The organism is Microcoleus sp. B13-B6, assembly GCF_036705405.1.
GTDB lineage: Bacteria > Cyanobacteriota > Cyanobacteriia > Cyanobacteriales > Microcoleaceae > Microcoleus.
This window is the reverse complement of the sequence record NZ_JAUBUJ010000001.1, coordinates 8,761-51,731: the sequence shown is the minus strand read 5'-3', so window position 1 is coordinate 51,731 and position 42,971 is coordinate 8,761. Positions and strand designations below refer to the sequence as shown.

General features: G+C 46.3%; 42 protein-coding genes and 1 pseudogene. 24 read left to right on the top strand and 19 right to left on the bottom strand.

The window, feature by feature from the left end; translation table 11 throughout:
* On the top strand, nt 1-330 hold a 330-nt coding region (locus QUB35_RS00255; RefSeq protein WP_333138239.1), incomplete at its 5' end, for a hypothetical protein.
* Between the two features lie 433 nt (nt 331-763).
* On the opposite strand, the gene QUB35_RS00250 is transcribed toward QUB35_RS00255, so the two are convergent.
* The 4 genes from QUB35_RS00250 to QUB35_RS00235 form a co-directional block, all read right to left on the bottom strand.
* A complete protein-coding gene (locus tag QUB35_RS00250) occupies nt 764-1,174 on the bottom strand; it encodes a type II toxin-antitoxin system VapC family toxin (RefSeq protein ID WP_333138237.1) in 411 nt (136 codons plus the stop codon).
* Nucleotides 1,165-1,365 (bottom strand): hypothetical protein, encoded by a 201-nt coding sequence (locus QUB35_RS00245; protein ID WP_333138235.1) that lies wholly within the window; start codon nt 1,363-1,365, stop codon nt 1,165-1,167. The genes QUB35_RS00250 and QUB35_RS00245 overlap by 10 nt, the downstream gene beginning before the upstream one ends.
* Before the next feature lie 179 nt (nt 1,366-1,544).
* Nucleotides 1,545-1,880, bottom strand: a complete 336-nt coding sequence (locus tag QUB35_RS00240) for a DUF5615 family PIN-like protein (RefSeq protein ID WP_333138233.1) — start codon at nt 1,878-1,880, stop codon at nt 1,545-1,547.
* The gene (locus QUB35_RS00235; protein WP_333138231.1) at nt 1,864-2,187 is read right to left on the bottom strand and encodes a DUF433 domain-containing protein; all 324 of its coding nucleotides are present in this window, start codon (nt 2,185-2,187) and stop codon (nt 1,864-1,866) included. Before QUB35_RS00235 ends, QUB35_RS00240 begins: the two co-directional genes overlap by 17 nt.
* 301 nt (nt 2,188-2,488) lie before the next feature.
* On the opposite strand from QUB35_RS00235, the gene QUB35_RS00230 reads away from it, so the two are divergent.
* The 8 genes and pseudogenes from QUB35_RS00230 (at nt 2,489) to QUB35_RS00195 (ending at nt 4,883) form a co-directional block, all read left to right on the top strand.
* A complete protein-coding gene (locus QUB35_RS00230) occupies nt 2,489-2,794 on the top strand; it encodes a hypothetical protein (RefSeq protein ID WP_333138229.1) in 306 nt (101 codons plus the stop codon).
* 16 nt (nt 2,795-2,810) lie between these two features.
* Complete coding sequence (locus QUB35_RS00225) at nt 2,811-3,110, top strand: hypothetical protein (RefSeq protein ID WP_333138227.1); 300 nt, start codon at nt 2,811-2,813, stop codon at nt 3,108-3,110.
* A 110-nt stretch (nt 3,111-3,220) separates the two neighbouring features.
* The gene (locus QUB35_RS00220) at nt 3,221-3,517 is read left to right on the top strand and encodes a hypothetical protein (protein ID WP_333138225.1); all 297 of its coding nucleotides are present in this window, start codon (nt 3,221-3,223) and stop codon (nt 3,515-3,517) included.
* 211 nt (nt 3,518-3,728) lie between these two features.
* Nucleotides 3,729-3,911, top strand: coding sequence for a hypothetical protein (locus tag QUB35_RS00215; protein ID WP_333138223.1), 183 nt, complete (start codon nt 3,729-3,731; stop codon nt 3,909-3,911).
* Nucleotides 3,912-3,951: 40 nt separating this feature from the next.
* Nucleotides 3,952-4,155 (top strand): hypothetical protein, encoded by a 204-nt coding sequence (locus QUB35_RS00210; RefSeq protein ID WP_333138221.1) that lies wholly within the window; start codon nt 3,952-3,954, stop codon nt 4,153-4,155.
* Entirely contained in the window at nt 4,152-4,424 is a 273-nt protein-coding gene (locus tag QUB35_RS00205; protein ID WP_333138219.1) for a type II toxin-antitoxin system RelE/ParE family toxin, read from the top strand. Before QUB35_RS00210 ends, QUB35_RS00205 begins: the two co-directional genes overlap by 4 nt.
* 92 nt (nt 4,425-4,516) lie before the next feature.
* Nucleotides 4,517-4,699: pseudogene (locus tag QUB35_RS00200) on the top strand (type II toxin-antitoxin system VapC family toxin); the annotation flags it as partial.
* Nucleotides 4,700-4,703: 4 nt separating this feature from the next.
* A complete protein-coding gene (locus QUB35_RS00195; protein ID WP_333108531.1) occupies nt 4,704-4,883 on the top strand; it encodes a hypothetical protein in 180 nt (59 codons plus the stop codon).
* A gap of 51 nt (nt 4,884-4,934) precedes the next feature.
* Here the strand turns inward: QUB35_RS00195 and QUB35_RS00190 are convergent, their stop codons facing one another.
* Nucleotides 4,935-5,951 (bottom strand): adenosine kinase, encoded by a 1,017-nt coding sequence (locus tag QUB35_RS00190; protein WP_333108530.1) that lies wholly within the window; start codon nt 5,949-5,951, stop codon nt 4,935-4,937.
* Between the two features lie 152 nt (nt 5,952-6,103).
* Here QUB35_RS00190 and QUB35_RS00185 point away from each other — a divergent pair, with 152 nt between their 5' ends.
* From QUB35_RS00185 to QUB35_RS00170, 4 genes are all read left to right on the top strand, one after another.
* A complete protein-coding gene (locus QUB35_RS00185) occupies nt 6,104-7,663 on the top strand; it encodes an AAA family ATPase (protein ID WP_333108529.1) in 1,560 nt (519 codons plus the stop codon).
* A gap of 86 nt (nt 7,664-7,749) precedes the next feature.
* On the top strand, nt 7,750-8,076 hold the full coding sequence (locus QUB35_RS00180) for a hypothetical protein (protein WP_333138216.1): 327 nt from the start codon (nt 7,750-7,752) through the stop codon (nt 8,074-8,076).
* Nucleotides 8,077-8,343: 267 nt separating this feature from the next.
* Nucleotides 8,344-9,138, top strand: coding sequence for a YdcF family protein (locus QUB35_RS00175; protein ID WP_333108525.1), 795 nt, complete (start codon nt 8,344-8,346; stop codon nt 9,136-9,138).
* A gap of 454 nt (nt 9,139-9,592) precedes the next feature.
* Entirely contained in the window at nt 9,593-9,826 is a 234-nt protein-coding gene (locus QUB35_RS00170) for a hypothetical protein (protein ID WP_242722513.1), read from the top strand.
* Nucleotides 9,827-10,110: 284 nt separating this feature from the next.
* Here the strand turns inward: QUB35_RS00170 and QUB35_RS00165 are convergent, their stop codons facing one another.
* A complete protein-coding gene (locus tag QUB35_RS00165) occupies nt 10,111-10,344 on the bottom strand; it encodes a ferredoxin-thioredoxin reductase variable chain (RefSeq protein ID WP_333108522.1) in 234 nt (77 codons plus the stop codon).
* Nucleotides 10,345-10,990: 646 nt separating this feature from the next.
* A complete protein-coding gene (locus QUB35_RS00160; protein ID WP_333138214.1) occupies nt 10,991-13,759 on the bottom strand; it encodes a DUF3536 domain-containing protein in 2,769 nt (922 codons plus the stop codon).
* A 548-nt stretch (nt 13,760-14,307) separates the two neighbouring features.
* Between QUB35_RS00160 and QUB35_RS00155 the strand changes: the two genes are divergently transcribed.
* The 4 genes from QUB35_RS00155 to QUB35_RS00140 all read left to right on the top strand — a co-directional run bounded on the left by QUB35_RS00155 (nt 14,308) and on the right by QUB35_RS00140 (nt 18,730).
* Entirely contained in the window at nt 14,308-14,595 is a 288-nt protein-coding gene (locus QUB35_RS00155; protein WP_333138212.1) for a hypothetical protein, read from the top strand.
* Between the two features lie 262 nt (nt 14,596-14,857).
* A complete protein-coding gene (locus QUB35_RS00150) occupies nt 14,858-15,292 on the top strand; it encodes a hypothetical protein (RefSeq protein ID WP_333138210.1) in 435 nt (144 codons plus the stop codon).
* A gap of 10 nt (nt 15,293-15,302) precedes the next feature.
* Nucleotides 15,303-17,990, top strand: a complete 2,688-nt coding sequence (locus QUB35_RS00145) for a ParA family protein (RefSeq protein ID WP_333138209.1) — start codon at nt 15,303-15,305, stop codon at nt 17,988-17,990.
* Between the two features lie 197 nt (nt 17,991-18,187).
* On the top strand, nt 18,188-18,730 hold the full coding sequence (locus QUB35_RS00140) for a hypothetical protein (RefSeq protein ID WP_333138208.1): 543 nt from the start codon (nt 18,188-18,190) through the stop codon (nt 18,728-18,730).
* A 154-nt stretch (nt 18,731-18,884) separates the two neighbouring features.
* Here QUB35_RS00140 and QUB35_RS00135 read toward each other — a convergent pair whose 3' ends face one another.
* From QUB35_RS00135 to QUB35_RS00110, 6 genes are all read right to left on the bottom strand, one after another.
* Entirely contained in the window at nt 18,885-19,697 is an 813-nt protein-coding gene (locus QUB35_RS00135) for an alpha/beta hydrolase (RefSeq protein WP_333138206.1), read from the bottom strand.
* Nucleotides 19,698-19,729: 32 nt separating this feature from the next.
* The gene (locus QUB35_RS00130; RefSeq protein WP_333138204.1) at nt 19,730-20,929 is read right to left on the bottom strand and encodes an FAD-dependent monooxygenase; all 1,200 of its coding nucleotides are present in this window, start codon (nt 20,927-20,929) and stop codon (nt 19,730-19,732) included.
* Nucleotides 20,930-21,083: 154 nt separating this feature from the next.
* The gene (locus QUB35_RS00125) at nt 21,084-21,680 is read right to left on the bottom strand and encodes a Uma2 family endonuclease (RefSeq protein ID WP_333138202.1); all 597 of its coding nucleotides are present in this window, start codon (nt 21,678-21,680) and stop codon (nt 21,084-21,086) included.
* A gap of 67 nt (nt 21,681-21,747) precedes the next feature.
* Nucleotides 21,748-22,164 carry a VOC family protein gene (locus QUB35_RS00120; protein ID WP_333138200.1) on the bottom strand — a complete coding sequence of 139 codons (417 nt, stop codon included), beginning with the start codon at nt 22,162-22,164 and terminating at the stop codon, nt 21,748-21,750.
* A 168-nt stretch (nt 22,165-22,332) separates the two neighbouring features.
* Nucleotides 22,333-22,983: an MAE_28990/MAE_18760 family HEPN-like nuclease gene (locus QUB35_RS00115; protein WP_333138198.1), complete on the bottom strand. Its 651-nt coding sequence runs from the start codon at nt 22,981-22,983 to the stop codon at nt 22,333-22,335.
* Nucleotides 22,980-24,092 (bottom strand): DUF262 domain-containing protein, encoded by a 1,113-nt coding sequence (locus QUB35_RS00110; protein ID WP_333138196.1) that lies wholly within the window; start codon nt 24,090-24,092, stop codon nt 22,980-22,982. Before QUB35_RS00110 ends, QUB35_RS00115 begins: the two co-directional genes overlap by 4 nt.
* 371 nt (nt 24,093-24,463) lie before the next feature.
* Between QUB35_RS00110 and cax the strand changes: the two genes are divergently transcribed.
* Both cax and QUB35_RS00100 read left to right on the top strand, forming a co-directional pair.
* Nucleotides 24,464-25,585 (top strand): calcium/proton exchanger, encoded by a 1,122-nt coding sequence (gene cax / locus QUB35_RS00105; RefSeq protein ID WP_333064517.1) that lies wholly within the window; start codon nt 24,464-24,466, stop codon nt 25,583-25,585.
* Nucleotides 25,586-26,736: 1,151 nt separating this feature from the next.
* Nucleotides 26,737-28,806: a serine/threonine-protein kinase gene (locus QUB35_RS00100; protein WP_333138193.1), complete on the top strand. Its 2,070-nt coding sequence runs from the start codon at nt 26,737-26,739 to the stop codon at nt 28,804-28,806.
* A 112-nt stretch (nt 28,807-28,918) separates the two neighbouring features.
* Here the strand turns inward: QUB35_RS00100 and QUB35_RS00095 are convergent, their stop codons facing one another.
* From QUB35_RS00095 to QUB35_RS00080, 4 genes are all read right to left on the bottom strand, one after another.
* Entirely contained in the window at nt 28,919-29,470 is a 552-nt protein-coding gene (locus QUB35_RS00095; RefSeq protein ID WP_190745799.1) for a GUN4 domain-containing protein, read from the bottom strand.
* A gap of 44 nt (nt 29,471-29,514) precedes the next feature.
* Entirely contained in the window at nt 29,515-31,215 is a 1,701-nt protein-coding gene (locus QUB35_RS00090; protein WP_333138191.1) for a calcium-binding protein, read from the bottom strand.
* Nucleotides 31,216-31,354: 139 nt separating this feature from the next.
* Entirely contained in the window at nt 31,355-33,073 is a 1,719-nt protein-coding gene (locus QUB35_RS00085) for a calcium-binding protein (RefSeq protein WP_333138189.1), read from the bottom strand.
* A gap of 226 nt (nt 33,074-33,299) precedes the next feature.
* Nucleotides 33,300-33,938, bottom strand: a complete 639-nt coding sequence (locus QUB35_RS00080) for a transaldolase family protein (protein WP_333138187.1) — start codon at nt 33,936-33,938, stop codon at nt 33,300-33,302.
* Between the two features lie 279 nt (nt 33,939-34,217).
* Here QUB35_RS00080 and QUB35_RS00075 point away from each other — a divergent pair, with 279 nt between their 5' ends.
* Complete coding sequence (locus QUB35_RS00075) at nt 34,218-34,445, top strand: hypothetical protein (protein WP_333104712.1); 228 nt, start codon at nt 34,218-34,220, stop codon at nt 34,443-34,445.
* 179 nt (nt 34,446-34,624) lie between these two features.
* Here QUB35_RS00075 and QUB35_RS00070 read toward each other — a convergent pair whose 3' ends face one another.
* A complete protein-coding gene (locus QUB35_RS00070) occupies nt 34,625-35,290 on the bottom strand; it encodes an ElyC/SanA/YdcF family protein (RefSeq protein ID WP_333138185.1) in 666 nt (221 codons plus the stop codon).
* A 96-nt stretch (nt 35,291-35,386) separates the two neighbouring features.
* Here QUB35_RS00070 and QUB35_RS00065 point away from each other — a divergent pair, with 96 nt between their 5' ends.
* The 3 genes from QUB35_RS00065 (at nt 35,387) to QUB35_RS00055 (ending at nt 38,324) form a co-directional block, all read left to right on the top strand.
* On the top strand, nt 35,387-36,058 hold the full coding sequence (locus tag QUB35_RS00065) for an aminotransferase class IV (protein WP_333138183.1): 672 nt from the start codon (nt 35,387-35,389) through the stop codon (nt 36,056-36,058).
* 120 nt (nt 36,059-36,178) lie between these two features.
* Nucleotides 36,179-37,630 carry an anthranilate synthase component I gene (locus QUB35_RS00060; RefSeq protein WP_333138181.1) on the top strand — a complete coding sequence of 484 codons (1,452 nt, stop codon included), beginning with the start codon at nt 36,179-36,181 and terminating at the stop codon, nt 37,628-37,630.
* A gap of 133 nt (nt 37,631-37,763) precedes the next feature.
* Nucleotides 37,764-38,324: a hypothetical protein gene (locus QUB35_RS00055; protein WP_333138179.1), complete on the top strand. Its 561-nt coding sequence runs from the start codon at nt 37,764-37,766 to the stop codon at nt 38,322-38,324.
* A 144-nt stretch (nt 38,325-38,468) separates the two neighbouring features.
* On the opposite strand, the gene QUB35_RS00050 is transcribed toward QUB35_RS00055, so the two are convergent.
* A complete protein-coding gene (locus QUB35_RS00050; protein WP_333138176.1) occupies nt 38,469-39,629 on the bottom strand; it encodes a quinone-dependent dihydroorotate dehydrogenase in 1,161 nt (386 codons plus the stop codon).
* Between the two features lie 230 nt (nt 39,630-39,859).
* Here QUB35_RS00050 and QUB35_RS00045 point away from each other — a divergent pair, with 230 nt between their 5' ends.
* Nucleotides 39,860-42,781: a GAF domain-containing protein gene (locus QUB35_RS00045; RefSeq protein ID WP_333138174.1), complete on the top strand. Its 2,922-nt coding sequence runs from the start codon at nt 39,860-39,862 to the stop codon at nt 42,779-42,781.
* Nucleotides 42,782-42,971 lie beyond the last annotated feature (190 nt).

Sequence of the window (42,971 nt, the reverse complement as noted above, 5' to 3'; positions counted from 1 at the left end):
GTGAGTGACTGGGCAGCAAGAAATGGCTACAGAGGAGGATACCCAAACTTCCATCAGGCTAATTACGGCAGAGGTGTTGTCTACGGTGCTGTTCTAATCAAACGTGAAGCAGCAGACTGGCGGGACATCCCAGCTAACGAGTTGGGAAATCCTAAAACCCCAGAAGAGCGGTTTCGGGCTGTGAGTGACTGGGCAGCAAGAAATGGCTACAGAGGAGGATACCCAAACTTCCATCAGGCTAATTACGGCAGAGGTGTCGTTTACGGTGCTGTTCTCATCAAACGTGAGGCAGCAGATGGGCGAGATATATCTGTTAATGAACTCAATTAGTGATTAATTCTTTCCGAGTTCATTACATACTCAGAAGTTGAAACTTAGTAGTCCAGCGATCGCCTTCTCATTTATCTAAAACCACTAAGAGCGATCGCCTTTATTTTAACGAAGTGCGATCGCCCTTAATCTCTCCCCATCCATCCACCTTAATCTGCGGTTGCTAAAAAGAGCGAGATCCCTTACGACAAAAAGTGCGATATCCCTTAATCCCTCCCCATCCATCCACCTTCATCTGCAGTTCAAAAAAGAGCGAGATCCCTTACGACAAAAAGTGCGCTCGCCCTTTCTCCCATCCACATCCATCCCCGTTCATCTGCTGTTCAAAAAAGAGCGATCGCCCTTAATTCAAAAAGTGCGATAGCCCTTCATCTGCGGTTGCTCAAAAAAGCGATCGCCCTTAACACAAAAAGTGCGATCGCCCTTCCCATACTCATGCTCTTGATTCGACGGTGGGGATAACTTGAATTAGCCCCGTGTGAAAGGCTGTGTCGTAGGTAATAACCGGCAAATTTTCGAGTTCAGCTTGTGCCATAATCATCCGGTCAAAGGGGTCGCGGTGGGCAATGGGCAGGCGGCCAGCGCGGAGGGCATGAGCTGAAGTTATAGCTAGTTCGATAAATTTGGCTCGGTGGAGGATTTGCGAATATTCCTCCACAATCTGTTTGGCTTCGGGAAGTTTACCGATGCGATATTTGGTGGCTATTTCCCAAGCGGAAACAGTGCTAACAATGATATTAAAATCGGGGTTGCGAACGATCTCGCGGCATTGGGCATTGAGTTTGGGGTCATCAAAGAGCCACCACAGCAGGATATGGGTGTCGATAAGGTAGCTTATTCCCATTTTTCCAGTTCCTCTTCTGGTAGGGGTTCAAAAAAAGCATCACCGAGTTCTCCCGTCAGTAAACCAGGGGTGCGGGGCTGTGGCTGTTCCCGTCCTAATCCGAGGCGAAAATAGTGAATCAAATCATAGATTTCTGCGAGTTTGTCTTCGGGGATGTCTTGTAATTCTTGAACGATTTTCTGAATTAGCATAAATCAAACTCTCTAATGGTTGCTGGTTAATCGATCGGGCTACAAGGGTTGCGGCTTTGTCTATTATGGCTCATTCTACAGGGGTCTAAGTCGGCGACGGGCGGCGGCGATCGCCCTTAATCCCTCCCCATCCATCCGCCTTCATCTTCGGTTCAAAAAAGAGCGATCGCCCTTCGCCCTCACAAATACTCTACCATTCCGACCATATCTTCCAGTGTGTAAATTTCATAGAGCAAAATCAAAGTTTCTATTACTTGTCCGATCGAACGACTCCCCTGTTTGAAATAAGCCACACCAGGATGATCCTTGCTCATACCAGCCATAACTAGAAAATCCCGATCCTGAGTGACAAGCACTCGCTGCTGTTGTTGAATAAACAACCACTGCTGCTCATCTATCTTAGTCCTTAATCCTGCTTCAACCGTTGTCGTCACATCAATACCATAGAGACGTAACGCCCTAGCAATGTCCCGATCGATATGCTCATCTAAATGAAACCTAATTCGCAGACTCACCTTTTAATTCCTTTATTTTTGCTTGTAACCTACCTGGATTTTGACGCATAAATTCATCCACAAAAGCATCATCTTCTGCCATTTCTCTGTCAATTGCTTGGCGATGATCGTAATAATAAGCCATAGCGTCATAAACTGCTGCTACAAGCAGATCGTATTTAGTGGCAATTTCTAAAAGAGAATAACCCATTTTTAGGTGCATCACCATCACATCTTGTACGGCGATTCTCGTCCCAGCAATCCGGGGTTTCCCGCCTCGTACTCCCGGTGTTCTTTCAATGTGTTCTACGCTTACTGTTGTTGTCATGATTTTTTATTAGGTATGATTCAAAAATAATACTATTATAGCCAAAACAGAGATTTTTACAAGCTCGCTCGCTTGGAATTTGGAATAATAGCGATCGCCCTTTCTTCCTTCCCCATCCATTCCCGTTCATCTGCGGTTGCTAAAAAGAGCGATCGCCCTTAACACAAAAAGTACGCGCGTGCGAAGCTATCCCGAAGGGAATCGCCCTTAAAATCAGAATAGACAAACAACATCTAATTTGTTATAATTGAGTAAAACTCAACCAACCGAGTTTTACCCAACTTTATAATAGCTGAAAGATATGTTTTGGATTCTGAAAAACTTAATCAGCACAGATCCACAAGGACACCTCAGTTTAAACCTCGAACCCAAGTCAACAGAGTATCGCGTTCTCGTCAACGAAGCCGGACAAATTTTATTAGACCCAATAACCAACATACCCGATCGCGAACAGTGGTTGTGGCAAAACCCCCAAGCATTAGCCGCCGTTAAGTGCGGCCTCGCGCAAGCAGCTAAAGGTGAAGTACATGATTTGGGTGACTTTTCTGAATATGCCGATCGGGATTTAAGCGTGATAAACCATCGTAAAATTAAATCACAGCAGTGAAAGCTAACTCGCATAAATGACCGACGAAACTCGACGAGAAATAGCGAGACGACTAGCTAGAGAACTAGAATCAAGGACTGTCATCTCACCCATAACACCCGGACAAGGCTTTCAAACTTTGGGTGAATTTAAAAGAACGATCGGGGTGGCAGGAGCGGGGTTAGCGTGGCATCATATAGTTGGGCAAACAACATCAAATTTACAGAGATTCGGGGCAGAAGCAATACACAATACAGGCAATCTCGTCCGGCTAGAACACGGTACTGGGTCAATTCATCAGGAAATTACCAATTTCTACAACTCCGTCCAACCTTAATTAACAGGTACGAATACTCTAACCGTGAGAGGGTGGCTCAGCACTCAATCTTTTGCAGAACAACAAGACTTTGGCATTAGAGTTATTATAGCTTTCGGAGGAACAGTTTAATGCTGACTCTAGATATCCAATCAATCCTCAATTCTATTCCCAATGAAATTAGCTGGCAAGACATCGTACAGTTTGAAAATCTAGACGCTCGTGTTAGCATTGCTAATGACCTTTGTGCTAACATTATTGGTGTCAATGAAAGTACGATCGAATTGTGTCCTAATGAAAATCCTCCCGATCGTTTAGAACAACTGGTTTGGTGGTGGGTTGTGCGTCCCGATTTAGGAGCGGCGATTGCCAAAGAAGCTCCTCAAGAACTCAAAAATATTATCAGTCAATACATTCTGCAAAATTGACAAAAACCAGCGCTCGTCTGTGGTTCAAAAAAGTACGCGCGTGCGAAGCTATCCCGAAGGGAATCGCCCTTACGGCAAAAAGTGCGTGAAGCGGAGCTATCCCGTAGGGAATCGCCCTTAAAATCCGAATAGACAAACAACATCTAATTTGTTATAATTAAGTAAAACTCAACCAACCGAGTTTTACCCAACTTTATAATAGCTGAAAGATATGTTTTGGATTCTGAAAAACTTAATCAGCACAGATCCACAAGGACACCTCAGTTTAAACCTCGAACCCAAGTCAACAGAGTATCGCGTTCTCGTCAACGAAGCCGGACAAATTTTATTAGACCCAATAACCAACATACCCGATCGCACTTCATCGGGTTCTGAGATATCGCTGTTAAAATAGAAGCATCATTCCCTCATAACTCATCTCACCATAAAAGTGTATGAAAATAGAAGACTATCCACTGGCTAAAGAATTGATATTCGATGCCGAAGGCAACATTAGTCAAGTTATTCTAGATTATACCGACTATCAGTATTTCCTAGAAGCGATCGAAGATAAAGGACTTCTCCAGGCTATGCGCGAAGTAAAAAATGAAAACCCGTTAAATTTACAGCAAGCACTTGGAGAACTGGAAAGTGAATGAAAGTCGAATATCTACCCAGTTTTTTGAAAGATTTAAAAGCTCTTAAAAGTACGCCTGTGTTTGAGCAAATCAAGGATTTTGCTTTTGCGGAAATTCCGAATAGTAATGATTTACAAACAATTGTTAACTTAAAAAAATTGAAAGGTGATGATAATGCGTATCGGCTTCGGGTTGGAGACTATCGAATAGGTTTTTATTTTGATGGCGAAACTCTTACTTTTGCCAGGGTGCTTCACCGGAAAGATATTTATCGCTACTTTCCACCATAAAGCTGTTTTTACTATGGCAGAATGTTTTGGGCAACTTGTCCTTGTCCTTTGAAGTAGTAAATTAATGTATTTGTATCCAAAATGTACATCTAAAAGCTGCTGCTGATGCGGTTCATATTGCGGCAGCTACCGTTTACGATTTAGATTACCTGCTAACATGGAACTGTAAGCATATCGCTAACGCTCAAATTCAGAGAAAACTTGCAGAAATTAGTTTGGATTTGGGATACCAATTACCGATCATTTGTACGCCTTACGAACTACTAGGAGGTTGAATTTATGTGGCAAGATGAGATCGTGGAGAAAATTCACCAAATTCGCGAACAACACGCTAAGTCATTCAATTACGACTTGGATGCTATGTTTGCAGATTGGCAGAAAAAGCAGGCTAAAAGTGGAAGACAAATTATCTCAAAATCACTCAATCCACGCACTCAGCCAACCTCTATTTGTGGTTAAAAAAAGAGCGATCGCCCTTAACACAAAAAGTGCGATCGCCCCTTTCAATTCCTAACCAGAAATCACCTCACTCAAAAGATGAGCCTGAGAACCCTCCAGACGCGGCCCATGAATCTGCACCACCCTAGAAGCCAAGAAATTGCCCCAGCGAGCCGCTTGTGTAGAACTTAAACCGTTAGTAATTCCAAACAAAACACCCCCCGCAAAAGCATCCCCAGCACCCACAGTATCGATCGCCTTTACCGGAAATCCAGCGACATCCACAATCTGTTTGTTCTCCACCACCATGCAGCCTTTATCCCCATTAGTGATAAAAGCCAAATCAGAAATCTCGCTCATTTTCCGAGCGCACTCTTCCAGAGATTCCTCCTTAAAAAAGCTGCGAACTTCATCAGCATTGCAAAAAATTACATCGCAATATTCCGAAACCACCTTGTGAAAATCATCAGCAAATCGATCGACTAAAAAGCCATCCGAAAAAGTAAAAGCCACCTTCACACCCAGACGCTTAGACTGTTCCATCGTCTCAATGCTAGCCTTTCTCGGATCGGGAGCATCCCAAAGATAGCCCTCAACATAACTGTACTTGCAGTGAGCCAGTCGATCGACATCAATATCAGTCGCAGCCAGAGTAGTAGAAACCCCCAGATTAGTACACATCGTGCGTTCCGCATCCGGCGTAGTCAGCACTACACAAGTACCCGTAGGCCCGTTCGACTCAGCAGCAGGATGCACATTAAAATCAATCCCCGCCGCCAGCAAATCTTGCCGATAAAATTCGCCGTTAGTATCCTTAGCAACCTTCCCCGAATAATACGCTTTACCGCCGCTCTGAGCCAAACCAATCATCGTATTTGCCGCCGAACCCCCCGATCGCATTTGCAGCGAATTGTGCTCTAAATCGTGCAAAATCCCCCCCTGCGTTTCGGAATTCATCAGCGTCATCCCGCCGCGATTCAGCCCGTGGCCGAGTACAAATTCATCTTCCACCAATGCTAGGATGTCTACAAGGGCATTGCCTACGCCAAACACATCCACGGAACCAGATTCTTGATTATTTTCTGTCATCGCTGCTTTTTTTTACACTAACTATCAACTCTATAATAAATCGGATTAAAGTCAACATCCCCACTCCCAATCTAAAGTCCCCAACTTAAAATCTAAAATTCACAATCCAAAATCCCCAATCTAAAATCTAAAATCCAAAATCTAAAATCGCTATGACTTGTCTCCCACCTCTGATTCAGCAAATGTTGCAGCCCGGTTTTTACCCGCACGGGGTGACTGAACCAGTGCAGCTAATTCAGACTCACGCTTCCTTTGTCCTGCTGACAGGAGATTATACTTACAAAATCAAGAAACCCGTCAATTTTGGCTTTTTAGACTATTCAACATTGGATAAAAGGCAGCATTTCTGCAAGGAAGAATTGCTAATGAACCGACGCACTGCACCGGAAATTTATCTACAAGTTTTGCCAATTGTTCAAATTGGAGATTTATTTCAATTGGGCAGCAACTTACCTGCTATAAATTCTGGCGAGATTGCTGTAGAATACGTGCTGAAAATGCGAGAATTTCCTCAAGATTCGCTGTTACTCAGTTTGTTGGAACGCGGACTGTTGACCGAGCAAGTTATGGCAGACTTAGGGAGGGAAGTTGCCAAGTTTCACAGCACGGCAATTAGTAATAGCTACATTCGCACATTTGGCGAAGTCAGCCAGATTCGGACAGCAATAGACAACAATTACCTGATTTCGCAAAAATATATCGGTGGGCCGCAGACTCAGACACAATATCAGGAAACTAAAGATTATACTGATACGTTTTTTGAGAAAAATCAAGAGTTATTTAATCTGCGGATTGCCAATAATAAAATTCGCGAGTGCCACGGAGATTTGCACTTGCGGAATATAGCATTCTGGCAAGATAAAATATTGCTATTCGACTGCATCGAATTTAACGAGCCTTTTCGCTTTGTTGATGTGATGTACGATGTCGCTTTTACAGTAATGGATTTGGAATCGCGCGGTCGCAGAGACTTAGGCAATGCTTTTCTCAATACTTACATCGAACAAACAGGGGATTGGGAAGGACTGCAACTGTTGCCTTTGTATTTGAGTCGTCAAGCTTATGTTAGAGCGAAAGTAACTTCGTTAATGTTGGACGATGCCGCTATTTCAACAGCCCACAAAGCAGAGATTTCACAGACAGCCGCTCATTACTATAAACTGGCTTGGCAATACACAAAACCGCGCCAGGGAAAGTTAACTTTGATGTCGGGTTTGTCGGGTTCTGGCAAGAGTACAGCGGCTCGATATTTGGCTCGCCGCACTGGGGCAATTCACATTCGATCCGATGCGGTTCGCAAACATTTAGGCGGAATTCCTTTAAATGAACGCGGAGGGCAAGATTTGTACTCGGATGAAATGACGACTCAGACTTATGGTAGATTGTTAGAGTTGGGGATAATTTTGGCTGACCGAGGTTGGGATGTGATTTTAGATGCAAAGTTCGATCGCCAAAACTGGAGAACGGATGCGATTAATCAGGCTCAATCCCACGGCTTACCCCTGCAAATCATTTACTGCACCGCACCAATTGAAGTATTGCGAGAACGACTGCAACAGCGCAGGGGCGATATTGCCGACGCGACAGCAGAACTATTGAGTTCGCAGGAAGCAGCTTTTGAACCTTGTACAGAATTAGAGCAAATTTCTGTAAACATTGTAGATACCGCGCAAGACTTAGAGGTACAATTAAACTTGATTTGTGGGGAGTAGTTGCAGATCGATCGCCCTTGCCAATTGGATTGTCTGCTAATATTGTAAATATCTTTCTTTGTTATTACAAACATAACTTGCAGCTTATGCCAAAATTTACCGGAGACTCCAAGGGGTTTAGCCCCGCGCTGATATGGTTTGTGTTGTTTACCGTTGGGTTTCGCTTAGTAGGATGTACGCTGCCCCTGAGTCTGGGCTTTGGTGTCATCGGTGGCGTGGCAGCAGGTTTAATTGTCGCTTGGTGGCACAACGAATTACTACTCAACCCGAATTTAAGTTCCAAGGAGAAAACCTCGGATGCTATCCTCAATAAAGAAGTAGTGGAAAGGGACGGTCATAAATATAGCAAAACCTCTAGGGGTGATGCTGCTACATTTTTTGGCTGGTTATCTGGACCAGAGGATCGTCGCTAGCTTTAGTCATTAGTCATTAGTCAGTAGTCAGTAGTCAACAGTTAACAGTCAACAGTTAACAGTTAACAGTCAACAGTCAACAGTCAACAGTCAACAGTCAACAGTCAACAGTCAACAGTCAACAGTCAACAGTCAACAGTCATTAGTCAACAGTCATTAGTCATTAGTCATTAGTCATTAGTTAACATTCACTAATGCCCTTCGTCCCAATACCCAATACTTCGGCTACACGATCGTACAATTTCCCCATGCCAAATTCCCAATTGAATGTTTGTATTTCTATCGAAACTCCTGCCGCTGTTTATTTATCCTTTGGGGTTGAGTTGCCTGTTAATGATGGCGGCTTTAATAACACTTTGGAAGCGTCCGAAATGGGCGGCGGCGCCAATTGCTGCGGCTCTAATTATTTTACTGCTCGGAAGTAGCGGTTGGATTTCAAAATCGTTAGTTCGATCGCTCGAATGGCAAAACTTACCAACCGCCGAACTCCCCCAAGCTGAAGCGATTATCGTCTTGGGTGGCGGTGTCAAAGCAGCTTTACCTCCCCGTCCTTGGGTAGAATTAGCGGAAGCGGGCGATCGCATAATCTATGGTTCCCGACTTTACAAGCAAGGCAAAGCTTCCCTGCTCATTCTCAGCGGCGGTAGAGTAGATTGGAAAGGTGGCGGGCCTCCTGAATCGGCAGACATGGCAGAAATTGCCCAAACAATGGGTGTACCGGCATCAGCAATTCTGCAAGACCCCGATTCACACAACACTTATCAAAATGCCGTCAACGTGCGGAAAATTTTAGATGGTAAAGGCATAAAAGGGCAGGTTTTGCTAGTGACATCGGCGATGCACATGACTCGATCGCTGTTAATTTTCCAGCGTCAGCGAATAAAAGCAATTGCCGCACCAACAGACTTTCAGATAACGCAGCAGGATATCGCAGCATCCCAAAGCAATTGGCAATCAGTCGCCTTGGATTTATTGCCGGACACCTATCAGTTAAACCAGTCAACTAAAGCTTTGAAAGAATACATCGGCTTAATCGTTTATCGTCTGCGGGGATGGCTTTAACAGAATTTTATATTTGGGATTTTGGATTTTAGATTGAAGAATTTAAGCTAATATCAAATCCGGTTGCATCCCAATTATAGGGGCGGGGCGGGTTTATACAGCATATTCCAGGTTGATGAAGTACAGTAGCCGCTAAATTTATATTGTGTGATTTTAATATGTAGGGTGCGTCGCTGCGACCTTTTAAATGGAACTTGCAGATTGTTGGTGGCGACGCACCTTACTTACTACAAGATTGTGTGTACCGCACATACATGGAATATGCTGTATAATTTGTCTATACTTATCAAATATCTGGGCGAAGCTGCCCCTACAAAACTTCATCAGATAAGATTCCAAATCAAACGGATACGATCTAAAATCTAAAATCTAAAATCTAAAATCCAAAATTGATTGAGTGTGTTAGCTTAAAGTCATTACAGCAAATATTAGCCACCGTCGCCCCCAAACAATCATGCTGCCCCACGAGTTGCAAAACATTGCCCCAGAACCGACTCCCGCGGCCGAAATTTTTCAGAGACACCAAATTGTCCGCGAGTTTTACGACGAAATTAAGTACCGTCAAGAACTAGAACTTCACTGCCAGTGGTATTACGCTACAGCCAAGCAGCATCAGCAGGAATTGCAGAAAATGCAGGGAGATTGGAATATTTTAGGTTGGTTCAGCCGCGGACGGTCGAAAAATTAAGCGTTAAATAAAAAAGATGGTTTGTAGTAAGGACTTTAGCCGCGCCGATCGACTAACACCCACAGAAAAAACTGAACTCCTCACTACAAACTCTACAACAGTTATATGACCCCCGCCCAAAAACGGATAATTGCTTTCCGACAGGAGTCGTTAGCCGCCCAAAATTTTAGATCCTAGTTCAAGCTTCCAGATTCATCTGTGGAGTAAATCTAAAATCTAAAATCTAAAATCGACTGACGGGATTTGATATTGTCTTTGGGCTCCGGCTTCAACTTTTGAGACAGCTAGACTTCCGAAGATATCAATTCGACCTCATCCTCTTTGAAGTGAGCTCGAAATTTTTTGTCAAATTGTACTAGAATCGGCCAATTAGCACTGACAGGTCGCCCATGCCATTCGTGAACGATCGCCACGACTTCTCCTTCCATACCCTTAATATCAAATGGTTGACTGCGATTTTCAGGGTGGTGGTAGACAACAACAGAGTTTTTAATGCAAACGCGATCGCCAACTTTCATAAGAAACATTCGGTATATGGGAAACTCAGTGGCTTCAGCCCTGAGAGGGAAACGACTCGGCGGTTTCAACCGCCTTGAATCCCCTTGCGGGGTTGGAGAGGTATGGTTGCCTCTCCGGTGAGGTATGGTTGCCTCAATCTCCTTTTCGGGGTAATGTTCGCTTCGCCAAGGTTATCGGGGCTTGTCACGCTTACAGCACTGTCGAGAGTGACTTTAAGACTGTTTAACTGTAAACAACAGAGCGGAAAACTAGCGTCGCATTTTCCGGTGTTATGACCCCAATAACGTAGTCAGTGAAGACTTAGGCTGGTCAATACAGCTTGCTTGATTCCTCTTACAAGCTCAGTGGCTTTAGCCCTGAGTTACTGACAGACTTATATTTAGTGTTCTCTCTTCAAAACTCTGCAAAGCCTACTGGTGCTTAACACTTGTACGCTTTGCCGCCAGTCTTCTTATCTTCCCACAAGTAGAGCGAAAACTTAAACAAAGTTGGCGGTTCCCTGTCGCTGCTTCGATCCCCAGCCACGATCCACGTCAGCCGAAATGTTGATGATTCTCGGTTGAACCCGTAGGCCCGATCGGGATTTAAACCCCGATCGGGCAGATTCTCAAGCGCGGGAATTGATTTCCTTGGCTAATCGAGAAACTATTTACTTAACTGATTTAACCAACACTCAACATCAACAGCCAAGGTTTGACCCAACTCCAGCAACTGCCGGATTGAAGACAAGTCCCAGCCGGCGCCGGAACCTGCAATCCCCAAGGCAACGGCAGCGACAACACTCTCGCCCTCGGAGGCATCTTGCAGTTGCAGCCAGCCCAAACACAGAGGCACAATTTGACTGTACAGAGAATCGAAATACAGTTCCTGCGATCGATCCAGACACAAACCCAAACTCAGCCGATCGCCCACCGCAATCAAACGCTCGATCGTGCGGATATCAGCTTCTAACTTGACAGGCGAGCGATCCTCCGCGCCCGATCCTGCTTGCAGCAGCCTGTCTAGCGATCGCCAAACCATCTTTTCCAAAATTTCCTTGACTTCGGGAACGTTCAACCGACAGCGGAGATGGCCGCTTTCAGTGGCGATCGCCTCAATTTCGGCCAGCAACGGTTCCACATCCTCCGTTTCCACTTCCAGGGCCTTAGCCGCCGTCAAACAGCGATGTCCCAAAGCCACCTCAGCAGCCACCTGCAACTCTACCGGCACCGGCAACTCGTCTCGGTGGAAAGCCATCATCACCCCGTAATTTTCGCGGTAAACCTGAGTGTAAAGCTGATCCAACCGAGTCAAATTTTCCTGACTCAGCAACTGCACGATCCGGTGGCGTTCCTCAGCGAATAAATCCCGCAAGCTAAAGGACTGATCCCCAAACAGCCGCACCATTTCCAGAATGGCGTGGGCCGCCGAAGCTTCTTGCATAACCCCAAACAACCGCTCTTTCAGCATAGTGTAAGATCGGCGGCTGCCAAAAGGCTGAATGCAGCAGTGGAAGTCCCAGCCGCCGAGGTGGAACGCAGCAAACACATAAACCTCTGTTTCCCGCGTAATTTCCGAGGTTAACTGCAATTGACCCACAGCCAGAGTCATCGAGCCCATGCGCTGAATTTGGAAATCTTCCTGCAGGGCCTGATAGCAGTAAACTCGCTGTTCGCGGGGATATTTGGCAAACAGAGAACTGATCGCGTAGTGGGCTGCCACTTGTCTGAGACTAATTTGGGCTGTCACCACAAGTTTGCGGTAAACTTCGGCCCCTGTTTGGAAATAGTCAACGTTGCTGGGTACGAGGGCTAGTTGAGCGACAAAATCCTTTTCTAGCTGCACGCCGGTAACTTCGCCCGCCAATTCCAGCGCCCGGGCCGCGTAGCGCAGAATTTGCACGCCTTCGGGCCGCGAGATTTCTTCAAAAAACCAGCCGCAGCTAGTGAACATTAACAGGGTGTGGCGCTGCATTTCCAGCAGTCGCAGGGCATCCACCTGTTCTCCGGCATCGAGGGGGCGCACTTGATGGCGTTGGAGGAAACTGTCAACGTTAGCGGGCGATCGATCCCGGATGACCTCAATATATTCATCTCTAGCTTTCCAGGGATCGCTCAACAGCTTGCGCCCTGCTTCTTCGTAAATCGGAATCAGTCGATCGCGCAGCCAATTGAGAGTATCCCGCAGAGGGCGGCGCCATTTTTGGTTCCACTCGCCACCACCACCGCAGCCGCAATCATCTTGCCAGCGATCGACCCCGTGAGAACAACTCCAGGCCGTCACCGGTTTGAGTTCCACTTCCCAAGCGCTCGGATTTTGACTTAAATAATGAGCAAAATTCGTCACCGTCCAGCCTCGACGGGGAAACTCTTCTGTGAAGGCGTAAGCGAGGCATTTTTCCGTACTGTGTTTGTGGTGGCCGAAAGTTTCGCCGTCCGTCGCCACGCAGATTAATTGAGCCGGTCGGTGGTCTCCCCGTACTGCTTGACCCAAGCGCCCCACCAAGTGGTGGCTGCTGCTGAGAACGTCGTTGAAGCCCATATCCCGCGAGATCGGGCCATCGTAGAAAAAGATATCGATGTAGGGAGTGTTGGCAGGTGGGGCTTCGGAATTTTGGAAGTGCCTGCGGCCAAAATGGTGAGTGCTCAGTGGCGAGAGTTGGTGGTCAGCCATCAATCGCATTTCCGGCTTCAAATAGCAGCGGTACGGGCGTGTCGGATCGATTTGACCCCCGCCGACTTCGTGCCATTCGGAATTTTGCCCATGTTCCCCTTCGTGGTTTTGCCCGATTAGCGGGCGGCAGCGTTCGGCTTGGGAGGGGGCTAAGACAATGAAGCGGATGCCTTCAGCGACTAAAACTTCGAGGGTGGCGTAGTCTACGGCGGTTTCGGCGAGCCACATTCCTTCGGGATCGCGATTGAACCGGGAGCGAAAATCTGCGATCCCCCAGCGAATTTGGGTGTATTTGTCTCGCTCGTTAGCCAGCGGCATGATGATGTGATTGTAGACTTGGGCGATCGCGTTGCCGTGACCGTTGAGACGCTGACAGCTTTTGCGATCGGCCTCCAGAATCCGCTGGTAGACTTCCGCGTCGTAGCGTTCGAGCCAGCTCATCAGGGTGGGCCCGATGTTGAAGCTCATATACTCGTAGTTGTTGACGATCCCCGTGACTTCGCCGCGATCGTTAAGTATGCGGGCAAAGGCGTTCGGGCGGTAGCACTCGATGTCAATGCGTTCGTTCCAGTCGTGGGCGGGAGAGGCGCTGGCTTGGCGTTCGATCGCGTCCAGGTAAGGGTTTTCCCGGGGTGGCTGGTAAAAGTGACCGTGAACCGTCACGCACACCCCAGTTGCTGCAGCCACACTGGTTTGGGTTGCAGCCGTTACGGTTGGCGAAGGCAAAGGCAGCACATCGGATTGAGTTGTAGACGAAATCATGCGATCGAATCCTCAAGTAGTTAAAGACAATAAAACCAGCCTAATTAGAAACTGAAACCTTACGCAGCAAGAGTTACAGCTAGGCATCGGTTAGGGCTAAATTTGGCAGACAAGTTTTGATACATTTGTAGTATTGCGAGCAAAGCATTCGTTCCAAGATGCCAACCGTCGATCCCTGGTTTTTTTGCCAATGCTTTGCTGTTGAAAGAGTTAAAAAATGTAGCTTTTGCTGCTTTTTGGCACTTGCGACCCATTTCGGGTTAGTGCTTGCAGCACTGCTCATTGAGAGTTTCATTTACCTTGCTGGATTGTAAAGTCTTATTCATTAAATAGCAACTTTTCGCCGGAAAGATTTAATTTTTGGCAATAAATCTTAGCGGTTGTGGATATCGGTTTAATGCCCGATGAATTTATAGAATAAGAGTATTGCCCGAGTTTCGCATCATACTTTAGGTGCTTTTTACCTAATTTCTGGAGAAGTTAGGTTGGTTGGGTTAGGGCGGGGCAGATTTGCTGCAAATGTACTTTCCAGAAGAGTTGTAACACTGGTGCGGAGTCAAAAGGCAAGAAAAAAGCAAAACGGTAAGTGTTATGTTTTAACTCCTGAGAGGTATGTGGGGGCGGAGGCGGAGGCATTGGAGGAGGAGGAGGAGGGTTTGGACGAGAAGATGCTGCATTTGACGGCGAAGGAGGGGTCTGCTGCACCCGGTTGCTGTACTCTTGCTATCGTCCTGCCGAAAGCTGATTGGGACGTTTTTGGGGCGATCGCAGACATTGCGGAGGAAAGTATCAGACTAATCCAGAAATTAGTTATACTGTATTATCTAATTCCCTGACTGTAAATACTGCAAGTCCCTACTGACGAAACAATGAAAACATCAAGCCATATCAACGATATTTTGCCAGCTCCATCTGACCTTTGTTTAAATAATAATTATTTTTTTATTCGCTCAACTTGTCATCCTAAAAATGATATAATTGACCCAATGAAGTAGCCAACTTGACTTTTTATGTCGCTGGCTCAATATCTAGGTAATCATCTAATAAAGGCGATATTTATTTGTTACAGCTACCAAGTTCACCAAACCTTTCGCAAACATGGAAGATTACCAAGCTGCTTTTTTAGAACGTCATATGGATACTGAAAAACTTTGTCACTCCGACAGAAAAGTAGCCGCCATGCACTTCGGAGGCATTACCATAGAATGTTTACTAAAAGCGATGATTTTAGCTTCCCTGCCCAAAAGTGCAAAGCGAGAATGGAAAACTGATTCTAACAATCCTAAACACACAATTACTAATCCGGGACATAGTTTTCAAGATGCTTTGAAGCGGCATAATAAGCTTCATGATAGAGTGCAAAAGTTTCCACAAGTAATGAAATGGCTTAACACAGTTGAAAATCCCAACAATCAACATTTTATAGATATGCGCTACTCTAGTAGTCAATCGGATGAGCCAAACTATAAGCAGTGGCTATCAGCATATAATAGTCTCATAGGTTGGTTACAGACGCAAGCTACTAAACTTTGAGGACACAGATATGCAGGAAACTTGGCAAGTATCACTTAAACGGGAGCTTACGGACATTTATGTACAGACTCCGCAGGAATGGACTGACATAAATATTTCAACTTCTGGACTTCTGAATTTAACGATTATAAGTGATCGCTTTAAAGAATTATCTTTCCCACAGCGAAAAGAGCAAGTGTATCGCATCCTTCATAAATTTAAAATATCCCCAGGTTTTATTTCTTTATATACAGTAGAAGAAGCAAGATCTTTGGATTTGTCAGCCCCCCAGCTTACAAATGGAAGTTCAGTACAAACTTGGCAAGATTTAGCTTTGTGGGCGGCAAATCCTCAAAATCAATCTCAATCCCCTCAACCTGAACCCCGCATTCCTCGAACAATAACATTCTACTCTTTTAAGGGAGGAGTCGGTAGAACCACTGCCTTAACCCATGTGGCTTGGATTTTGGCTATGCGCGGTCGAAAAGTTGTGGCTGTTGACTTAGATTTAGAAGCACCAGGTTTAAGTACAGCTTTTAGCTTAAAACCACTACCTGAATTCGGTATTGTAGATTATTTTTATGAACGATCCTATCTACCGGAAGAGTTAGAACCAAATGTTTTAATCACCAAGATATTTGGCGAAGTTACAATACCGGATGCTACAGGAAGACTCTTCATTGTTCCTGCGGGTTCTTTAAGTCTTGATTACATTTCTAAAGTTGATGATCTTCGAGCAACTACTATTCTTGATAATGGTGAAACTCTCTGGTCTATTTTTAGTCGAGAAATTCAAGAGCAGTTAAAACCAGACGTTATTTTAGTAGATTCGCGTACCGGAATTAATGAATGGGGTGCTTTATCTCTACTTCAAGCTGCTGATGAGGCAATTATTTTTTTGTTTCCGAACGAGCAAAATCGGCAAGGGATTGATCTTCTCCTAAAATCACTCAATTCTTTTGGCAAGCTATCAATCAACTTTGTGTTTTCACCTGTTCCTGATATCAGCAATAGTGGAACGGCTAAAGTTACAGAGGTTTGGCAGCTTTTACGCAAAGTCATTGAGGGCGAAATAGATCAAGATGAACTGAATGAAAATGGTGATGACTCAGATGAGTCTCAATCTGAAATAGCAGAACCATTAATTGTTCCTTACCTGCCATCAATTGCTCTAGCCGATAATCATCCTGTAACAGGTTTGTTGGATTACTACAATCGAATTGCTAACTTAATAGATGAAGAAACTATTCAAATTCGCTCACAGGAAATTCTAGCAGCAACAGATACAGAACAACGCTGGAAAATTATTGAAAGCCTTCAATTCCCAGCCTTAAATGCTGCTGATCCCAGCTCAAATCTTCTGGGTCTATTTCAGAAAACTCCTAATTTTGACAAATTTTTAGACGAAACAACTTGCCTCATTCGAGGTAGAAAAGGAACTGGGAAAACGGCTCTTTATTTACTTTTATTAGAACATGAGGATAAGGCTCGACAGCTAGCTCGTGGCCGATTAGATTCTGTAATCTTCCTCTCCGGTCATGGTGCATCCCAGACCAGTCGCCCAACACGCAGCGAATTTCAAATTATCCAGCGAAATTTAAAAGATAATGAGGGAACTTGGGAGGCATTTTGGCGAGCATACCTGATATTTCGAGTAGATCAAGAAAATTATTTAAAACTGCCGGAGAAAGGGAGTCAAAAACCTAAATTTGAAAGTCTACGCAACATATTGAAGGGACTGCCGGAAGAAAACTGGAAGGCTGAACATACTAAAGCCTTAATTGAATTATCAACTGATTCACAGTTGATACTTGTTTTGCCGGATGTCTTAGATATTCTGAACGAACAGCAACGGGAGAAAAATCAAACACTTTGGCTTTTATACGACGATTTAGATGAAGACTTCCCCGAAAGAGAGGGAGTTAGACAGCAAGCTTTAAGTGGTTTATTTCAACTTATTCAAGCTTGTGATGCCCGTCGCTTAACATCTATTCGCTTTAAAATATTTCTGCGAGAAGACATTTGGAATCGTTTGAACTTTGACAATAAAAGTCACTTCAATGGACGCGATCTCTTTTTGAAGTGGACAAGGGTAGATTTCTTGCGGTTAGCCCTTCGCCAAGCCACGCAAGCACGAGATTTTAAAGATTTAGTAGATCGTTCTTCACCTGTTGAAAATATTGATAATGCTAATGAAGAAACCTTAAACCGCGCCCTAGACTTATTGTGGGGAATACGTCGAAGAACAGGAAAAAAAGCTAAATATGTTTATAGATGGGTTTACGAACGTTTATCAGACTTAAATGGTACTGCCTTTCCCCGCAGCTTAAGTGCCTTGCTTCAAGGAGCAAAAGAGCATGAGCTAACTTACAAGGGACAAACATCAGTTAAGGCTCCTAGTGATCGTTTACTTCGGGGAGCATCTCTGGAAATTGGTTTAGAAAAGGCATCAGATGAACGTTGTGATGCAATTAAACAAGAATATCCTGACTTATGTCAATTTTTTGAAGCTTTAGAAGGTATTCCCGCTTTACCTAGCAGACAACTACTTGAGTACGCATGGGAGAAAAGCGCACAGGAAAGATATCCTGATTTTGATGAATTTGCCAGTTTTTTAACTGAAATTGGTCTGGCTAAATGGCGCCATAAAGAAAACCGTTACGGGTTTCCTGATATTTATGTGTATGGTTTCAAGATGATTCGTACAGGGACGAAGTAGTAAATTATGCTTGTGAATGAACTTATAGTTACTAACCCTCACCTTTTACAAAAAAACATTTTTAAAGAGGGATTGATTAAAATGTTCGCGATAATATTTTATTGACAAGTAGCTTCCAGTCATCTCAACATTTCAATTCACCACACAGTCGCCGCCCTTCAGTCAATTATGGAGGGAATGAGCCAAGGAGTCCAACCATGAAATTCACCGTAAAAGATCGCCAAACTCTCGAAACCATCGAGCTAAATCAACTGAGAAATTACTTACAAACTCACGGCTGGCATCAAGACCAACCTTTCTTAGATAATGCCACACTTTGGCACAAACCAACAGCCGACGGAGAAGAATTAGAAATATTGCTACCTAATCGGCAAAATCTCCGAGATTATGGAGCGCGTATCAGCCAAGCAATTCAAACCCTAGAAAACGCAGAAAATCGCCCTCAGATTGAAATTTTAAGCGAACTGCTTACCCGCATTCCCAACACGATAATTCAGGGAATTGTTATGCAAATTCACACCCCAAATACCCAAAAATTAAGTGGTGAAATTACTCTCATCGGCCTTGTAGTTGCCAAATTGCAAAAAATTCAAACTTCACTTGCAGACAAAGATTATATCCTGGCGATTAAAGCTTATCAAGAACGCTTACCGATTCTCTGTAGCGGTGACTTAATCAAAGACAACAACGCCTTCATCCTCAAAAACCCCCACAACTTAACTCTCGATGAATTGTGGTAAAACTAACAGATTTTGTCGAAATCTATAGCGGTTCTCAGGAAAGTAAGGTACTCTTCCAATGCCCAATGCCCAATGCCTAATGCCCAATGCCCAATGCCCAATGCCCAATGCCCAATGCCCAAGAACACCTCATGCTACTGAGAAAGGCTATATATTAAACACCTTCCAAACAGATATCAAGTTCCCTAGCAAAGGCTTCTGGCGCATCCAGCATCAGCCAGTGTCCAGTATCGGCGATCGTAGTTGTCGTCAGTGTGGGACGGAGGATGTGGAGGCTGAAGGGAAAATTGTTTGAGGGAGCAATAATGGCGTGGGCCCGTGTTCCAGGGGCTGCTAGGTAGCGATCGAGAGCATCCACTGCGTCAAAAGCAAACATCTCGCGATACATTCCAAACAGACAATCCTGTGGAGTCGCAGCCAACCAAGCGAGAATCCGATCGCGCGTATGGGCCCTGCTTCCTGTCAGTGCCTCGTTGAAGCTGGTTTCCACAGCAGCGCGCCAATCCTCCGTCTCCAGAGCCCTCTGGAAGGGGACGATCAGTTCGTACACCTCTGCAGGAACCTTGGTAAAGTCTCCAGGTGGGTCTGCCAGGATCAACTGCGCGATGCGGTGCGGTGCGGCTGCTGCTGTGGCGAGGGCAATACAAGCACCGAAACTGTGCCCGACGATCGCCACTCGATCGAGTCCCAGCCCATCCAGTACCGCGAAAACATCCGCTGCACAGGAGGCGGGCGCATAGTTGCCGTCCTCCGGCGGTGCAGAATCACCGTGTCCCCGCATATCAAGGGCGATCGCCCGTCGGGTACCGGCGACATGAGCAAGCTGGGCATCCCAGATGCTCGCAGAAACCGTCATACCGTGCACGAACACCACCGGCAGCGGTTCCGACTCCCCAGCGGTGACAGGGCGGCTGGCTTCGATGATGTGAATAGTGCCGATCGGTCCTTTGAGAGTTGTCGATCGCATACAATTTTCTCCTAATTTGGAATTTCCTCTTTTCACACAACCAATTTTACCTCTGTTACTCCTTGGCGCAATTCATACTGTCCTTTAACCCAAAATTGTTGAATTTGTTTACCCAAAAAGGGAGCAATTTGCATCATTAATAAACGTATAAATACATTGTTTCGCAGTTGTTCACCTTTCCACGCTTCTTGTGCTTGAAGTTGTTGGGCGCGAATAATTTCCGGTTCTCGTTCTGCCTGAATCCGCGATAATGCTAAGTCAATATCCTCGTAATTAGCCCCTGCTTTCAATAAAGGTACAAGGTGATTGGCGGCAACAATTACATCGCGTAACGCCATGTTAATTCCTTGAGCGCGAACCGGAGACATCGGATGTGCAGCATCCCCCAAAAGTATGATTCCTGGTCGATGCCAGCGCGGACAGCGACCAACCACAACAGATAATCGCATCGGAGATTCGATCGTATCCGCACAGTTGCGGAAATGTTCTGCCATCCACGCAGGCGATCGCGATGCGAAAGTTTCTGCCCAGTCTGTGTGTTTCCAATCGGTTTTGTCATCTGCCGATAGCACCCAAGCCAGATGAAGTTTTCCTGATTCTGCCCCATGAAAGACACTGAATCCGCTACCGCCATTCAGGATGGAATAAAATACATTATCCGCCACAAACCGAGGATGAGCGGCAAGTTTAAACCACAGAACATCTATACTATTCTGCTGTTTTACTAACTCTAATTCTGCACGCTGTCGTACAACCGAGTTTCTACCATCTGTACCAATCACAAGTGCAGCAGGAATCTCTCGCCCATCTCCTAGCTTTACACCCGCAATGCGATCGTTGCTGTACAGTAAATCTTTTACGGGAACACCTGAGATAAATTCAAACTCTGGATGCAACTGAGCTTCTGAAATTAGTGTTTCTAGCAAAGGCGGTTGCGATACCAGCGTACAAGGTCGATTTGACCCCATTGGCTCATCAACTCGAAATAGTTGCCGATCGCCCACAACGAACTCCCAGGCATCAATTTGTCGGTGTGGAACACCTTCTAGGATAGTGGATAAACCCATTTGGGCGATCGCATCCAATCCGCTGGGCATTAACCCTTCACCGCGAAACACTCGATACGAATCTTTTGCAGCCTCAACCAAGGTAACAGCAATACCTCGTTTCACCAGCAGTAAGGCAAGTGCCGCACCAGTTGGCCCCGCTCCGACAATTACAACTTGTGTCATTTGGTATTTTCCATTGCTTGTTGCGGATATTGAGATGCGAACAGAGGTGGTTAAAGGGTGCGCGATGATCTATTAGACATCTCCCATAATTATCGTGGAACAGGCATCCTGCCTGTTCAAAACCTGCTTTTTAGGAGAAGTCTCTTAATCCCAGCTATTTTTGGAGTGCCTGTTGAAAAGTCTTAACTGCATCAACATGATTCACCATATTGATGCAACGCAACAACAAATCCAAATCGATCCCTTTCACTTCCTCACTACTGGAAACCTTTTCATAGTGAAGCGCATCGCCCTCTCCCCGCAGGTGATAAACCTCTAACAATCCATCTTCCCAAAACCACACTTCAGGAATTTTCAGCCGCTTGTATGCCTCCATCTTGTCGATCCCGCCACTGGAAAACACGATCTCGATCGCCAAATCGGGTAGCCTGCGACCAGGAGCAAGTTTATAAGATTCATCCGCCTCTCGCTTGACTTTTCCCGTTTCACTTTCCAGAGTCATTGAGCCAGTTGGAGTAAAGTCAAACCCCGCCATCAGCAGGTAAAGCTCCAACAATCCGGCAATTCTCTTCTTAACGGTTTCGTGGGGTTCTCCAGGCATTAGTTTAATCTCCAAAACTCCATCCAGGAAAGAAAGTCGATATCCTGGACGGTCTAACAATTGCTCAACTGCTTTGAACTCTCTCCAAGTGAGTCCCTCAAACAGAAGGGGTGATTCTTTTCTGGGTGGTGCGATGATTGCTGCGGTCATTTGATTCTCCAGTCTATTTCCAGATGAGAAACGATCGGGTTTGGAGGGCGATTGGTTTATTATAACTTTAAGTAGCTTTCTCCACTGTAAATCCGATTTCTTGCCCGTAGGATAGTTCCAGCGTGTGACCGTCCGGGTCTCGCAAAAAAGCCCAGTAGCCGATCGGATATCCAGCATCTTTTGGTTCCTCAAGCAGTACGCCTTCTTGACGTGCTTTGTCGCAGAGTTCCTCCATATATTCGCGGCTTTTGCAACCTACTCCGAGGTGTGCAAAGGGAGACAGAACGGGATGTACGGAGTCTGTTTGAATTAGCACAATTACAAAAGGGCGAGTGCGATCGGAAAGCCAGACCACAGCAACTCCAGCTTCTGCATCGATGCGGCGGTGAACGACCTGCATTCCTGCATACTTGGAGTAGAATTCGATACTGCGATCGACATCTGAAACGGGCAGTGCGATGTGTGTGAGACCGATATCAATCATATGTTATGTTGCTCCAGTTATATTAGGCTTAACATCAATAATTGTTACTTCCCATACCATAATTTTAATGAGATGCTCGCCACTTTGCCACTTTCAGATCGATTTCTTTTTTGAAAAAATCTAGTTTTCTTGATATGGCTGATAATTATTGACTCCTGTTGTCATTATCTAAGGTGAATCCCGCCTAAATTTTTTCTGAATAGCAGCATTTTCTATCTGGTTCCGAAATATATCGAGCATTCCTATAATGTCTCTGTGTAGCTCTAGATATTCATCCCTATCAAACACCGAATCCTCACCGTGGGCAATTTCGTTCCTTGTCTTTAAAAGCTTGGTATCAATTAATGGCGATTGAGGAGAGTATATTGAAAAGTCAATTCCGAGAATATAAGTTATTTCTTTTAAAATCTCAGAAGATAAATTCGAGGCAGTAGATATTACATCTTTAGGTAGGATACATCTTTGATTTAATTCGGAAAGAAAGAACTCACAAACAGGTATATACAATGATGGCTTATGTGTCTCTTTTGCCTCTTTAAGTTTTTCTTTCATGGCCAAAGCTAAAAAATTACTAGAAAGCTCCTGATAGGTAAGCTTTTTTGAGATAACATATTCTAGATAAGAGTTGGCTGCTAGCTTGACAAAACCTTCCCAATGGGAATAGAGAATACATACTCCACTCCGAACTAATACTTTATGTCTTTGGTCAGAAACATTTTTCGCTTCTATCAAAGATTTCATTTCTGACAGTTCCTTCTTTCGCCAAGCAAGATCCGTTGCCAATTTATCGCTTAATTGTTCCGCTGTTCGGATGCTCATGAAGGGGAAAAGACCTCTCTACCAAGCGGAATAAGATAGGGTAAGCGTCTTGCGGCATTCTTTCCTGCTCCCGACCATTTTTGATAAATTGGATTTGACCAAATATTTTTTATATGATTACTTATTTGCTCTTTTGGAATGGGATTTTGATAGTTGTATCCAATTCCTAGTGCTACCACCTCATATGCAGATAATAGAAACCCTCCCAGGAATTTATCATTCTCCGATTTATATCGCTTGAAGCTGTCCTCTCCCATAGCTTCATTAAGCATACTGAATGTCACATCAAACGCTCTCTCTATGTGGCGGCTATCCAAATCTTTTTTTATAGCCATTTCACGCATTCTAGCCGTTAGGAACTCGCTAACATCACCGCCCAGCGTTTGAATACTTGCATAATCTCGATCGAAGAAAAGAATAAAACGCAATACTAATTCCATATCATACTGTTCTTCATAAAGTCTATCGCTCAAAGCAATGCAGCTTTTAAATGACTCCCGATCGGCAAGTGAACGCATTAAATTATATAAATTCTTATTCAACATTAAAAGAATGCCATTTCTTACTTCTTGCGGTGTAGCAATCGATCCTCCTGTATTCAGCCGCTGAAAAAGCTCATACTTAATCATTTCATCACTTTCTTTTGCAACAATATTGACGTATATTTTGGTTCTTTTTATCAATAAACGCTGCGCCTGAGTTAAAGAGTTATCTTTATCGTCAGGATCGTTCCATTTTTTACCTTTTAACGAAGGTAAGTAAGTAGTTTCTTGTAAGGCGACAGCAGAAAATGTATCTTGCTCTCGATTGTCTGGTTTCAAAATACCTACAAATTCATATATGGTTGAGAGTCTCTGCAAACCATCGATCACATCCCAAATCCCATCATCTCTTTGACTGACAAAAATGGGTGGAATCGGTATACCTAAAAGAATTGATTCTATAAACCTGGATTTTTGAGAATCCGACCAACGAAAAAACCTTTGAAACTCTGGGTGAATATCGATTTCCTTACTCTCATAAAGACTGATCCACTCGCCAATAGACATTGAGTAGCTATCTGTCCGAATTTCTTGCCTTGTTTTGTCAATCTCTTCTTGTAGAGGCATGGCTGAAGCAGTCCTAAGTATTATGTATAGCTATACTTGCAGAATGGCAATATTTAAAGATTATATCACTGAACGAATATCTGAAAAAACGATCGCCCAGAAAGAGTCAACTTTGCTCTCAAGACAATGCGGAACCTGATGCGATCGAGCGGGTAGAATAGAAAAATCCATTGAACCGATCGGCTAAACCAATCCCTCTCTTAGTTTGTCACATCAGTGAAAGCAGCAATGCAGCGATCGCCCGTTAGCGAAGCTTGCAGAAGAGGATCGCCCACCCCCAGCTTTAAGCGAACACCCAAATCCGTCACCCTCACCCTTTTTTCATTTGGTCACAGGCTATGATTGACGGTTGGCAGCTTTTGAGAATCTAAATGCTAAACACAAATACAATTATTTCCAGTCTGCTGTTATTTATCCCAGTTTCCATCGCCGGACACTTTCTCGGCTGGGAATCCTCCACAATCTTCATCACCTCGGCTTTAGCCATCATCCCCCTAGCCGCGTGGATGGGAACGGCCACCGAAGAAATCGCCGTCGTCCTCGGTGCCAATTTGGGGGGTTTGCTGAACGCTACCTTCGGAAATGCCACGGAACTGATTATCGGCATCGTCGCCCTCAACGCCGGACTAATAGATGTTGTCAAGGCCAGCATCACCGGTTCAATTATGAGCAACCTGTTGCTGGTGATGGGATTGGCGATGCTGCTGGGTGGCTTGCGCTACAAAGAACAAGATTTTCAGCCGACAGTCGCCCGGTTGAATGCTTCAGCGATGAACTTAGCCGTGATTGCCATTTTGGTGCCGACGGCAGTTAATGCCACCTCTATTGGCATCCCTCCGGCAACTATGCAGAACCTCTCTAGCGCTGTTGCTGTAGTGCTGATTGTCGTCTACGTGCTGACGCTGCTGTTTTCTATGAAAACCCACAGTTATCTGTACGATGCAGGGGTGGCAGAAATAGAAATGCTGGAAGATTTAGCCGAAAATAACTTAGCACCAGACAGTCCTGACCACAAAGTCAATCTGCCGCTGTGGATTGGGGTGCTGTTGGCCTGTACCCTGATGGTAGCTGTCGAGTCGGAACTGTTGGTGGGTACTCTCGAAGAAGCGACGGCGCGTTTGGGGCTGACATCATTGTTTACCGGCGTGATTTTAGTGCCGATTATTGGCAATGCTGCCGAACATACGACGGCGGTGACGGTGGCGATGAAAAATAAAATGGATTTGTCGGTTTCTGTGGCCGTGGGTTCGAGTTTGCAAATTGCTTTGTTTGTTGCCCCGGTGTTGGTTTTGGCAGGTTTTGTCTTGGGCAAACCGATGGACTTGAATTTCAACCCGTTTGAACTTGTAGCAGTTGCGGTGTCGGTGCTGATCGCCAATTCTATCAGTTCTGATGGCAACTCTAACTGGCTCGAAGGTACTTTGCTGTTGGCAGCTTATACGGTTTTGGCGCTGGCGTTCTACTTCCATCCAGTAATTGAGGGACTTGTTTAAAACGCTTTCTTATCGGGAAGCAAGAGGGAAGAGGGAAGAGGGAAGAAGGCAGATTTTTTCACTCCCTCACTCCCCCACTCTCCCACTCTCCCACTCTCCCACTCTCCCCCTCGCCCACTCTCACTTATTTCTTCGAGAATGGTGGTTGCGATCGTACAATTGAAAGGTGGCTGCTCTCTCGTTATTAGTTCTGGTCTGTTTGTACATTATGTGCTGTCAGTCAGGGATTTGTGACCTCGATCGGCTGTGACAAACAACAAAACCTTTGGCCTCAACCCGATCGTGAGATCGCAGTGTCCCCGGTTATAAAAAACACGGGATGCTGAAGTCAAGCGAGACTCAAACCTCCCTTGACTTCAGAGACGCTGCAAGATTTCAATCAAGGGTGCTCATGAGTCTTTTACTAGGTGTGCTACGATCGTCATAAGTAGTTGAAAACTGAGTTGGACTTGCATAGCCAAAAAGTTCACCAAAGTTAGTCATACTTAACTTGACTGATTAACATTATGGGCGGTATGATTAAATCAATGCCGAAAAAAAGGCTTAATTATCTGGGAGAGTAAACCGAGCGTGCAAGTCAAAAATGACCAGCCTGTCACAAGGTAGAACGGGATCCCGCGTTTCGTTAAATTGGTTGAAAATAGTGGATGACTCATGGCTACAAGCTTCAACTAAAATTAATTCATTAGGGCGTTGCTCCGCCCGAATTAACGCCTGTGGACAAGAAAGAGCCGACTCCCTTGGGTGAAGCAGGAAACAGACCCTTCAGGAGTAATTCTGATTGAAGGGTGAGGCTTAAATAAGTTTAGCCAAGTTTTGTGTAGCAGTAAACCACGGTCGATTTAAAACTGACCAGCCTATAAAAAGGTCGAACGGGATACCACGATTCGTTAAATTGGTTGAAAATAATGGTTAAAGAAGGGCTAAAAGCTTCCACAATAATAAATAGTTGTACAGACTGGAAAAATAGGGTGCTGCTCCACCCGAATTTACGCCTGTGGACAAGTAAGAGCCGACTCTCTTGGCAGAAGCAGGAATCAGACCCTCTAGAAAATACTTCTAGTTGAATGGTGAAGCTTAGATAAGTTTAGCCAAGTTTTGTAGAGCAGTGTCCAAGTAAAACTTGATAGAGCAACCTCAATCAGGGTTATGTGGCTTCTGTGAGTTATTGCCTCAATCCCAAATGCCCGAATCCCTCCGATCCAGCCAACTCTGGCAAATCCGCGTGTATCCACTGCGGGTCTCAACTTTTGTTGGAAGGTCGATATCGGCTAGTCACGCCTCTCGGAAACGGTGGCTTTGGCAGAACATTTGAAGTGGACGACAACGGCGCCCGAAAAGTGCTAAAAGTCCTGCTCAAAGACCATCCCAAAGCTGTAGAACTTTTTAAGCAAGAAGCCGACGTATTGGTCAGGCTGAGACATCCAGGTATTCCAAAAGTCGATCGCGACGGTTATTTTACATTTACGCCAGCTCACAGCACAGAGTCTTTTCACTGTCTGGTGATGGAGAAAATTGCTGGGGCCAATTTGCAAGACTGGCTGAAACATCGGGGCCGCCCGATCAGTCAAGAACAAGCTCTGAATTGGCTCAAACAACTGTCGGAAATTTTAGACCAAGTTCACCGACTCAACTATTTTCATCGGGATATCAAGCCGCACAATATTATGTGCAAGCCCAACGGGCAGTTAGTGCTGATAGACTTCGGGACTGCTAGGGAAGTGTCGGGGACTTATTTCGCTAAGGTGGGCCAGGGACAAAATGTGACTGGTATTGTTTCTCCCGGCTACACGCCGCCGGAACAAACTAATGGCAAGGCTGTTCCGCAGTCAGATTTTTTTGCTCTGGGGCGCACTTTTGTTTATTTGCTGACTGGAAAGCCACCGACTGCGTTTCCAGAAAATCCCCGCACGGGCAGATTGATGTGGCGCAAAGGAGCTCCTCAAGTTTCCGACCCCGTGGCTAATGTGATCGATTACCTGATGGCGCCTTTTCCGGGCAATCGACCTCAAAGTCCCCAGATGGTTTTGCAGTGCTTGGAGGAAATTAATCTCGACGGCGCGGAAAGTCAGTTGCCCACTCAGTTGCCGACGACGGGGCAAACTAAAATTCGCGCAACAGCCGGGGAGGCTGGGGCGAAGAAGCAGAGTTCCAGAAACCGCCTCAGACCTCTGGATTCGGGATTGAACAAGACCGAGAAAGATGTTTTTGATTGGAAAAAGAAGTTGCTGGCGGGCACGGCTGTTTTGATGGTGAGTATTGGGGCGTCTCAAATTTACGGTTCGCTGCGTTACGGGGTGTTTCCAGCAAACCCCGTGTGGCTGCTTTCTACTTTACCTAGCACTCAGTTTTTGCAAAGAAGTTTGGATAATGTCGGGAGTGTAAAAGCGACCGCCCTGTCGCCTGACGGTCAAACTTTGGTGAGCGCAAGCTTTGGGACGATTAGAATTTGGAATGTGAGGACGGGACGGCTGGTGCGGACTCTCAATTCGGTGCATTCTAAAAAATCTGTCAACACGCTGGCGGTGAGCCCGAACAGCTCGATTTTGGCCAGCGGCGGCGGCGACAATAAGGTGATTCTCTGGGATTTGAAGACGGGGCGACGGATGCGGACGATTCCCGCTCACACAGCCGCCGTCAATGCGATCGCTTTTAGCAGGGACGGTAAAACTCTCGCTAGCGGCAGCGATGATAAAACTATTCGCTTGTGGAATGTCAGAACCGGCAGCAGGTTGCGGACTTTGAGCGGCCACGCCGGAGGAGTAAACGCGATCGCTTTGAGCCGGGACGGTAAAACTCTCGCTAGCGGCAGCCAGGACAAGACTGTGCGTTTGTGGAATCTCGGTACCGGAGAAGTCAGAAGAATTATCACAGGTCACGGGGGCCCGGTTAATGCTGTGGCTTTTAGCCCGAACGGGCAAATTGTGGCTAGTGCTAGCACCGACAATACGATCCGTTTGTCTAACGTGCAAGACGGGAAGCGCACCCGCACTTTTAAAGGGCATTCGAGTTGGGTGAGGACGATCGCCTTTAGCGCGGACAACCGCACTTTGATTAGCGGGGGCGGAGATATTATAGTTTGGGATTTGAAGACGGGAAAAGAAAGAAGCACTCTTTCTGGTCACAGTCAGTTTGTGAGTTCTGTGGCTATTTCCAGAGATAGCAAGACTTTTGTGAGCGGCAGTCCCGATCGCACTATTAAGATTTGGCGAATGCCATAGTCCTACTATTTTAGATTTTAGATTTTAGATTTTAGATTGAAGAGTCGAGGCGAGCGAGAAATCCCATCCCGACTCCGACGTGGAAGTCTGGGCATTGCCCGCCCTACAACTGTTACTTGCCGCAATTGGCAAAAGTAGAAAACAGGTTAAATTCTGTAACCCTCCACGCTTGCCATGTCTGCGCGCCCGCAAAAAGACTGTACCTAGTTATGCTTTTATCGCTGTCCACATAACTTTGCCAGCTTAATGAAGCAACAGTTGGATACTGGGCTGGAAACTCCCCTGGTATAGGACTTACTTGCGAGCTCATGTTCCATCCTACTTGCTTGCTAAAATCTTGAATTTGACCTTCGCAAGTTCGACAGTTAGAACCGCCGACTTTCTGCCAAATCTCTAACTGTGGAGTCAATCCATATTTGCCGTTGCTCGATTGCATCCACAGCCGATCGATCGCGCGGAGGTTCGGACAAGACAGATTGGCGGGGTTGTTGCGGATCAGAGAGACTGTTTCTTGATCTGCTTCGTACCATTTTTTGGCTTCTAATAAGGATTGAAGTTTGCTAAATTCGCTGTTGCTTTCTTGTGAATTAGCGGTAAATGCTGGTTGCAAAACTGCAATAAATGTGCCTACTAATGCGAGGGATAGTTTGCCAAGTTTAATCATGTTCCCTGAGTAAAAGTGATTTAACAAAGGACAGTTTACCATCTCTAGACCGAGATGAAATCTTCAGAGCCAATAAAATTGGGAGCAACACCTGTCAAAGAAGCTAAAACTTCACCGCTGCTGGCTACTCTAATTAATGTGCCGTTAGTTCCAGAGGAAATTGATAGCTGTCCGAAGGTCAAGCCATTGATTAGTTGAATGGTATCTTGACCGTTGGCGAAATCAGAGATGGTATCAACTCCTAACCCCGCACCTAAAACAAATACATCGTTGCCCGCGCCGCCGACAAGATTATCGTTTCCCAAACCGCCGTTGAGGGTGTCAAAACCTTTGCCGCCAGACAGGTTGTCGCTGCCGCCTCCCCCGACAAGGATATCGTTGCTTCGCAAACCCGTAAGTGCGTCATCGCCGTCTAAACCGTTGATATTATCACTGCCGGGAGTGCCTATCAGGTTGTCGTTGCCGTTCGTGCCGTTGATGGCGTTTGGAGAGTTATTGATGCCGCCTGAAGCGTTGCCGGTGTCAGAAACGAATACGTCTTGAACCCTGTTAGTGTCACCAGGCACGAGGTTGGATGCTTCAGATACAAACGCCACAAACCTCCCGTCGGCTGAGATGGAGGGAGTAGAGGAGACATTGTTGGCTTGAGCGCCGCTGGAACTGGCAGAGACGCCGGTGGTGGTATTCGTTAACAAGTCGCGCACGAAGACATCGGTGGTATTGTTTGTGTCCCCCGGCACGAGGTTGCGGGCATCAGATCCAAACGCTACAAACCGCCCGTCGGCTGAGATTGAGGAGAACTGGGAGGGTAAATTGCCGCGCTCGCCACTGGAACTGACAGAAACAAGGGTAGTAGTGTTAGTTGACAAGTCGCGCACGAAGATGTCGTTGCTATTGCTAGTGTCCCCTGGCACCAAGTTGGACGCATCAGATTCAAATAGCACAAACCGCCCGTTGGCGGAGATGGAGGGAAGGGAGGAAAAGCCGTTGGCCCGAGCGCCGTTGGAACTGACAGAGACAAGGGTAGTGGTGTTGGTTAACAAGTCGCGCAGGAAGATGTCGTTGTCAGCGTTAGTGTCTCCCGGCACCAGGTTAGTGGCCGCAGATGAAAACGTCACAAACCTCCCGTCGGCTGAGATGGAGGGAGAGTAGGAGCTGCGGTTCCCCCGATCGCCGCTGGAGCTGACTGAGACGCTAGTAGTGGTGTTAGTTGATAAGTCGCGCACGAAGATGTCGGGGGCATTGTTGGTGTCCCCGGACACCAGGTTGGAGGCATTAGATGCAAACGCCACAAACCGGCCGTTGGCGGAGATGGAGGGCCCTGAGAAGAAATCGGCGGAGGAAGAGCCATTTCCCCGATCGCCGTTGGAGCTGACTGAGACGAGGGTGGTTGTATTGGTTGACAAGTCGCGGACAAAGATGTCGCGTTGGTTGTTAGTATCCCCCGGTACGAGATTGGTGGCATCAGAATAAAACACTACAAACCGCCCGTCACCGGAGATGGAGGGAAAAAAGGAGTTGCTATTCCCCCGATCGCCGCTGGAGCTGACTGAGACGAGGGTGGTGGTATTGGTTGATAAGTCGCGGACGAAGATGTCGCCATTATTGTTAGTATCTCCCGGCACGAGATCGGAGGCAGCAGATGCAAACGCCACAAACCGCCCGTCGGCGGAGATGGAGGGACGGTTAGAGAAGGCGCTTGCCCGATCGCCTGTTGAGCTAACTGAGACAAGATTAATAGTCATAAGTCCTCACACTAAAATTGCAACTTTGGTAAATTGATGAGCGATTGATGGATTGTTGGCGAAGTTCGATCGCGCTCTTTGAGTAAAAGTCAGAGCTTCGGCGAAAGAACACAGCAGACAATTGAGAATGGGCAGATATCTAAACAGAGACGAAATCTTCAGAGCCAATAAAATTGGGAGCAACGCCTGTCAAAGCAGCTAAAACTTCACCGCTGCTGGCTACTCTAATTAATGTGCCGTTAGTTCCCGGCGAAATTGATAGCTGTCCGAAGGTCAAGCCATTGATTAATTGAATGGTATCTTGAGAGTTGGTGAAGTCAGAGATTGTATCAACTCCCAACCCCGCACCTAAAACAAATAGATCGTTGCCCGCGCCACCGAATAGAATATCGTTTCCCAAACCGCCGTTGAGAGTGTCAAAACCTTTGCCGCCAGACAAGTTGTCGCTGCCGCCGCCCCCGACAAGGATATCGTTGCTTCGCAAACCGGTGAGTGTGTCATCGCCGTCTAAACCGCTGATATTATCGCTGCTGGGAGTGCCTGTGAGGTTGTCGTTGCCGTTCGTGCCGTTGATGGCGTTTGGAGAGTTATTGATGCCGCCGGGAGCGCTGCCTATGTCAGCAATAAAGAGGTCTGGGCCGTTGTTGGTATCTCCCGGCACGAGATTGGCTGCAAAAGATGAAAACGCTACTTTCTGCCCGTTGGCCGAGATGGAGGGGAACTCGGAGTCGCTGTTCCCCTGATTGCCTGCTGAGTCAACAGAGAGACGGGTGGTAGTATTCGTTAACAAGTCGCGCACGAAGATGTCTTCTTTATTGTTAGTGTCCCCTGGCACGAGGTTGGAGGCCTCAGATGAAAACGTCACAAACCGCCCGTCAGCGGATATGGAGGCGGACCCGGAATCTTGGTTGCCCTGATTGCCTGTTGAGGAAATAGAGACGCGGGTGGTGGTATTGGTTGATAAGTCGCGCACGAAGATGTCGTTGTTATTATTTGTGTCCCCCGGCACGAGGTTGGTGGCACGAGATGAAAACGCCACAAACCGCCCGTCAGCAGAAATAGAGCCACGGATGGAGCCGCCGTTGGCGATCTCGCCATTGGAACTCGCAGAGACAAGGGTAGTAGTATTGGTCAACAAGTCGCGCACGAAAATGTCGCGACTGTCGTTAGTATCCCCAGGCACGAGGTTGGTGGCAAAAGAGTAAAATGTGACAAACCGCCCGTTGGCAGAGATGGAGGGGAATGAGGAGTAGTCGTTCGCGGGAGCGCCACTAGAACTGACAGAGACGAGGGTGGTGGTATTAGTTGACAAGTCGCGGACGAAGATGTCCTCCTCATTGTTAGTGTCCCCCGGCACGAGGTTGGAGGCTGTAGATGAAAACGTCACAAACCGCCCGTCGCCCGATATGGAGGGATCCCCGGAAAACTTGTTCCCCCGATCGCCGCTGGAGCTGACTGAGACGAGGGTTGTGGTGTTGGTTGACAAATCGCGGACGAAGATGTCGTTGTTATTATTTGTGTCCCCCGGCACGAGGTTGGTGGCATCAGATTGAAACGCCACAAACCTTCCGTCAGCAGAGATGGAGGGGTCGTAGGAGCTGTCGTTCGGCTGATTGCCTGCTGAGTCAACTGAGACGCGGGTGGTGGTGTTGGTGAGCGTGTCGCGCACGAAGATGTCGTCGCTATTGTTAATATTATTGTTCGGAGCTCCGATTCGGAAGATGGATTGTTGAAGTGTAAACGCCACAAACCGCCCATCACCGGAGATGGATGATTTGACCGAGTAACGGTTGCCCTGCACATCGCCTGCTGGGTCAGAGATGCCTGCTGAGTCAACTGAGACGCGAGTAATAGTCATAAGCCCTGACATTTAAGAGTACAAGTTTGGATATCCCTGCGGTTGATGGAAATTATTCAATAAGCAGCTCTCAAAGTCAATTCATAAAAGTCATAACTTTGAGTTCATAAAAGCCATATTTATCAACAAATGTTACCAACAGTAGACAAAATAGCCAAACTCATATGCAGTCAGCGAGCGAATGATACTTGCTCCAGAATTAATCAAGTTTTCTGTGTTCCAAAATCTAATAACTAATTCCCCGCCCGTTTTTCGCAAATTCATCCACAGTTTGCTGCGATAATTCATGAACAGCCATCGCCTGCAACACGTCAAAAGGCAATGTCAAATGATGGGCGCCAGCTAATAAAGTCTTTACCGCTTCTTCCGGCGATTTAATGCTAGCTGCCAAAATTTCAGTATTAGTTCTCTGCAACACATTTGCCATATCCCGCACTAACGCAAAACCGTCTCCCAATAATCTGGTGGCGCGATTCACGTAGGCGATCGCATATTTGGCCCCCGCTTCTGCTGAAACAACTGCTTGTGAGGCGCTGTATATCGCCGTCACCGCGCAAGGAATTTCTGGTGACAAATGCGCTACTGCTTGAAAACCAGCCGCCGTTGCTGGAACTTTCAAAACTGTTTGCTGTCCAATTAATTCAAAAGCCGCTTTTCCTTCTGCTACCATGCCATCAAAATCAGATGCAGTTAGCTGATAATACACTTCCCCCGGAATAAGTTTCGCCAGTTGTGTGAGCGTCACATCGGGAGATAAATCGCTTTTTCCCAGGAGGGTTGGATTAGTAGTAATTCCCGAAAGCCAGCCGAACTGGCTCGCCTCTTTTGCTTCTGCTACAATTGCAGTATCGAGATAAATTCCCATCAGCTCTACCCCTTTATTTTCTTAGTTTATTCTGAGTTTTCCGAGGCTTAGTTTCAATTTGATGTCACTGAGCGTCACATTGATTGTTAGGTATTAACTGTAGCAGATTTGTGAAAACATCGCTAGTAAGTAAAAATAACAATTAAGTGATGGGTATCACGTCACTTGCTGATTACGATCGCCATGTAAGAAAACTTCGATCGCCAAATGCCGGAAACAAACAATTTATATTTGTAGTATGGGTTATGTATGCAGTAACTCAAGGAGGTGACTCATAAAATGAGAGAAAAAGAAAATCATCAGTCACAAGTCAGTCTTGAAGAATCTTGTGACAAAGCGGAGTTTGAAGAACCAGCAGCAGCCCCTCAAGACTTGCCAGAAAATGATAATTCTCAAACCGAGTCTCAAGCATTTGAAAATCACGGTGAAGATGGTTTGAAGGCTCTAGCACGCTTAATGATGGTGAGTCTAACTTGGTCGCTGGCAGGACTTTCCAAACGCGAGTAAGTTATGGAACACTACCGCAACGGGGAAGCTATGATTTGTGAGTTTTGTTGTAAGTTTTGTTTAACTCAAAACTTACAACTCCCGGACTTACATGATGTCCGGTTAGTTGTAAGAAAATCCGTTTTTAGTGAAGACTTTCGTCCTTAAAGCAAGGACTAAAGTTTTCAACAGACCACTTATCACTTTTCTTGAATTCCTTCAAACGGCCCCAAAAAAGTCGGTTCTGGACGGGTAACACGCACTTCCCAAAGCGCTTTGATGACTGCCAAAAATTCGCGGAAACTGTAGCGAATCATGCCCTTTTGGCGAAATTTGCCCCAATCCGGCGTTCCTAAGCCGATCGCCTGTATGCCCAACCGGCGACAGGTATAAACAGCGCGGGCTAAGTGAAAGTTTTGGGTAACTAAAACAGCCTTCGTTATGCCAAAAATCTCTTTCGCCCGGTAGCAACTTTCATAGGTACTAAATCCGGCATAATCAAGAACGATATTATTAATCGGTACGCCCTGGGCTTCGGCGTAGTCCTGCATTGCTTGGACTTCGTTGTAATCGACCGTGCTATTGTCTCCTGTCATCAAAAGTTTGTCCACTCGGCCCGCTTTGTACAAATCGACGGCTGCTTGCACTCGATCGGCTAACATGGGGCTTGGAGTGCCGTCTTCCCAAAGTCCGGCACCAAAAACTATAGCAATGGGTTCTGCCGGCACGTTAGCTATATCGCTGTGGCGGTAGTTGCGGGTAACAAATCGGACGTAGTAGTTGAGGGCTAGAGGTGCGATCGCTGAGGTTAATATTAACAGCCCGATGACAAGGCGCCATTGAAATCTAAAGGATTTAGGCAACATAAATTCAAGTTAACTTCCTATATAATTACACAAACAGACCGCTTCGCGGGTCTAATAATTGTCTTGTTCCCGAATTTACATTATATTGACAAAAATATGATTCAACACCAGCCAAACTTTGAATTGCTGGAATCACTTTTATGGCAACCCAAAAACGGCTATTTTTTGCTAGACAGACATCTTCAAAGATTAGAGCGATCGGCTGATTATTTTAATTTTCCCCTATCGCTAACAGAAGCAAGCAAAGCTTTACAAGCATTAAGTCTGACTTGCGGGTCAGTCAAACAAAAAATACGGTTAACAATATCTTGTGAGGGAAACATAACATTACAAGCTCAGACACTAGATAGCGGTATCTTAAAAATCGGTGCATCTGTGGGAATTGCCCGCAAACCGATCGACTCTCAAAGCCCATTTCTTTACCACAAGACAACTTACCGAGTACCTTATACAATGGCTTTGGAGTCGCAGCCCCAATATCAGGATGTCTTTCTGTGGAATCAAGATGGAGTGATCACCGAATCCACGATCGCCAATATCGCGATCGATACACCCGCCGGTCTAATCACACCTCCCGTCAAGTGCGGTTTACTACCGGGGACGTTTCGTTCTCAACTTTTAGAGGAGGGAAAAATCAGAGAAGAATTAATTACATTAGATGATTTGCGTAGTACCCAAACTCTATTTCTCATTAACTCCGTTAGGGGCTGGATACGCCTCAAAAAAGAAGCAAACCGAGATGTTTGGAAAGTGGTAAGTAATGGCTGAGATAACGCTGGCAATCGGTTTTAGTAGGGTGCGAACTGTGCACCTTACTAAAAAAACCGATAGTGTCAAAATTGACTCGTTGCGTAAGTCCTGAAAGTGTTAACCATAGTGCAATCTATTATGAAACAAATACAACCTTGGCATTGGCGAAAGCTTCCCCTAAATCAGCGCCGCGGATCGGAGATCTTTCAAATTTTATTTCTCGGTCAAACCGCCGACAGTGCAAGCTCAATATCGGATTGTTTCCCCCGCGATATGGCTGTTCTGCTAGAAAGTCCAGTTACATCTTCTACTAACTTAGCACGATATTCTATTTGTGCAGGTTCTCCCCGGATAATTGACGGTCAATCTCAGCTATGGACACCGCCAGTAGGTGAAATTTTACCTTTTTTGCGCGCTCTTTTGGACTCTCAAAAGCAAAATTTAGCAGTGGATGTACCGCCGGAAATTCCTTTTAGTGGGGGTTGGTTGGGATGGCTGGGTTATGATTTAGCATGGGAAATCGAACACCTGCCCCAACTCAATACCGATCCGCTTCCTTTCCCGGTTAGCTGTTGGTACGAACCAGAATCTTTTGCGGTTTTAGACCATCAAACGCAAATTCTCTGGTTGGCTGCGAGTCAACCTTCTCACCTCGATGTTATGCAGCATCAATTAGAGCAAACCGATCGAGAAATAATCCAGAATAAATTACCGGGAAATTATCAACAAAATTCGGCTACTCCTATTTTCCAATTATCTCAAAGTGAGTATAAAGAAATAGTGCAAAAAGCTCAGAAGTATATTCATGCGGGCGATATTTTTCAGGCTAATTTATCTTTGCGGTTTGAATCCCGTACAGATTGCAGTAGTTGGTCAATTTACCGCGCTTTGCAACAGATCAATCCTTCGCCTTTTGCAAGTTATTGGCAAACTCCGTGGGGGGCGATAGTTAGTTGTTCGCCGGAAAGACTCGTTCAATTATTAGGAAAAAAAGTGGATACTAGACCGCTCGCGGGAACGAGACCGCGAGGTTTAACCTGCATTCAAGATGAGCAATTAGCACAGGAATTAATAGAGAATATCAAAGAAAGAGCCGAACATATTATGTTAGTTGACTTAGAGCGCAACGATATCGGGAGGGTGTGTGAATGGGGTTCGGTAAAAGTTAACGAATTTCTGACCATTGAACGCTACAGTCACGTGATGCACCTCGTCAGTAATGTTATCGGTACATTAAGACGAGATTGCGACGCGATCGACTTAATTCGAGGGGTATTTCCGGGCGGTACGATTACAGGTTGTCCGAAAGTGCGCTGTCTGGAAATCATCGAAGAATTGGAACCCGTGAAGCGCAATTTGTTTTACGGTTCCTGCGGTTATTTGGACTGGCGCGGCAACCTGGATTTAAATATTTTGATTCGCACCCTTTTATATGCACCAAAAAGTGACGGTACAACCGGGGGAGTTGTTTGGGGACAAGTGGGTGCGGGGATTGTTGCTGATAGCGATCCAGAAAGGGAATGGCAGGAGTCACTGCATAAAGCTCAAGCTCAAGTTAATGCTTTGAAATTAGCGAAAATATTTGATTAGATGCGTGTTAGATAAATCGACGTGTTAAGATTGTTGAAGATTTAGATCGCCGATTTACTTTTGATGTAATACTGAGTGAAATAAATCGAAAAAAAAAGATTTCTTGTAGTATTAGTGTTAGGAAACTGTTGGTATGGTGTTGCCTGATAGTTTTTTTAGCGATCGCACAGTGAGTCAGATTCTGGGTGAACTCATGGATATTAGACGAGACTGCCAAAGCTGGTTAGCTGTTGGAGAAGCTCACTATCACGATCGCAAAGGAAAAGCAGAAGCAATTAACAAAGCCCCTGAATGGCTGATTCCTGTGTATCATCCTCAACGAGGTACAATCAACTGCTATAAAGACTGTCTAAACATCAGCAAGTTGTATGAAGCTGGCTGGACATATATAGACGGTAAATTGATAGTTGCAGTTTATTCAACCGTTGACCTTTGTCGAGGCTATCCGGTAGATATTTCCTTACTTGAAAACTACTTGCCTCCCCTGCAAAAATACGGTGTTCCTATGATGATTTTTCCCTTCAAGCGAGAGATAATTCTCCAGCAAAAAATTATCTATGAAACGGAATCTGCCTACGGAACGAAAAGCCAGCTTGTTGATGTCGCTCAAGTTCAAGATATGATACCTAGGGCGTGGTACGATCGAGATTATAAAGTTTTGATCAAATACAGCGATCGGCTAGTGCCTTTATAAGGAAATTTCAAGAGTTAATCAGATACTAAAGGTGGCGGCGATTATTTCCGGGAGTGGATGGCTGCTCAATGCACTGATCGAAGGGTGCAACAAGGGTAATATTGATCGGGCATCCTGCCCAAGACTTGCTTTTCACTCCTATGTCTATTGATTTTCCGAACCTACTGCCTCAGAAATCGAACTAAATCCGCGTTCTTCCAACTTTTGCAACAAACCTTGGAGAATCCGACGCACCATCCAAGGCCCTTCGTAAACCCAACCGGTGTAAACTTGAATTAAACTCGCACCGGCGGCTATTTTTTCCCAAGCATCTTCGGCGGTGAAAATGCCACCAACTCCAATTATGGGCAATTCGCCTTTTGTATATTGCCAGATAAATCGGATTACTTCTGTCGATCGCTCCCGCACAGGAAGCCCGCTAATTCCCCCGGCTTCTTCGGCGATTGGTTTGCCTGTTTCTCGCAATATTTGTGTTTTCAATCCATCGCGGCGGATGGTGGTATTTGTGGCGATAATTCCTGCTAGTTGGTAGGTTTTTGCTAAGTCGAGGATTGATACGAGATCCTCGGACTCCAAATCCGGCGCAATCTTGACTAAAATTGGCTTGATTCCCTGATTTTCTTGTTGCAAAATTTCCAAAATTGTGCTAAGCCCAGCAGCATCTTGGAGCGATCGCAACCCCGGCGTATTTGGAGAGGAAACGTTGACTACAAAATAGTCGCCCCAATCTTTTAGCAGCTTAAAACTCTCAAAATAGTCGGCTGCTGCTTGCTCTAACGGTGTTACCTTAGATTTACCGAGATTGATGCCCAAGGGGAACCGAGACTGAGGCATGGGGCGCTGGGCATCGAATTTTGACTGTTTCTGTGCTGCCTGAAACCGGGCTGCCATTGCCGCGGCTCCTTGATTGTTAAATCCCATGCGGTTGAGGGCTGCACTGTCCTCCGTCAAGCGAAACAAGCGAGGTTGGGGGTTTCCCGGCTGTGGTTGACAAGTGACAGTGCCGAGTTCGGCAAAGCCAAAGCCAAAATTTGCCCAAATGTCAGCAGCTACGCCGTTTTTATCAAATCCCGCAGCTAAGCCGACAGGATTGTTAAAGCTCAGTCCCCACAAAGATTGTTCGAGGCGAGAATCTTGGACTCCCAAAGATTTCTGCAATCGAGAGAGCATTTGGCTGGTGGCGGGGTTTGACTGGGTTCTGGCTGCGAGTTCGAGAAGTTGGAGAGTGCGGTTGTGCACCCACTCGGCATCGGTTTTCAATACGGAAAACAACAGTGGGCGTACACTTGATTGATAAATATCCAATGATTTGTACTGGGGCAATTTACAAATTAGAAAGGAGAAGGCAAATAACAATATTCACGAGCAGACAGTGAAGGGGAAGTTTTTACTTCAACTTCGATCGACTTTATCCAATGTTTGAGATTGAAGGATAAGTTAGACGATTATATTATATGTTGACTCTTTTGCATTTTAATTTGTTGAATATTTAAGCTAGTAATTTTAAATTAGACAAGGTGCGGGGAAGCTTGGAAATGGGGCAGCAGCAAAGACCAAAGGATTTAGACGAACAAATCGCGACCCTAGAGCGCGTTCTCCTGACTCTCCGAGAAGAGGAGAATGTGGAAGTGCTACTTTCGACCACACTCGGTTACTTGCAAGCGGAATTTGACTGGCGGTTGATTTGGATCGGGTTGTACGATCGACAAGCCCACAGATTGTTCGGGAAAGGCGGCATAACTCCTAACGGCGACCTGTCTTTTCTCAAACAGCGGTTTGCTCTCAGTCCGGGGGATTTGCTCGAACAAGTGGTGATTCAGCTCCGCCCGGTGGGAGTTCCGGATTTGCGATCGGAAAACCGAGCCGGAGAATGGCGCAAAGCAGCTCAAACTTTCAATATTCAAGGCACGACTCTGTTTCCGCTGCGCTACAAAGACCGCTGCTACGGCGTGATTTTGCTCGGAACTGAGGTATGGGGAGCGTCGCCAAAGTCGGGGGAAAAAACGCAGTTGGCGATCGTATTTGGAGCGCTGGCAACTGCTCTTTACCAAATAGAAAAAGACTGGCAGCGACAACAAGTTAAACACCCAGACGAGTCTCTTTTTGCGCTGATTTCACAGTTGGGGGAATTGCGATCGCTCGACCAATACTTGCAAGCGGTGGTCGAACAAACTCATGAATTTATCGAGCCGACACGCACTAATGTTTACTGGTTCGAGCGAGAGCGACGCTATTTTTGGCGCCGAGTCAGCAACCGCGAAGTTACTCCGGGTTTGGGCGGGCCGGGCCGACCGGCTTCGGGCATCACCGTCCAAGACTTGGGCGAATTTTATCAGGCTTTGGGCCGGGAAGAAATGGTTTGGATCGGTGAATCTCAAAGTTCTCTGAAAACTGAGCTGACGGGGCGGTTGATGCAGCAAATCCGCGCTCGCTCTCTGTTGGCTGCGCCGATTGTTTCAGAAGGGGAATTGTTGGGATTTTTGGCAGTCGAAGCCAGCGAACCCCGGATTTGGCAAGACAATGAAAAGCATTACCTGCGGGGAGTGGCGCAGTTAGTGGCTCTGACGGCTCCTATGTCGGAGATGGAGGAGAAAATTCAACAAACTGAGATCGATCGAGATTTAACTGCCGGAATAGCTCACGCCATCTACAGCGATGCTGACTGGGAGGCGACTTTGAAAAATACCGCCGCACAGTTGTGCGATCGGCTCAAATGCGAATACTTTTTGCTGCTGCTGTACGGCGAAGAACAAAATCGCTTTGAAATTGTCTGCCAACATTTGCCCCGCAATCGCAGGCCAGTGCCGTCGCCACTCAACGCCCTAGATGTGGCTGACTTGGGGCTGTTGCAAGAAAGTGCACCTCTAGCTATTGAAAATTGGGAGGAAGACGGGCGGTTGGGCGCTTGGCGGGAAGTGTTGGGGGAAGCTGGGGTGCGATCGCTTTTGGCATCGAACACTAGGGCGAAAAAGGCAGAGGGAGAAAACCCCAATCTAAAATCGAAAATCGCCAATCGCAAATCGATCGAGGGTTTGCTGGTTGTCGGGCACAGTGCAACTCGCACTTGGAGGCGATCTGAGCAAGAATTAGTTCGGCTAGTGGGCGAACAACTCGGATTGATCCTGCACTCGTGGCAGCAGAGTTCGGCAATCGACAAATATCAGCAATTTGAGCGATCGCTCAAATCGGGTTTGGCGGTTTTGCACCATTCTCCTGATGAGCAATCTGAGCAAGAGATATCTGCTGCTTCACCGACGATGTTCCCAGAGTTGCCGTTACAAAAGCTCGATCGTAACTTTGCTCAACACGTTTCCCAGACAATTGCCTGTCCTTTAGTAGCCGTAATTACTTGGAATCCCGGTGATGAGGAAGGTTCCATCGTGGCGACGGTAGCTGCTAATCCCGTATTTGCCCTCAATCCCGAGGCGGTGATTCCTGTCCAAACAGATGCTTTGATCCAACAAACCCTGGCTGCTAACTGCGTGGTGCAACAGAGCACGAGCCAACTGCCACTGGCGACAAAGCGGTGGCTACGCAGTCCGGGAATTGGCGAGATTATGACGGTGGCGCTGCGGACGGCCCCAGAACACGCTCCGGTGGGCGTTGTGGTGGCTGCAGACGCTCCGGGCCGCCAATGGTCGGAGTTGTCGGTGAGTTTACTCAGCTCGATGGCGTCTCAGTTGGCTTGGTGGCGCAGGTATTTGGCGGTGCAATCAGCCGCCGAGTCGCAGCGATTGGATCTGGAGTTGCTCAACTGGTACAAACAGCGCCGTTTTGAGGAGTTTTACCGCACGGTGGGAGCGGGGGTGAAGGAGTTGGGGGAGTTGAGTCAGTCGATTTTGCAGTCGGCGAAGGAACAAAAGGATGCTCTGAAAATGTTGCGATACCAACAGGTTTTGCGGCAAATGGGCAATGCTTTGGGGTCAACTCATTTGCTGCTGAAACAGGAACATTGGCGGCTGCACTTCGCACAAGATGCGGTGGCTGTGAGCGCTTGGCTGAGGCGATCGCTCGATCGAACGGCCCCCCTGGTCAAACAGTCGCAAGTCTTGCTGGAAGTGCACAGAGAAGCTGCTGTGTCGATGCCGGCAGGCCAGACTTTGAGCGTTCGCGGGGACTGTATCAAGCTGGATTTGATACTGTGCGAATTGCTGGCGACGGCTTGCAGGCGCTCTGCTGTTGGCGCCAAGATTGAGATTCGCTCTCAGTTGTTGGGGGAAGATTTGTTAGAATTGTCTGTGATCGATAGCGGCGCGTGCGATCGACACTTAATTGCTGCCTTCAACGGCGGTTCCGAACCCGATATATTAGCGGTTTCTAGTTCCCATAGGTCGATCGTGCAAAATCTCTTAATTTGTCAGCGAGCAGTAGACTTAATGGGGGGAAACTTTTCTATAGAAATGTTAGAAAACAATTTAATTGTCGCTAGTTTAGTGCTGCCCCTAGCCAATTCTTAATCTTGTAAAATTTTGTAAAAGTTCCAAGCTGCGATCGAGGATTGTAGGGGCGGGTTTCACCAACAATAATTGCCTAAAACCCATAATTTCATAAACCCGCCCCCACCCAAGGCTAAACCGCCATCTACCTCGCTGCGATCGAGGATTGTAGGGGCGGGTTTCACCAACAATAATTGCCTAAAACCCATAA

What these genes read in the sequence shown, in the direction of transcription:
- QUB35_RS00250 (WP_333138237.1), bottom strand. Translation starts at nt 1,174, where the DNA reads ATGGGAATAAGCTACCTTATCGACACCCATATCCTGCTGTGGTGGCTC.
- QUB35_RS00245 (WP_333138235.1), bottom strand. Translation starts at nt 1,365, where the DNA reads ATGCTAATTCAGAAAATCGTTCAAGAATTACAAGACATCCCCGAAGAC.
- QUB35_RS00235 (WP_333138231.1), bottom strand. Translation starts at nt 2,187, where the DNA reads ATGACAACAACAGTAAGCGTAGAACACATTGAAAGAACACCGGGAGTA.
- QUB35_RS00230 (WP_333138229.1), top strand. Translation starts at nt 2,489, where the DNA reads ATGTTTTGGATTCTGAAAAACTTAATCAGCACAGATCCACAAGGACAC.
- QUB35_RS00225 (WP_333138227.1), top strand. Translation starts at nt 2,811, where the DNA reads ATGACCGACGAAACTCGACGAGAAATAGCGAGACGACTAGCTAGAGAA.
- QUB35_RS00220 (WP_333138225.1), top strand. Translation starts at nt 3,221, where the DNA reads ATGCTGACTCTAGATATCCAATCAATCCTCAATTCTATTCCCAATGAA.
- QUB35_RS00215 (WP_333138223.1), top strand. Translation starts at nt 3,729, where the DNA reads ATGTTTTGGATTCTGAAAAACTTAATCAGCACAGATCCACAAGGACAC.
- QUB35_RS00210 (WP_333138221.1), top strand. Translation starts at nt 3,952, where the DNA reads ATGAAAATAGAAGACTATCCACTGGCTAAAGAATTGATATTCGATGCC.
- QUB35_RS00205 (WP_333138219.1), top strand. Translation starts at nt 4,152, where the DNA reads ATGAAAGTCGAATATCTACCCAGTTTTTTGAAAGATTTAAAAGCTCTT.
- QUB35_RS00195 (WP_333108531.1), top strand. Translation starts at nt 4,704, where the DNA reads ATGTGGCAAGATGAGATCGTGGAGAAAATTCACCAAATTCGCGAACAA.
- QUB35_RS00190 (WP_333108530.1), bottom strand. Translation starts at nt 5,951, where the DNA reads ATGACAGAAAATAATCAAGAATCTGGTTCCGTGGATGTGTTTGGCGTA.
- QUB35_RS00185 (WP_333108529.1), top strand. Translation starts at nt 6,104, where the DNA reads ATGACTTGTCTCCCACCTCTGATTCAGCAAATGTTGCAGCCCGGTTTT.
- QUB35_RS00180 (WP_333138216.1), top strand. Translation starts at nt 7,750, where the DNA reads ATGCCAAAATTTACCGGAGACTCCAAGGGGTTTAGCCCCGCGCTGATA.
- QUB35_RS00175 (WP_333108525.1), top strand. Translation starts at nt 8,344, where the DNA reads ATGTTTGTATTTCTATCGAAACTCCTGCCGCTGTTTATTTATCCTTTG.
- QUB35_RS00170 (WP_242722513.1), top strand. Translation starts at nt 9,593, where the DNA reads ATGCTGCCCCACGAGTTGCAAAACATTGCCCCAGAACCGACTCCCGCG.
- QUB35_RS00165 (WP_333108522.1), bottom strand. Translation starts at nt 10,344, where the DNA reads ATGAAAGTTGGCGATCGCGTTTGCATTAAAAACTCTGTTGTTGTCTAC.
- QUB35_RS00160 (WP_333138214.1), bottom strand. Translation starts at nt 13,759, where the DNA reads ATGATTTCGTCTACAACTCAATCCGATGTGCTGCCTTTGCCTTCGCCA.
- QUB35_RS00150 (WP_333138210.1), top strand. Translation starts at nt 14,858, where the DNA reads ATGGAAGATTACCAAGCTGCTTTTTTAGAACGTCATATGGATACTGAA.
- QUB35_RS00145 (WP_333138209.1), top strand. Translation starts at nt 15,303, where the DNA reads ATGCAGGAAACTTGGCAAGTATCACTTAAACGGGAGCTTACGGACATT.
- QUB35_RS00140 (WP_333138208.1), top strand. Translation starts at nt 18,188, where the DNA reads ATGAAATTCACCGTAAAAGATCGCCAAACTCTCGAAACCATCGAGCTA.
- QUB35_RS00135 (WP_333138206.1), bottom strand. Translation starts at nt 19,697, where the DNA reads ATGCGATCGACAACTCTCAAAGGACCGATCGGCACTATTCACATCATC.
- QUB35_RS00130 (WP_333138204.1), bottom strand. Translation starts at nt 20,929, where the DNA reads ATGACACAAGTTGTAATTGTCGGAGCGGGGCCAACTGGTGCGGCACTT.
- QUB35_RS00125 (WP_333138202.1), bottom strand. Translation starts at nt 21,680, where the DNA reads ATGACCGCAGCAATCATCGCACCACCCAGAAAAGAATCACCCCTTCTG.
- QUB35_RS00120 (WP_333138200.1), bottom strand. Translation starts at nt 22,164, where the DNA reads ATGATTGATATCGGTCTCACACACATCGCACTGCCCGTTTCAGATGTC.
- QUB35_RS00115 (WP_333138198.1), bottom strand. Translation starts at nt 22,983, where the DNA reads ATGAGCATCCGAACAGCGGAACAATTAAGCGATAAATTGGCAACGGAT.
- QUB35_RS00110 (WP_333138196.1), bottom strand. Translation starts at nt 24,092, where the DNA reads ATGCCTCTACAAGAAGAGATTGACAAAACAAGGCAAGAAATTCGGACA.
- cax (WP_333064517.1), top strand. Translation starts at nt 24,464, where the DNA reads ATGCTAAACACAAATACAATTATTTCCAGTCTGCTGTTATTTATCCCA.
- QUB35_RS00095 (WP_190745799.1), bottom strand. Translation starts at nt 29,470, where the DNA reads ATGATTAAACTTGGCAAACTATCCCTCGCATTAGTAGGCACATTTATT.
- QUB35_RS00090 (WP_333138191.1), bottom strand. Translation starts at nt 31,215, where the DNA reads ATGACTATTAATCTTGTCTCAGTTAGCTCAACAGGCGATCGGGCAAGC.
- QUB35_RS00085 (WP_333138189.1), bottom strand. Translation starts at nt 33,073, where the DNA reads ATGACTATTACTCGCGTCTCAGTTGACTCAGCAGGCATCTCTGACCCA.
- QUB35_RS00080 (WP_333138187.1), bottom strand. Translation starts at nt 33,938, where the DNA reads ATGGGAATTTATCTCGATACTGCAATTGTAGCAGAAGCAAAAGAGGCG.
- QUB35_RS00075 (WP_333104712.1), top strand. Translation starts at nt 34,218, where the DNA reads ATGAGAGAAAAAGAAAATCATCAGTCACAAGTCAGTCTTGAAGAATCT.
- QUB35_RS00070 (WP_333138185.1), bottom strand. Translation starts at nt 35,290, where the DNA reads ATGTTGCCTAAATCCTTTAGATTTCAATGGCGCCTTGTCATCGGGCTG.
- QUB35_RS00065 (WP_333138183.1), top strand. Translation starts at nt 35,387, where the DNA reads ATGATTCAACACCAGCCAAACTTTGAATTGCTGGAATCACTTTTATGG.
- QUB35_RS00060 (WP_333138181.1), top strand. Translation starts at nt 36,179, where the DNA reads ATGAAACAAATACAACCTTGGCATTGGCGAAAGCTTCCCCTAAATCAG.
- QUB35_RS00055 (WP_333138179.1), top strand. Translation starts at nt 37,764, where the DNA reads ATGGTGTTGCCTGATAGTTTTTTTAGCGATCGCACAGTGAGTCAGATT.
- QUB35_RS00045 (WP_333138174.1), top strand. Translation starts at nt 39,860, where the DNA reads ATGGGGCAGCAGCAAAGACCAAAGGATTTAGACGAACAAATCGCGACC.